This window comes from Xanthobacter sp. DMC47 (genome assembly GCF_056313845.1).
Window position 1 is genome coordinate 389417 of the sequence record NZ_JBQUZM010000005.1, and the last position, 41511, is coordinate 430927.

The window sequence follows — 41511 nt, forward strand, 5'->3', positions numbered from 1 at the left end:
CAACCGGCAGGGCGAACTGGTCGCCCGGCTGCGCGAGAGCCTCGACCTCTCGCTGGTCTGACGGTTCATCGCGCAGGGTTGATCGCGCATCGGTTCATCGCGCATTCATGGCGCGTGACCATCATACGGCCGCGCCCGAGATGGCGCGGCCGCTCATGCGTGAGGGGTTGCAACGGGCGTTCGCCGGCAAGGGCCGGCGGCGCGGCAGGATCGAGCATATTTCCGGGGGGAAGAATGGTGGGGCGCAAGGGTCTGGTCGTCGGGGCGGGGGTCATCGTGTTCCTGGGGCTCGCCGCCCTCACCGACGCCATCATGTCGCGCAACGAGGCGCCGGCCGAGCCGGGCAAGGCACAGGCCCTCGACCAGGGCTGGTCGCCCGAGCTGCGCGAGAAATTCTATTTCACCTCCCAGGGCTCCCAGCTGATGCCCTACGCCATGCTGCGGGCGCTGGAGCAGCCGCTGTCCGACAAGCTGTTCCTCGATCCCGCCCATGTGGCGGAGATGGGCTTCCTGCCCGCGGACGGACCTTCGGCGCTCAATCCGGACGGCCTGCCCATCGGCTTCGTGAAGGACCCGCGCCCCGCGCCGGGCGCGCTCGGCCCCATGGTGGGGCTCACCTGCGCCGCCTGCCATACCGCCGACATCGAGGCGAAGAACGGCGCGCTCATCCGCATCGACGGCGGCGCCTCGCAGGGCGACTACCAGCTCCTGATGGCGCGCCTCAGCAAGGCGCTCGACATCACCCTTGCCGATCCCGCCAAGTTCCAGCGCTTCGCTGCGCGGCTCGTGGCCATGGACCCGAAGGCCGTGCGCCCGGCACTCGAAGCCCTCGCCACCGAAATCCGGCGTCTTGAGGCGGCCTCCTGGACCCCCGTGCCCTACGGCCGCGGGCGGCTCGACGCCTTCGGCCACATCCTGAACGCAGTGTCCGCCACCGCCCTCAACGAGCCCGCCAACTACCGCATCCCCGACGCGCCGGTGAGCTACCCCTTCCTGTGGACCACGCCGCAGCAGCGCTACGTGCAGTGGAACGGCGTCGCCGGAAACCCGCTCGGCCGCAACCTCGGCGAGGTGCTGGGCGTGTTCGGCCATGCGGACTTCGCCAACGGCAACCTCGCCGCCGCCAGCTCGACAGCCTTGTCCGAAAACCTGGTCGCGCTCGAAGCCTGGGTCTCGGGCCTGAAGCCGCCGCCGTGGCCGGAGAAGGCGCTGGGCAAGGTGGATGCCGCCAAGGCGAAGCGCGGCGCCGAGCTATTCAAGGCCAATTGCGCCGGCTGCCACGGCGGTCCCGATTATCGCCTCACCCCCGCCGCCGAGACCGAGGGCGGACGGCAGTGGCTGGCCGTGTCCATGGTGGACGTCGCCACCGTGAAGACCGACCCGAAGATGGCGATGAACTTCATCACCCGCTACGCCAAGCCCGGTCCCTTCACCCAATTGCCGCCGACCACGCCGCGCCTGCCGGACGGACAGGTTCTCGCCGGCTCCCTGCTGCTGGCGGCGGTGAGCACCATCACCGAGAACGATTTGCGCGCCCGCGGCATCACCGGCGATGCGCGCAAGGCCGCCTATGGCTGGCGCTTCGCCCCCGGCAGCAACACCCCGCAATCGGGCTGGCTGCTGCCGCCGAGCTACAAGGCCGGCCCGCTCGCCGGCGTGTGGGCGACGGGGCCGTTCCTGCACAACGGCTCGGTGCCCACCATCTACGACCTGCTCTCCCCCGAGGAGGAGCGGCCGGCGGTGTTCTACGTGGGCTCGAAGCGGCTCGACACCGAGAAGCTCGGTTTCGTGTCCTCATACGACTCGATCCCCGAGGCCGAGCGCGCCCGCGTGTCCCGCTTCGATACCAGCCTGCCCGGCAATTCCAACCGCGGCCACGCCTTCCCCGCCAGCGCGACGCTTTCGCCCGAGGATCGCTACGCCATCATCGAATATCTCAAGGTCCTGGAGGGCCCCGATGTCCGTCCCTGAGGCCGCGGCGCGCGTGCGCCCCTACACGCCCTATCTCGACAAGCTCGCCGCCGTCCGCCCCGCAGAGCGCTGGCCGCTGGCGCGGGGCTGGATCGCCAGCGAGCCGCGCCCCTTCTTCGCGGAACTGCGCGCCCACGCGCCGGTCTACGAGACCAGCGAGGTGACGCTCGTCGCCAAGCGCGCGGACGTGATCGAGATCCTGTCCGTGCCGAAGGTGTTCACCGTCGATCTCTACAAGCCCAAGATGGGCGACTTCATGCTCGCCATGGACGAGACGGTGGTGAACTACCGCGACAAGTCCGTGATGCGCGCAATCCTCGCCTGGGACGATTTGCCGAAGATCCGCGCCACCGTGGCCGAGGTGGCCGACGAGGCGCTGAATGCTGCGGGCAGTGAGATCGAGGCGGTGCAGAAGCTGGCGCGGCTCGTGCCCCTGCGCATCGTGCAGCGCGTCTTCGGCATCAAGGGCCCGGACGCCGACCTGCTCGACTGGTCCTATGCCAACCAGATGGACCAGTTCAACAATTTGCCCTACGACGACCGCCCGGACGCCGACGCCATCCACCAGGCGGCGGAGGACAGCCGGGTGAAGCTGCGCGCGCTGTTCGCCGCCCTCATCCCAGCGCGCATCGCCGAGATCAAGGCCGGCACCGCGCCGGACGACAGCCTCACCCGCATCCTGAGCCTCAACCTGCCGGCGGCGGACCATTTCGGCATGGACCGGGTGGTCATCAACATCGGCGGCCTGCTCATCGGCGCCATCGAGACCACCGCGGAAGCCGCCATCAACGCTTTGGCCGAACTCTTCGCTCGGCCGGAAGTGCTCAGCGATGCGCGGGCCGCGGCCAAGGCGGGAGACGATGCGGTGTTCGACGGCTATGTGTGGGAGGCGCTGCGCTTCTCGCCCATCGTCGCCTTCATGTTCCGCGAGGCGGCGGCCACCTACACCCTCGCCAAGGGCACGGCGCGGGAGAAGGTGCTGGGCGCGGGCACGGTGGTGCTGCCGCTCAGCCTCTCCGCCATGTTCGATCCCGATTTCGTGCCGGAGCCGGACGCCTTCAGGCCGGACCGGCCCTTCCACACCTACCTGCATTTCGGCTACGGGCACCACGAATGCCTCGGCCGCTATGTGGGCGGCACCATGATCCCCGAGATCGTGAAGCGCGTGCTGCTGCGCCCCGCCGCCCGCCCGCTGGCGCCGGTGGACATGGCGGGCACGCCCTTTCCCCAGACCTATCGCATCGGGCTGACCTAAGGGCCTATAGTCGGGGGCATGGCTCCTGTCCCCGACGTCCCTCCCGCGCTCTGCCAGCCCGCGCCCGCCGCGAAGCCTGCGGCAAAGCCTGCCGCAAAGCCCTCGGGCAAGGGGGAAGAAGCGCGGCAGGCGGCGGTGGCGAAATTCGGCGAGACGCTGTTCTATCGGGCGGGCGACGACCTCTTCGCCTTCCCCGCGCGCTATGCCCTCGCGCCACCGGAGCTTGGCCTCATCGGCTGCATCATCCGCAGCCGGGAATCCGCATTCGCCTTCCCCCTCTCGGACATGGCCGCCGCCATGGCGGCCCATGCGGCAACGCCCGGCGTCGCGCCTCCCCGTGCCGAGGGACCTCCGGCCGGAGATGATCCCACGATCCGGGTTACCGCCTTCTACCTCGGCCCCCACCCCGATTTCGCCGGCATGACCAAGACCATCGCCACCGTGCGCCGGGAGGATAAGCGGCAGGGCTTCCTCAACGATCTGGAGCGGTTTCCGGCGGCGGGGGGTGATTATCTGGTGCGCATCTCGGAGGATCGCGGCGTGCTCGCCCGCCTGCCGGCGACCCCGGACGCCGCCGACGCCCGCGCGCAGCTCTGGTTCCAGACGCCCGTCTGGTCCGCCGCCGTGGAGGTGCCGGCAAGCGCCCTGCCCCGCTGGGACACCATCCACGCCGCCATCGACGCCTTCGTGGCGCAGCATCTGGTGAAGGGCTATTTCAAGCGCTAGAGCGCGATCCGAGCGGATTGAATCAATCCGCTCGGTGAATCGCCCTCTTACTCCAAGAAAGAGAACGCGTGATCCGATCTGATTGCGATGCAATCAGATCGGCGCGTGCTCTAGCGCCACCCGATACCAGCCACCAGCGCAACAAAGTTTTGATTCCCGCGCCCGTTCCCGGTAAGCCTCGCCGGCTGGAGGGCGCGCCGGAAACCTGCGATGCGGGCGGATCGGCCCGCGCTCTCCGTCCCTGAGTTGGAGGGGCGTTTCATCCGGCGGACGGACTTCATCCGCCAGGGCGTCGCGCTCCAGATGCGCGAACGCCAATGACACACAACGACGCTCCCCTCTCCGACGCTCCGATCTCCAGCGCTCCCCTGTCCCTGGCCGATCTGCGGTCCGAGATCGACCGCATCGACGCGGCCATGCACCAGTTGCTCATGGAGCGCAGCGAGATCATCGACCGCCTCGTGCAGGTGAAGCACACGCAGGGCACCGAGGGCGGCTCCGCCTTCCGCCCCGCCCGCGAGGCGGACATGATGCGCCGGCTGGTGGAGCGCCATCACGGCCTGCTGCCGCTCGACACGGTGGAGAGCATCTGGCGCGTCATCATCGCCACGTTCACGTACGTCCAGGCGCCCTATTCCGTGCATGCCGACCTGTCCGGCGGCGAGGCGCCCATGCGCGACAGCGCGCGCTTCCACTTCGGCTTCACCGTGCCCTTCCTGCCCCACATGGGCGCGCGCGGCGTGATCGATGCGGTGGCCGGCTCGCGCGGCGATCTCGGCCTGCTCGCCGCCGCCCCCTCCCCCTCGGCCGCCGATCCCTGGTGGACGGCGCTGGAGGCGGAAGGCGCGCCCAAGATCATCGCCCGCCTGCCCTTCGTGGAGCGCGACGACCATCCCGCCGGCCTGCCGGTGTTCGTGGTCTCCCACCCCATCGCCGATGCCGCCGTGCGCGAGGTCCGCGTCTATTCGCTGCGCGTAACGGGATGGAGCGCGGCCGCGGGCCGTGCCATACCCGCCTTCGCCGAGGTGGTGGTGGCGCCGGACGAAGCCCTCGATGGCGCCGCTTTGCTGGTGTCCCTGCCCCCCGGCCACACCGTGGACGAGGTGACGGGCCCCCTCACTGACGCGGGCGCGGGCATCCGCGCCGTCGCCGAGGTGGGCAGCCACGCCGCCACCCACAAGGTGGAGCGCGTCTCCGCCCGGCCGTGAAGAAAGATCGTCTGGAGTCACCTGAGATGTCCGCCGTGCTGAACAACCCCCTCCCCACCGGCCGGCCCGAGCCGAAGCCGGGCGTGCTCGCCATCGAGGCCTATGTGCCCGGCAAGAGCCACGCGCCGGGGGTGGAGAAGGTGTTCAAGCTCTCCTCCAACGAGACCCCCCTCGGCCCGAGCGAGAAGGCCCTCGCCGCCTTCGCCGAGGCCGGCCGCCGGCTGGAGGACTATCCCGACGGCTCCGCCAGCGCGCTGCGCCAGGCCATCGCCAAGGCCAACGGGCTCGACCCCGACCGCATCATCTGCGGCGCCGGCTCCGACGAGATCCTGAACCTCGTGACCCACACCTATGTGGCGGCGGGGGACGAGGTGATCTATTCGGAGCACGGCTTCCTCGTTTACAAGATCGCGACGCTAGCCGCCGGCGGTGTGCCGGTGGTGGCCAAGGAGCGCGACCTCACCGCCGACGTGGACGCGATGCTCGCGCTGGTGACGCCGAAGACGCGCCTCGTCTTCCTCGCCAACCCGAACAACCCCACCGGCACCTACCTGCCGTTCGACGAGGTGAAGCGCCTGCACGCGGGCCTGCCCTCCAACGTGCTCCTCGTGCTGGACGCGGCCTATGCCGAATATGTCCGCCGCAACGATTACGAGACGGGGCTGGAGCTGGCGCTCTCGACCGAGAACGTGCTCATGACCCGCACCTTCTCCAAGATCCACGGCCTCGCCGCGCTGCGCATCGGCTGGGCGGTGGGTCCGGCCCATGTCATCGACGCCATGAACCGTATCCGCGGGCCGTTCAACATGAACACCCCGGCGCTCTTGGCCGGCGCGGCGGCCATCGCCGATGCGGCACACGTGGAAAAGGCCGTGGCGCACAATGCGCAGTGGCTGCCCTGGCTCACCGGCAAGATCGAGGCGCTGGGGCTTCAGGTGACGCCGTCCGTCGCCAACTTCCTGCTCATCCACTTCCCGGAAGAGCCCGGCCGCACGGCGAAGGAGGCGGACGCCTTCCTCACGCGCCGGGGCCTCGTTCTGCGGCAGGTGGCGAGCTACGGCCTGCCCAACGCCTTGCGCATGACGGTGGGCACCGAGGAGGCCAACGAGCTGGTGGTCGCCGCGCTCGCGGAGTTCATGGCCGGCGGAGCGGCGGGGACCACCAAGGGGCCCGCCAAGTGATCCAGCCCCTCGTGCCGCGCCTCGCCATCATCGGCGCGGGTCTCATCGGCTCGTCCCTCGCCCGCGCCGCGCGGGAGAAGCACCTCGCCGGCACCCTCGTGGTCGCCGACGCCGATCCCGCCGTGTGCGACCGCGTGCGGCAGCTCGGCTTCGCCGACGTGGTGACGCAGGATGCGGGCGAAGCCGCCGAAGGCGCCGACATCGTGGTCGTCGCGGTGCCGGTCGGCGCTTCGGGGAAGGTCGCCGAGGTGGTGGGGGCGCGCCTCAAGGCCGGCGCCATCCTTTCGGACGTGGGATCGGTGAAGGGCTTCGTGGTGGAGGCCATGGCCCCCCATGTGCCGGCGCACGCCCATCTCATCCCCGCCCATCCGGTGGCTGGTACCGAATTTTCCGGCCCCGACGCGGGTTTCGCCACGCTGTTCGAGAACCGCTGGTGCATCGTCACGCCGCCCGAGGGCGCGGACCCGGCGGCGGTGGAGCGCATCGTCACCCTGTGGCGGGCGGCGGGGGCGAATGTGGAGACCATGAGCGCCCAGCACCATGATCTGGTGCTCGCCATCACCAGCCACGTGCCGCACCTCATCGCCTACAACATCGTGGGCACGGCGGCGCATCTGGAGGAGACGCTGACCTCCGAGGTCATCAAGTTCTCGGCCGGCGGCTTCCGCGACTTCACCCGCATCGCGTCGTCCGACCCCACCATGTGGCGCGACGTGTTCCTGACCAACCGGGAAGCGGTGCTGGAGATGCTCGGCCGCTTCACCGAGGATCTCACCGCCCTCCAGCGGGCCATCCGCTATGGCGACGGGGACGCGCTGTTCGAGCACTTCGCCCGCACCCGCGCCATCCGCCGCTCCATCATCGAGCAGGGCCAGGAGACCGCCGCCCCCGACTTCGGCCGCCGCGCGGCGGAAAAGCCGAAGCACGAGGACAGCTGACCCTCGGTTTAGGGGCCGGGAAAAGATGACGCACGGAATATGACGCCGGGGATATGACGCACAGTCAGCTTCCGTCACACCCGCGTGTCATCTTCGCGTGTCATGGGCGCTGTAGCAGCGGCGTCACCATTCCGCCGAAGTCTCGCGCGACCTGAGAAGGGTTCGCCCCGACACAAGGAAGTAGATTCGGATGCTGGCGCGCCTGCTGCCCGTCGTCATGCTGCTCGCCGCGGCGCTCCTGCCGGGGGCGGCTGAGGCGCATCCCCACGTCTGGGTGACCATGAAGACCGAGGTGGTCTACGGCGCCGACGGCAAGCTCACCGCGCTCAAGCAGGCCTGGACCTTCGATGACGCCTTCACCGCCTTCGCCTTGCAGGGGCTGGAAAAGCAGAAGGACGGCACCTATGGCGACGACGTGCTGAAGCCGCTCGCCGAGGTGAATGTGACGTCCCTGAAGGAATATGACTATTTCGTCCGGGGAAAGACCGCCACCGGCAAGCTCGCCTTCAAGGACCCGGTGGATTATTACCTCACCTACGAGAACGAGCTGCTGACCCTGCACTTCACCCTGCCGCTGGCGAAGCCCATCGCGGTGAAGGGGGCGGCCACCATCGAGATCTACGACCCCACCGTGTTCGTCTCCTTCTCCTTCGCCGACAAGGACCCCGTGACCATGGTCGCGGCGCCGGCCGGCTGCACGCAAGAAGTCACCTCGCCGGAGCCGCCGCCCAGCGCGACCCTCAACGAAGCCTTCTTCGCCGGCCTCACCTCGGGCAGCACCTACGGCGCCCAGTTCGCGGACAAGATCACGGTGAAGTGCCCGTGAGCGCATCCACCGCGGCGGTCCCCGGGCGGATGCGCCGGGCGGGTCTGATCGCCCTCGGCCTTGGCGCGGCGCTGCTGTTCGCGCTGCTTGTCGCGCTGGTGCTCTATCCCGATCTCGCCTTCGCGCAGGGGTTCGGCCCACCCGGTGGCGGCGGACCGAAGGCGACGCCCTTCGGCCTCGGCGGCGGCGGCGCGCCGCCCTCCGGGATCACCGGCTTCATCCTCGCCAAGCAGTCGGAATTCTACCGCGCGCTGGTGGGGGCGGTGCGCGCCGCCAAAAAGGATGGCAATGCCACCTTCCTCCTCGCCGGCCTGTCCTTCGCCTACGGCGTCTTCCATGCCGCCGGTCCCGGACACGGCAAGGCGGTGATCTCCTCCTATCTCCTCGCCGATGGCGGCACGCTGCGCCGGGGCGCCGTGCTGTCGCTGGCCGCCGGCATGGTGCAGGCGGTGGCGGCCATCCTCTTCGTCGGCATCCTCGCTTTGCTGCTGGGCGCGACCGCCGTTTCCATGGCGCAGGCCATGACGGTGGTGGAGGTCGCGGCCTATGGCGGTATCGGCCTGTTCGGGCTCTATCTCGCGATCGTGAAGGGCCGCGCCCTCGTTGCTGCGGCGCGGGGCGACGTGGGCCACATCCACGCTGCCGATTGCGATTGCGGCGACAGCCACGCGCCCGATCCTGCCCTTCTGGCGGGGCAAGGCGGATGGAAGCGCGCCGCCGTCGCGGTGGTGTCGGCCGGGGCGCGGCCGTGCTCGGGCGCCATACTGGTGCTGACCTTCGCCTTGTCGCAGGGCGTGTTCCTGAGCGGCGTCGCCGCCGCCTTCGCCATGGGCCTCGGCACCGCCGCCACCGTGACGGCCATTGCCGCCATCGCCGTCTACGGCAAACGGCTCGCCGTGCGCATCGCCGGGCGGGACACCAAGTGGTCCACCATGGCCCGGCTGGGGGTGGAACTGGGGGCGGCTCTGCTGGTGATGCTGTTCGGTTTCGGCCTGCTCACCGGATATCTCGAAAGCGAGCGCCTGCTGCCGGGCTGAATGCCGCAACGCAGCCAATTTCAGGTGCGATGCACCAAAATGCGTCACGCCCAGCTTTTCGGCAATTTCGTTTCGCTTTGAATTGAAACAACGAAATTGCCGGGTGCGACACTCCGTGCCAGCCTGAAGGTCGAACGGGGCACGTGATTTCCGCGTGACTCCCTGCCCTGGCCGGCCCCGCTGGAGGCGTCGCGATGGCTCTGAAGCCTGTTTCGCTCGACGACAAATATGACCTGTCCCAGGAGCGCGTGTTCGTATCGGGCACGCAGGCTCTGGTCCGCCTCGCCTTGATGCAGAAGGAGCGCGACCGGCGCGCCGGCCTCAACACGGCCGGCTATGTCACCGGCTATCGCGGCTCCCCCCTCGGCGGGCTCGACCAGCAGTTCCTGCGCGCCGAGAAGGTGCTGAAGGCCAACGACATCAAGTTCATGTCCGGCCTCAACGAGGATCTCGCCGCCACCGCTCTGTGGGGCTCCCAGCAGGCGGAGCTGCGGGGCGAAGGCAAGTTCGATGGCGTGTTCGGCCTCTGGTACGGCAAGGGTCCGGGCGTCGACCGCTCCGGCGACGTGTTCCGCCACGCCAACAATGCCGGCACCTCCCGCCACGGCGGCGTGCTCGCCCTCATGGGCGATGACCACACCTGCGAAAGCTCCACCACCGCCCACCAGAGCGAGTTCCATTTCGTCGATGTGATGATCCCGGTGCTGAACCCCGCCGGCGTGCAGGAGATCATCGATTACGGCCTCTATGGCTGGGCGCTGTCGCGCTTTTCCGGCACCTGGGTCGGCCTCAAGGCGGTGAAGGACACTATCGAGTCAACCGGCATCGTGGACGGGCGGCTGGACCGCGTGCGCATCGAGCCGGCGCTCGGCTTCGCCATGCCGCCCGGCGGCCTCAACATCCGCCTCGGCGACACGCCGATCGCGCAGGAGGAGCGGCTTCAGGAATTCAAGCGGGACGCCGTGCTGCACTTCCTGCGGGCCAACCGCCTCAACCGCTTCATCACCTCCGGCGGCGCCCGCCCCCGCATCGGCATCGCCACCGTGGGCAAGTCGTATCTCGACGTGCGCCTCGCGCTGGATGAGCTCGGCATCGACGAGGTGCGCGCCAACGATCTCGGCCTGCGCATCTGGAAGGTGGCCTGCCCCTGGCCGCTGGAGACGCAGGGCCTCTACGAGTTCGCCAAGGGCCTCGACCTCATCATGGTGGTGGAGGAGAAGCGCTCCCTCATCGAGGTGCAGGTCCGCGAGGAACTGTACGGCACCGCCAACCAGCCCGTCTGCATCGGCAAGAAGGACGAGCAGGGCCGCTGGATGTTCCCGGTGAAGGGCGCACTGGACCCCAACGACATCGCCATCCAGCTCGGCCGCCGGCTCCTCGCCTATGGCGACATCCCCGACATCGCCGCCCGCGTGGCGGAGCTGGAGGAGGCGCAGCGGGTGCTCGCCGCCACCTCGGACGTGGCGACGCGCATCCCCTATTTCTGCTCCGGCTGCCCGCACAATTCATCCACCAAGGTGCCCGAGGGCATGCGCGCCTATGCCGGCATCGGCTGCCACTACATGGTGCAGTGGATGGACCGGGAGACCACCGGCTTCACCCAGATGGGCGGCGAGGGCGCCAACTGGATCGGCGAAGCCTCCTTCTCCAAGCGCAACCATGTGTTCCAGAACCTCGGCGACGGCACCTACAACCATTCGGGCTATCTCGCCCTGCGCGCCGCCTGCGCCGCCAAGGTCAACGTCACCTACAAGATCCTCTTCAACGATGCGGTCGCCATGACCGGCGGGCAGAAGCACGACGGCGACCTCACCGTGCCGGTCATCGCCCGGCAGGTGGCGGCGGAAGGGGTGGAGCGGGTCGTCGTCGTCACCGACGAGCCGGGCAAGTATCCCGCGGGCACCCTCTGGCCGGCCGGCCTCACCATCCACCACCGCGACGAGCTGGATGCCGTGCAGCGCGAGCTGGCGGCGGTGCCGGGCGTCACGGTGATGATCTACGACCAGACCTGCGCCTCGGAGAAGCGCCGGCGCAGGAAGCGCGGCCAGTTCCCCGACCCGGACAAGCGCGTGCTTATCAATGAGCGCGTCTGTGAGGGCTGCGGCGATTGCGGGGTGAAATCCAACTGCGTCTCCGTGCAACCGCTGGAGACCGAGTGGGGCCGCAAGCGCGAGATCGACCAGTCGTCCTGCAACAAGGACTTCTCCTGCGTGAAAGGCTTCTGTCCCTCCTTCGTCACGGTCCACGGGGCGAAGCCGAAGAAGAGTGCCGGCGCGGCCGGCGGGGCTGACGCTTGGCCCGAATTGCCGGAGCCGGCGCATCCCGAGATCCACGGCACCTATGGCGTCATCGCCACCGGGGTGGGCGGCACCGGCGTCGTCACCATCGGCGCCATCCTCGGCATGGCGGCGCATCTGGAAGGCAAGGCCTGCGGCATGATCGACATGGCCGGCCTCGCCCAGAAGGGTGGCGCCGTCTACAGCCACATCCGCCTCGCCAGCGATCCCGCCGACATCACCGCCATCCGCGTGCCGGCGCGCGGCGCGGACGTGGTGCTGGGCGGCGACCTCGTGGTGGCCGGCACCAAGAAGGTGCTGGCGGCGGTGAAGCCGGGCAAGACCATCGTCGTCGTCAACACCCACGAGGTGCTGCCCGGCGACTTCACCCGCAACGCCGACTATTCGCTGCCCACCGAGCGCATCAAGCGCACCATCCGGGAGGCGGCGGGCGAACCGCAGACCCACTTCATCGAGGCGAGCCGCCTCGCCCAGGCCCTGTTCGGCAACGCCCTGGCGCAGAACATCTTCATGGTCGGCTATGCCTACCAGTTTGGCGCCTTGCCCCTCTCGGCCGCCGCCATCGAGCGGGCCATCGAGCTGAACGGGGAAGCGGTGGCCATGAACAAGGCCGCCTTCCTCTGGGGCCGCCGCGCCGCCCATGATCCGGCCGCCGTGGAGGCCATCGCCACGCCGAAGGGCACCGTCTCCAGCGATGCGCGCCGGCTGTCCCAGAGCCTCGACGAGGTGATCGCCCGGCGCGTCGCCGACCTCACCCTCTATCAGAACGCCGCCTACGCGGCCCGCTACACCGCTCTGGTGGACAAGGTGCGCGCCGCCGAGCAGTCGAAAGCGCCCGGACGTGGAGGGCTCGCCGAGGCGGTGGCGAAGAATCTCTACAAGCTCATGGCCTACAAGGACGAATACGAGGTCGCCCGGCTCTATGCCGACGGCGCCTTCCGTGCCCAGGCGGACGCGGCCTTCGACGGCGATCTGCGTTTCGAGTTCCACCTCGCCCCACCGCTCCTCGCCCGCCCCAATCCGACGACGGGGGAGCCGCGCAAGATCACCCTCGGGCCGTGGATGATGAAGGGCTTCTCTTTGCTGGCGAAGATTAAGGGCCTGCGCGGCACCGCGCTGGACGTGTTCGGCTACACGGAAGAACGCCGCACCGAGCGGGCGCTGATCGCGGACTATGAGCGCACGGTGGGCGAGCTGATCGCGAAGCTCGATCCCGCCAACCACGCGCTCGCGGTGGCCATCGCCTCCGTCCCGGAGAAGATCCGCGGCTTCGGTCCTGTGAAGGTGCGGCACCTGGAAGCCGCAAAGGCCGAGGAGAAGGACCTCCTCGCCCGCTTCCGCAACCCGCCGGCGCCGACGGCGGTGGCGGCGGAGTAGGAGGTCTCCGGCGCCATAGAGGGCACTCGTCCCGTCGTCCTCCGGCTTGACCGGAGGACCCATGGCACCGCGTGTGCCGGCGACTGATGCCTGCTCCGGCAGAAAGATGGGCCCTCCGGTCAAGCCGGAGGGCGACGGCGGCGAGGGAAAGCCCCTCAGTTCCCGCCGAGGATCGCCTTCAGCTCGGCGCGGAACTCGCCCTCGATGTCGGGGCGCGACAGCGCATAGGCGACGTTGGCCATGAGGAAGCCGATCTTCGAGCCGCAGTCATAGACCGAGCCGTCGAACCGCACCGCGTAGAACGGCTCGGTTTCCTTGAGCTTCAGCATGGAATCCGTGAGCTGGATCTCGTTGCCGGCGCCCCGCTCCTGCTTGGCCAGCAGGTCGAAGATGCCGGGCTGGAGGATGTAGCGGCCGGAGATGGCGAGGTTGCTCGGCGCGGTGCCGGCCTTGGGCTTCTCGACCATCTGGGTGATGGCCTTTGCGCCCTTGCCCGCATCGGCGCCGGTGCCGACGATGCCGTACTGGTGGGTCTGGTCGTCCGGCACCTCGTACACCGCCACCACGTTGCCGCCGGTCTCGTTGTAGGCGTCGACCATGGAGGTGAGGCAGCCGTGGCCGTTGCCATTGCCAACCTTGGGCATGTGCAGCATGTCCGGCAGCAGCAGCGCGAACGGCTCGTCGCCGATGATGTCGCGCGCGCACCACACCGCATGGCCGAGGCCCAGGGGCAGCTGCTGGCGGGTGAAGGAGGTGGTGCCCGCCTTGGGCGTGTCGCGGTCGAGCTGTTCCAGCTCCTTGACCTTGCCGCGCTCCTGGAGGGTGCGCTCCAGCTCGAACTGGCGGTCGAAATGGTCCTCGATCACCGCCTTGTTGCGGCCGGTGACAAAAACGATGTGCTCGATGCCGGCGGCGCGGGCTTCATCCACCACGTGCTGCACGACGGGCCGGTCCACCACCGTCAACATCTCCTTCGGCACCGCCTTGGTCGCCGGAAGGAAGCGCGTGCCGAGGCCCGCGACGGGTAGGATCGCCTTGCGAATGGGTCTACGCATGTTGAGTTTCGCCCCTCCTGATCGCCACGGGCACGTGGTCTAGCACAGCTCTAGCGCGGACGGACCTAGCGCACCGCACATAAGTTTGCGTTGCACAATCATCCGCACAGCCATGGCAGCCGAGTGGCAACGGCCGAGATCGGCGCCCTGTTCCCCGACTTAGGTTAACCGGGTCGCAGCGAGATACCACCCCGCAAAACTTGCCATCCATTAACCGCGACGCAACCATATTGCCGCCCAGTAGGAGCCTCAGACGATCATCCCGGCCCCTTGCGGCAGGCCGGAAAGGGAAGGCTTTCAAGATGGCATCGACGACGCGCGAAAGGACCACCTTCGGAAGCGGCGTGGCCGTGACGCTCGCGCTCATCGCCGGCCTCGTCACCCCTGCCGCCGGCCAGGCCCAGACGACCGGCTCCATCTTCGGCTTCCCGCCCCCGGCCCCGCAGGCGCCCCAGGCGGGTGCAGGCCATCCGCTGATGACGCCGCAGGCCCTCGCCCAGGCCGAGGCGAACTTCCCCCAGTGCATCGCCAATCTGTGGCCGCTGGCCCAGTCCAAGGGCGTCTCCCGGCGCACGTTCGACAAGTACACGGCTTCGCTGCAGCCGCAGATGAAGATCATGGACTTCATGGACAGCCAGCCGGAATTCTCCAAGCCCATCGGCGCCTATGTGAACATGCTCGTCACCGAGACGCGCGTGCGCAAGGGCCGCGAGGTGCTGGAGCGCTACAAGCCCATCTTCGACCGGGCGGAAAAGGCCTATGGCGTCGACCGCTACGCGGTGACGGCGATCTGGGGCATCGAATCCACCTATGGCGACCCGGACGGCATCGGCCGGCGCAACGTGCTGGAATCCACCGCCACGCTCGCCTGCATCGGCCGGCGGCAGGACTATTTCCGCGACGAGTTCATCGCTACCCTGCAGATCCTCGAAAAGGGCGACGTGCCGTACGACCACCTGAAGGGGTCGTGGGCGGGCGCCTTCGGCCCCACCCAGTTCATGCCCACCTCGTTCCAGCGCTTCGCCGTGGACTTCGACGGCGACGGCAAGCGCAACGTGGTGGATTCCATCCCCGACATCATCGCCTCCACCGCCAACAACCTGAAGCTGGACGGCTGGGAGTTCGGCAAGGCGTGGGGCTATGAAGTGGCGCTGCCGCAGGGCTTCGACTACCGCCTCGCCAATCGCAGCAACAAGAAGACGCTTTCGGAGTGGAACGCGCTCGGCGTGCGCCGGGCCAACGGCGTCGCCTTCCCGCGCCCCACGGAGACGGCCTACCTGCTGCTGCCGGGCGGCGCCAACGGTCCCGCCTTCCTGATGATGCGGAACTTCGACGCCATCCTGAAGTACAACCCGGCCGACGCCTACGCCCTCGCCATCGGCCACCTCGCCGACCGGCTGCGCGGCGGCGGCGCCTTCGTCCAGTCTTGGCCGAAGGAGGAGCGCGGCCTCTCCAAGGCCGAGCGGCAGGAAATCCAGGGGCGCCTCGCCCAGATGGGCTACGACATCGGCAACGTGGACGGCATCCTCGGCCAGAAGAGCCGCGTCGCCATCCAGGACTACCAGTCCCGCGCCGGCCTGCTGCCGGACGGCTACCCCGACCTCGTGCTGCTCCAGCAGATGCGCCGGTGAGGCGGGGCGCCAGCGACACCGCAGGCGCTCCCCCCAACCGCGCCCTCGTCCTCCGGCTCGACCGGAGGACCCATGGCGCCGCTTGTCCCTGCGTCTGACCGCCCGCGCGGGCGGAGGGATGGGCCCTCCGATCAAGTCGGAGGGCGACGGATGAGAACTGAAGGCAGCGGATGCGGATTGAGCGCGGGCTTTTTCGCGACCCCCGCCCTCCCCAACCTCCGTCGTCCTCCGGCTCGACCGGAGGACCCATGGCGCCGCTTGTCCCTGCGTCTGACCGCCCGCGCGGGCGGAGGGATGGGCCCTCCGATCAAGTCGGAGGGCGACGGTTGTGAATGCCGTTCGGCGCTCCAGCTGCGACGTCGCTTGTCCGGAGAGGAGACCTACACCAGCCCTTCCACCGCCTCCGTCAGCCGCTCCAGATCCTCCGGGCGTGACAGGCGGTGGTCGCCGTCCTTGATGAGGGAGAACACCACGTCGTCCTCGGCGAGGCAGCTCACGAGGCGCATGGCGTGTTCCCACGGCACGTCCTCATCGCGCGCGCCCTGCAGGATGCGCACCGGGCAGCCCACCGCGAACGGCGCGCCGAGCAGCAGGTGGCGGCGCCCGTCCTCGATCAGGTCGCGGGTGATGACATAGGGGTCCTCGCCATAGAGTGTCGGCTTGAGGAAGCGGCCGGAGGCCTCGATCAGCTCGCGCACCGGGGGCGGGAACTTGTCCCACATGAGGGCCTCGGTGAAGTCCGGCGCGGGCGCCACCAGCACCAGCCCCTTCAACCGCTTCTCGCCGCGCGCCGCGAGGGCGCGGGCGAGCAGCAGCGCGATCCAGCCGCCCATGGACGAGCCGATCACCACCTGCTCGCCAGAGGTCGCACGGTCGAACACCGCCAGCGCCTCGCCGAGCCAGCGGGAAATGGTGCTCTCCTCGAACGCGCCGCCGGAGGCACCGTGGCCGGAATAGTCGAACCGCACATTCGCCAGTCCCTGCGCCTGCGCCCAGCGGGCGAGGTGCTCGGCCTTGGTGCCGGTCATGTCCGACTTGAAGCCGCCGAGCCAGAACAGGCCGGGCGCCGCGCCGGGGATAGAGCGGATGGCGATGGCGCGGCCATCCACGTCGAGGGTGGAGGCGGTTTCGCCGGGGATGGTCTCGGTCATGGTGTCAGCTCAGGCGAAGGTGGCGAAATAGCGCGCGATGATGCGGGCATAGATGCGGGTCAGCACCTCGAGGTCGGCGACGGGCGTCGCCTCGTCCACCTTGTGCATGGTCTGGCCCACGAGGCCGAACTCCACCACCGGGCAGAGGTCCTTGATGAAGCGCGCGTCCGAGGTGCCGCCCGAGGTGGAGGCCTCCGGCCGCCGCCCGGTCTCGGCCTCCACCGCGTCCGCCACCAGCTCCACGAAGGGGCCGGGCGCGGTGAGGAAGCTCTGGCTGGCCCCGGGCTGGAATTCGAGATCATAGGTGAGGCCGGCGCCATCGATCCGGCGGATGATCTCGGACTTCAGCGTCTCCAGCGAATAGAGGTCGTTGAAGCGCACGTTGAAGCGCGCGGTGGCCTCGGCCGGGATCAAATTGAACACCGGATTGCCCACGTCGATCGAGACCACCTCCAGATTGGAGGGCGGGAAGAAGTCCGAGCCATGGTCGAGGGGGGCGGCGATAAGCTCGCCCACCAGCTTCAGGAGGCGGGGAATGGGATTGTCGGCGAGGTGCGGATAGGCCACGTGCCCCTGCACGCCCTTCACCGTGAGGATGCCCGAGAGGCTGCCGCGCCGGCCAACCTTGAAGGCGTCGCCCATGGCGTTGGGATTGGTGGGCTCGCCAAGGACGCAGTGGTCGATGACCTCGCCCTTCTCCTTCAGCCACTCCACCACCTTCACCGTGCCGTCCAGCGCCGGGCCTTCCTCGTCGCCGGTGATGAGGAAGGAGAGCGAGCCCTTCTCCGGCCGCCCGAAGCTAAGCGCCGCGGCGAGGAAGGCGGCGACCGCCCCCTTCATGTCCACCGCGCCGCGGCCGAACAGCTTGCCGTCCTCCACCGTGCCGGCGAACGGGCCGTGCAGCCAGTGGGCGGGATCGCCCTCGGGCACCACGTCCACGTGGCCGGCGAAGCACAGATTGGGGGCACCGGTGCCGATGCGGGCGTAGATGTTGGGAATGGGAACGCCGCCGCTGTCGAAGGTCAGGCGCTCCACATGGTATCCAAACGCCTCCAGCCGGCGGGCGACCAGCTCCAGCGCACCGCCCGAATCGGGGGTGACGGACGGCGCCCGAATGAGTTCGGCCGCCAGCGTCAGCGCATCGGGGACGTTTGCCCGAAGCGCGGGCTTGACGGAAGCATCGGCGGTCATCAGGAAAGCCTCATCGCTACCGGGGGATGTCGAGATAGCGGCAAAGGCGCCGGTCTTTCCAGCGGTTTTGTCGCGGTTTGGGGCGACTTGGCCGCCTTTATCCCCCATCCGCCACGAGGCTGCCGCCTTCGGGCGACAGGAACGCCGCCGCGGAGGTTCAATATGAAGGTGAAGACGTCCGCGGCCTTTCTGGTCGCGCTCGCCCTGTCGGTTTTCCCCCTGGCTCAGGCCGGCGCCCAACAGGCGGCCAGCCCGCCGGCGCAGGGACAGCAGCAGGGACAGGGCCAGAGCGCGCCGGCGGCCACGCCCAATGCGGCCGCTTCGCCTCCTGCCGCACCTGCCGCTGCACCGGCGGGCACCGCGCCCCATGCCGGCGAGGCCGCGCCCGCCCCGGCGCCGAAGCCTGCGCCGGTGCCGCCCGATCCGACCATCGTCGCCGCCCGCGAGAAGATGGAGGCGGCCCGCTCCGCCCTCGATTCCATTGATGCCGCCCTTGCGGTGGAGGGCCTGCGCCCCGGCGATCTCGACGAGCTGCGCCAGCGCCTCGACCCCGCCCGCAAGGACCTTGCCGCCGTCTCCGATCAGATCGCCCCCCGCGTCGCCGATGCGGAGAGCCGGCTGAGCGGCCTCGGCCCCAAGCCCGCCGACGGCGCCACGGAGGAGCCCACGGTCGCCGCCGACCGCGAACGCCTCACCAAGGTTTCCGCCGAGCTGGGCGGCGTGCTGAAGCAGAACCGCGCGCTGGTGCTGCGCGGCGAGCAGATCTCCGACCGCATCAGCGCCCGCCGCCGCGCCCTGTTCACCGGCCAGCTGTTCGAGCGGGTGGATTCCGTCATCGACCCCGACCTGTGGACCAGCGCCTTCAACGCGCTGTCCGGCGAATTCCGCGCCCTGAGCTACTTCGGCAACGACTGGCGGGCCTATTCGGTGCGGCGCCTGTCGCCGCTGGCAGTCATCGGCATCGTCCTCGGCGGCCTCGCCATCATGGGCGCCGTGGTGGCGGGCGGACGCCTGCTGCGCAAGCGCCTGCGCACCCCCGCACCGGCCGAGGGCGAAAGCTTCACCCGCCTGCGCTCCGCGCGTGAGGCGATGAAGGTGCTGTTCCTCAACGCCACCGTGGCGCCCGCCGCGGCCATGGCGGCCATCGCCTTCGTCGGCGCCTTCGAGATCATTCCGCCCCGCGCCGAGGAACTGGTGCAGGGCATCGTCATCGCCATCTTCATCAAGGCCATCGGCAATGCCGTGGGCCGCGCCTTCCTGGCGCCGAACGAGCCGTGGCGCCGCCTGCCGCCGCTCTCCGACGGGGCGGCCGTCCTCGCCTTCCGCTATTACTCCTTCACCGTCTGGACGCTGGCCATCGCCGCCGCGCTCAATGCCCTGCACCGGGTGCTGTTCGCGCCGGTGGGGCTGACGGTGGTGACGAGCGCGATCATGTCGCTGCTCATCGCCGGCTTCATCTCCCGCTTCCTCGTCGGCGCCGCCCGCGCGGAGGCCAATGTGGAGGCGGCGAAAGACACCACTACTACCGATGCCGCGGCCATCGCCGCCACCGGCCCGGCGCCCGCGCCGCCGCGCTACATCCGCCTGTTCGTGTGGGTGGCGGTGTTCTCGCTCATCGGTGCGCTGGTGGCCGGCTACATCAGCTTCGCCGCCTTCGTCGCCGCGCGCATGGTCATCGCGGCCGCCGTGCTCGGCGTGCTCTATCTGCTCTATGCCCTCATCGACGCCTTCTTCGGCGAGGGGCTTTCGGCCGAGACCCACCGCGCGCGGATGATCTCCAGCATGCTGGGGCTGAAACCGGAGCGGGTGGAGCTGATCGGCGTCCTCGCCTCCGGCCTGCTCAAGCTTCAGCTCTTCATCATCGCGGCCTTCCTCATCGTCGGCAGCTGGGGCACCTCGACCGCCGACATGATGGAGACGGTGGAGCGCGTCTCCTTCGGCGTGCGCATCGGCAACGCCACAATCACGCTGTGGAGCGTGGTCTATGCCGTGCTGCTGCTGCTCGTCAGCCTCGCCGCGGCGCGCGGCCTGCAGAAATGGGTGTCGAGCGCGCTCCTGCCGCGCACCGGACTCGAGCCCTCGCTGCAATCCTCCATCTCCACCATCGTCGGCTATGTGGGCACCATCATCGCCGTCATGGTGGCCATGGGGCAGCTGGGGCTGAACCTCGAGAACATCGCGCTTGTCGCCGGTGCTCTCTCGGTCGGTATCGGTTTCGGCCTGCAATCGGTGGTGTCGAACTTCGTCTCCGGCCTCATCCTGCTCGCCGAGCGGCCGATCCGGGTGGGCGACACCATCAACGTGAAGGGCGAGGAAGGCTATGTGCGGCGCATCTCCGTGCGCTCCACGGAGATCGAGACCTTCGAGCGCGCCACGGTGATCGTCCCCAATGCCGACCTCATCACCGGCATGGTGAAGAACTGGACGCACTCCAACACCACCGGCCGCATCATCGTCGCCGTCACCGTCTCCTATGACAGTGACCCGGAGGAGGTGCGCGACATCCTCGTCGCCTGCGCCTGCGACCATCCGCAGGTGCTCCAGACGCCGCCGCCGCGCGTGTTCCTGATGAAGTTCGCCGACGCGGGCATCGTCTTCGAGCTGCGCTGCGTGGTGGCCAACGTGGACTATGCGCTGACCGTGAAGAGCGACTTGCACTTCCAGGTGCTCTCGCGCTTCCGCAAGGCGAAGGTGGGCATGGTGGCGCAGCCCTGGGCCGCGCTCGCCCGCGCCCCGCGCGACATGGTGCCCCCGCCGCCCGCGCCGCCCGACCCGCTGCAATGAGCCGGGGCCGGCCGGGCGCGGCGCGCTAACGCTTCCTCAACCCTCCCGGCGCACAAGACGGGGGGACCGCCGGGGATCGCCCCCGAAGCCCGCCCGAACAAGGCCAGCCGGAAGCCGAGACATGCGCGACCAGATCCTCCGCCGCTCCCTCCTCGCCGGTGCCGGCCTTGCGCTTCTCGCCGCCATCGCCGGCTGCGCCACCACCGAGCAGATCGACAGCCAGCCGGCCTTCTACATCAACCTCGCCAAGACCGGTAAGCCGGTGGACGCCGCCGCCGCGGCCTCGCTCCTCTCCGACTACCGCACCGCGCGCGGCCTGCCGGCGGTGACCATCGACGACACGCTGTCCCGCCTCGCCCAGGACCAGGCCAACGCCATGGCCAAGGCCGACAACCTCTCCCACGAGGTGGGCGGGCGCAATTTCATCAGCCGCATCAAGGCCTCCGGCTACGACGCGAAGCGCGCGGTGGAGAATGTGGGCGCGGGCTACCACACCTTGGCCGAGGCGTTCTCCGGCTGGCGGGATTCGCCCTCGCACAACAAGAACATGCTGGAGCCGGGCGTGACCCGCATGGGCATCGCCACGGCCAATGCGCCCAATTCCAAATACAAGGTCTATTGGGCGCTCATCCTCGCCCAGCCGGATACCCCGCCCGCGCGATGACAAGCCCGCGCGGCGCTTGAGCGGAAAGAACCTCCGCGCGGCGCCTGAGCGGCGAAACCCCGCGCGGCATCCCCTTCACGGCACCGCTGCGCGCGTTCGTGATCGCGCGGTACGGGCGGAGGGCTTTTCGATTGCCGGCTTCTCTGGCCTAATCAGCTCGTCTAGACACGACAGGCAGGAGAGGAAGATGAAGCGGATCGCTTTCGTCGCGTGCGCCCTGAGCATCCTCGCCGGCCCGGCGCTCGCATGCCCGGGCATGACCAACGCCTCCATCGGCGACACCACCACCACCGCCAGCAATCCCGTGACCCAGAAGGGCGGCTGAGCCGCCTCACGGCCGGCTTCGCTTTCCCTCCCGACGGAACCTCCGTTCCCCGGCCCTCGGGCCGGGGCTTTTTTTAACTGAGTCATTCTGGGTTGATCGCCAGGATCACCCCCAAACACTGGACTGGCAGAATTTCTCCGAGAGCCGTTGACATTTCATGCCAATTTTATGAGCTACGAGATCCCAAAAATACAGGCCGAGCAGTCGCTCATCTCTTGCGTCAAGTTGCGCCTCTTTTCCGTGGTGGAAGAGCGCATGGCGCCTATCTGAGTATATTTTAAATCTTAAATATTCGTCCACATGCTTTATACTAATGCCATACGCCTTCGAAATAGAATCTCGCGCTGACTGTGACTTTCCAGCCATAACTTCAATCGAAGTCCAATAATTGACAAATTTTACAACAGGATCTGACTCACTTAGTGCTCTCGACATAAATTTTGACGCAGTTAATACCTTCTCTTTAATATTGCGTTCTTGACGAGATATTGCTTCCATCACACTTAGGGTTAGATGCTCGTCGTCATTGATGTAAAATCCAGGAATTAACGGCAGAGCGATAACGTCTGATGGAAAGCTAAATCTTCCATCCCCATGTAAATCAAATTCTCCAACTTTTCGGAATATGGGGTTTGGTCCCAGAGAGAGCGAAATCACAGATTTTACATAATTAATTGACTGGAAAGCTCGCTCGTAAGAGATGCCTCCAGCCGCCTCGTCACACGGGGACATTATACAAAACATATCGACATCTGGACATTTTACATTAAAAATATCGGAGTAAAAAACCACACTCCTCTCCGCAATTGCAAGATTTATAGCCATTCTGCTACTCAAGAATTCGGAAAAATTGCCCAGAAAAATCATGGCGCAGTGGCCATTCGGCATGACATCCGCCGAAAACCGGACCCCAGCTAAAGCTGTGGTCAAAATTTGGCCGTTCGGTACAAGGAAATCGAATACTTGCGCATGTAGACGCTGAGCGACACAGCCTCGCTCGGCAAATTGCCGAGCGAGGTCTGAAAAGTCGGAGGTCCGGCGTTCACCTTTCGCCATGGTCACCTCATATCTGCCGCGCCCTCACATATGGATGGCGCGCTTCTCCACGGCCATGGCCGCCTCCTTCACCGCTTCCGAGCGGGTGGGGTGGGCGTGGCAGGTGCGGGCGAGGTCTTCCGACGAGCCGCCGAACTCCATCAGCACCGCGCATTCGTGGATCATCTCGCCGGCCTCGGGGCCGATGATGTGGGCGCCGAGCACCTTGTCGGTGGCGGCGTCGGCGATGATCTTCACGAAGCCGTCCGTGGTGTTGTTCACCTTGGTGCGGCCGTTGGCGGTGAAGGGGAACTTGCCGACCTTGTAGGCGACGCCCGCGGCCTTCAGCTCGTCCTCGGTCTTGCCCACCGAGGCGACCTCCGGGAAGGTGTAGACCACGCCGGGGATCACGTCATAGTTCACGTGGCCCGCCTTGCCGGCCAGTTGCTCCGCCAGCGCCACGCCCTCGTCCTCGGCCTTGTGGGCGAGCATGGGGCCGACGATCACGTCGCCGATGGCATAGATGCCGGGCACGTTGGTGGCGAAGTGGTGGTCGGTGACCACGCGGCCGCGCGCATCCTTGGCGACGCCCGCCTCCTCCAGCCCGAGGCCGGCGGTGTAGGGAATGCGGCCGATGGCGACCAGCACCACGTCCGCCTCCAGCACCTCGGCCGCGCCGCCCGCGGCGGGCTCCACCGAGACCTTCAGGGTCTTGCCCTTGGTGTCCACGCCGGTGACCTTGGTGCCGAGCTTGAAGGCGAAGCCCTGCTTGTCGAGGATGCGCTGGAACGACTTGGCCACGTCCGAATCCATGCCGGGCAGGATGCGGTCGAGGAATTCCACCACCGTCACCTGCGCGCCGAGGCGCCGCCACACCGAGCCGAGCTCGAGGCCTATGACGCCCGCGCCCACCACGACGAGCTTGCCGGGAACCTTGGGCAGCTTCAGCGCGCCGGTGGAGGAGACGATGCGCTCCTCGTCGATGGTCACGCCCGGCAGCGGGGCGACGTCCGAGCCGGTGGCGATGACGATGTTCTTCGTCTCCAGCACCTCGACCTTGCCGTCGGCATTGAGGGTGACCTCAACCTTGCCGGTGCCGAGGATCTTGCCGGCGCCCATGTAGACGTCGACCTTGTTCTTCTTCAGCAGGAACTCGACGCCCTTCACGTTGCCGTCCACGCCGCGGTCCTTGAAGGCCAGCATGGCGGGCAGGTCGAGCTTGGGCGCCGGGACACCGATGCCCATGTCGGCGAACTTGTGGCCCGCCTCCTCGAACAGCTCGGAGGCATAGAGCAACGCCTTGGAGGGGATGCAGCCCACGTTCAGGCAGGTGCCGCCATGGGTGCCGCGCTTCTCCACCACCGCGACCTTGAGGCCGAGCTGGGCCGCGCGGATGGCGCACACATAGCCGCCGGGGCCGGTGCCGATGACGATGAGATCGTAGGACATGCGGAGTTCCTTCAAGGTAAGGGGCCACAGCGCGTCACGGCGCGGCAACGGCCCTTTGCAAGGCGAGGCGGATACCGAGGCAGATCAGGAGTGCGCCGGTGACGCGATTGAACCAGCGGCCGAAGCGGACGAGCCCGTCGCGCACCGCCCGGCCGGTGAAAAAGAGGGTGACGAGAGCGAACCAGCACACCAGCAGCACGCCCATGGACAGCCCATAGAAGCCCTGCACCGCCAGCGGGGTCTCGGGGCTCACCAGCGTCGAGAACAGGGACAGGAAGAACAGCATCGCCTTGGGGTTCAGCGCATTGGTGAGGAACCCCAGGGCGAAGGCGCGCCGGTCGGAGATGACACCGGCGGGCGCGGCTGCCGCCTCGCCGTCCATGGCGGGTGCAGGCGCAGCCCAGGTCTTCACGCCCACATAGACCAGATAGGCGCAGCCCGCCCACTTCAGCACCGAGAAGGCAACCAGGGAGTGGGCGACGAGGAAGCCGAGGCCGGCCAGCGTGTAGCTGGCATGGAGAAGGATCGCGGAGCCGATGCCGAGGCTGGTGAAAAGGCCGGCGCGCCGGCCGAACACCACGCTCTGGCGCACCACCATGGCGAAGTCCGGCCCCGGCGCGACCGCCGCGACGGCGAACACCGCCATGAGGGTGAGATATTCGGCCAGATGGCTCACGATCCCAAGTCTCACCACGAGGCAAGGAGAAGGATGGCCGGACGTGTCCGGCCATCCCCTCACATCATCACAGATCCAGCACGAGGCGCGCGGGATCCTCCAGGGTCTCCTTCACGCGCACCAGGAAGGTCACGGCCTCGCGGCCGTCGACGATGCGGTGGTCGTAGGAGAGGGCGAGGTACATCATCGGGCGGATCACGATCTGCCCCTTGACCACCACCGGACGCTCCTCGATGCGGTGCATGCCGAGGATGCCCGACTGCGGCGCGTTGAGGATGGGGGTGGACATCAGCGAGCCGTAGATGCCGCCGTTGGTGATGGTGAAGGTGCCGCCCTGCATCTCCTCGATGCCGAGCTTGCCGTCACGCGCCTTGCGGCCGTAGCCGGCGATGGCCTTCTCGATCTCGGCGACGGAGAGCAGATCCGCGTCGCGCACCACCGGAACCACGAGGCCCTTCTCGGTGCCCACCGCGATACCGATGTTGTAGTAGTTCTTGTAGACGAGATCCTGGCCGTCGATCTCGGCATTCACCGCCGGGATGTCCTTCAGGGCCGCGATCACCGCCTTGGTGAAGAAGCCCATGAAGCCGAGCTTGGTGCCGTGCTTCTTCTCGAAGGCATCCTTGAACTGGCTCCGCAGGCTCATGACGGCGGTCATGTCCACGTCGTTGAACGTGGTGAGCATGGCGGCGGTGTTCTGGGCATCCTTCAGGCGGCGCGCGATGGTCTGGCGCAGCTTGGTCATCTTCACCCGCTCCTCGCGGGCGGCATCGGTCGGCGCGGAAGGCGCGCGCACCGCCACGGGGGCCGGCGCGGCGGCGGCCGAGGCGCCGGCGGCGATGGCGGCCAGCATGTCACCCTTGGTGACGCGGCCGTCCTTGCCGGAGCCGGACACGTCCGCCGGGTTCACGCCGCTCTCGGCGGCGATGCGGCCCACGGCCGGGCCGTTGCTGCCGGCCGCGACCGCGGCGGCGGGAGCTGCGGCAGGAGCAGGCGCGGGCGCAGCAGCGGGAGCCGGCGCGGCGGCGGGGGCAGCGGCAGGCGCGGCCTCGGCGCCCGAGCCGGCGCCGATGTTGCCGAGCAGCGCGCCGACGCCGACGGTCTCGCCGTCCTTGGCGACGATCTCGGAGAGGACGCCCGAGGCCGGGGCCGGCACCTCGACCGTCACCTTGTCGGTCTCAAGCTCCACCAGCGGCTCATCGGCCTTGACGGCCTCGCCGGGCTTCTTGAACCACTTGCCGATGGTCGCCTCGGTAACGGACTCGCCCAGGGTGGGCACGCGGATCTCGGTCATTGTGTTCGCCCCTTGAGGGGGCCTCCCTCAGACTTCGGCTTGGGCCGGGCGTGGCGCCCGGCGCTCGATGAGCGACAGAATGGGCATCACCGCATAGGTGAAGCCCAGGTCCGCCTTGATGACGGGATCCCGACGCGAGAGGCCGGTCGCGGCGGCCTCGTCGGGGACTTCGATGACGGCCATCCCCCAGATGCCCGCCGGGTCCGCCACGGGACCGACGGCGAGGGCCGTGCCGGCCTCCGCCTCGGCCTGCCAGAACGCGAAGTGCGCGCCCATGGCATCCATCTCGGCCGCGCTCGCGTCCGAGGGAAAGCTCGGGCGCGGCGGGGAGAGGCGGAGCAGGAAGTGCGGCACGGCGCGTCCTCTTTCGGGGCGGTTCTGTTTGGGACCGTTACTGGGGTCGGATCAGCCCAGGGCTTCTTCGAGGAAGGCCTTGAGCTGTGCCATGTGCTTGGACATCAGGCCGGTGGCGGTGGCGGCGGAGGCCGGACGGCCCGCATAGCGCGGACGCCGCGCCGTGCCGCCGATCTGCTCCAGCACCCACTCCAGATAGGGCTGCACGAAGGCCCAGGACCCCTGGTTCTTCGGCTCCTCCTGGCACCACACCACCTCGGCATTCTTGAAGCGGCCGAGTTCCTGCACCAGCGTCTTGAGCGGGAACGGATAGAGCTGCTCCACGCGCAGCAGGTAGACGTCGTCCACGCCGCGCTTCTCGCGCTCCTCCAGCAGGTCGTAATAGACCTTGCCCGAGGAGAGCACGACACGGCGGATCTTGTCGTCCGGCTTCAGCTTGATGGCGTTCTCGTCCGGGTGCGACTGGGCGTCGTCCCACAGCACGCGGTGGAAGGTGGTGCCGGTCACCATCTCCGAGAGACTGGACACCGCCCGCTTGTGGCGCAGCAGCGACTTGGGCGTCATCAGGATGAGCGGCTTGCGGAACTCCCGCTTCATCTGCCGGCGCAGGATGTGGAAGTAGTTGGCCGGGGTGGTGACGTTGGCCACCTGCATGTTGTCCTCGGCGCACAGCTGCAGATAGCGCTCGAGGCGGGCGGAGGAGTGCTCCGGACCCTGACCCTCATAGCCATGCGGCAGCAGGCAGACGAGGCCGGACATGCGCAGCCACTTGCGCTCGCCCGAGGAGATGAACTGGTCGAACACCACCTGGGCACCGTTGGCGAAGTCGCCGAACTGCGCCTCCCAGAGCACCAAGGTATTGGGCTCGGACAGGGTGTAGCCATATTCGAAGCCGAGCACCGCCTCCTCCGAGAGCATCGAATTGATGACCTCGTACTTGGCCTGGGTCTCGGAGAGGTGGTTGAAGGGCTTGTAGCGGGCCTCGGTCTCCTGGTCGAGCAGCACCGAGTGGCGCTGGGAGAAGGTGCCGCGCTCCACATCCTGGCCCGACAGGCGGACCGGGTGGCCTTCCAGCAGCAGCGAGGAGAAGGCGAGCGCCTCGCCGGTGGCCCAGTCGATGCCCTTGCCCTCCTCGATCGCCTTCTTGCGGTTGTCGAGGAAGCGCTGGATGGTGCGGTGGACCTGGAAGCCCTCCGGCACGGTGGTGATCTTCCGGCCGATGGCCTTCAGTTCTTCTTCCGGCAGGCCGGTATTGCCGCGGCGCGGATCATCGTCCTCGTGGGTGGGCTTGAAGCCCGCCCAGCGGCCGTCGAGCCAGTCGGCCTTGTTGGGCTTGTAGGCCTGGCCGGCCTCGTGCTCGGCCTCGAGGCGGTCGCGCCACGCGTTGCGCATGGTCTCGAGTTCGCCGGCGGTGACGACGCCTTCGGCTTCCAGCTTCTTGCCGTAGAGCTCCAGCACGCTCGCGTGCTGGCGGATCACCTTGTACATCTTCGGCTGGGTGAACGCGGGCTCGTCGCCCTCGTTATGGCCGAAGCGGCGGTAGCAGAACATGTCCACCACCACCGGCTTGTGGAAGCGCTGGCGGAACTCGGTGGCCACCTTGGCGCAGAACACCACGGATTCCGGGTCGTCGCCGTTGCAGTGGAAGATCGGCGCCTCGATCATCTTCGCCACATCCGACGGATAGGGCGAGGAGCGCGAGTAACGCGGATTGGTGGTGAAGCCGATCTGGTTGTTGATGATGAAGTGAATCGAGCCGCCGGTGCGGTGGCCCTTCAGGCCGGAGAGGCCGAGGCACTCGGCCACCACGCCCTGGCCGGCGAAGGCGGCATCGCCGTGCAGCAGCAGCGGCAGCACCTTGGTGCGCTCGGTGTCGCCGAGCTGGTCCTGCTTGGCGCGCGCCTTGCCCAGCACCACCGGATCGACGATCTCGAGGTGGGACGGGTTGGCGGTCAGCGACAGGTGGACCTTGTTGTTGTCGAACTCGCGGTCGGACGAGGCACCGAGGTGGTACTTCACGTCGCCCGAGCCTTCCACGTCGTCGGGGGCCCAGGAGCCGCCCTTGAACTCGTGGAACAGCGCGCGATGCGGCTTGCCCATCACCTGGGTGAGCACGTTCAGGCGGCCGCGGTGGGCCATGCCGAACACGATCTCCTTGAGGCCGAGATTGCCGCCGCGCTTGATGATCTGCTCCAGCGCCGGGATCAGGCTTTCGCCGCCGTCGAGGCCGAAGCGCTTGGTGCCGGTGTACTTCACGTCGAGGAACTTCTCGAAGCCCTCGGCCTCAACCAGCTTGTTGAGGATGGCGCGCTTGCCCTCGCGGGTGAAGGTGACTTCCTTGTCGACGCCCTCGATGCGCTCCTGGATCCAGGCCTTCTCCTCGGGGGAGGAGATGTGCATGAACTCGACGCCGATGGACGAGCAATAGGTGCGGCGCAGGATGGCGACCATCTGGCGGACGGTCGCGAATTCGAGGCCGAGCACGTGGTCGATGAAGATCTTGCGGTCGAGGTCGGCCTCGTAGAAGCCGTAGGAGGCGGGGTCGAGCTCGGGCGCCTCGCGCGGCGGGGTCAGGCCCAGCGGGTCGAGATTGGCGTGCAGATGGCCGCGCATGCGGTAGGCGCGGATCATCATCAGCGCCTTGACGGAATCGCGGGTGGCCTGCTGCACCTCGGTGGCGGAGAACTCGACGCCGGACTTCTGCGCCTTGGCCTTCACCTTCTCGGAGATGGCCTTCTCCACCTCGATCCACTGGCCGTCCATGGCCGAGACCAGCTCGCCATTGGCGTGCACCGGCCAGTTGGGCTTCTTCCAGGAGGCGCCACGGGCGTTCTCGATCACCTGGTTGGGATCGTCCTTCAGCGCCGCGAAGAAGGCCTGCCATTCAGCGCTGACCGAATTGGGATCGGTCTCATAGCGGGCGTAGAGATCCTCGATCCAGGCGGCATTGGCGCCATAGAGGAAGGAGGTGTTCAGGAAAACGTCGTTCTGTTCCGCGCGCGACATGGGCTTGTTCCCGGAAGACCGTGGCGCCTCACTCTCCTTGAGCGCATTTCGCGCGGAAAATGAAGCCCCAAGGCCGCTCGTCTGCCACAAATCCGGCGCCCGGCCCTTGCCGGACGCCCCGTCACCCCTGCGAGGCTCGTGGCGGCCTTCGACAGCGGTGCTCGACAACCTTTATATGGGCAGGGCCGCCACCGACCGGAAGGCCGGCTCCGCACCCCTGCCCGAACCGCGCTCGCCAGTCGCCGAACTTCATGGCGATTGCGCGGCGGATGCCCCAGAAGGCGATCCCCCGGCTAGGCCGGGGGACCCACCTCAGCCCTTCAGCACCTCGACGAGGGTCTTGCCGAGGCGCGCGGGGGACGGAGACACGCGGATGCCCGCCGCCTCCATGGCCGCGATCTTGTCCTCGGCGCCGCCCTTGCCGCCGGAGATGATGGCACCGGCATGGCCCATGCGACGGCCGGGAGGGGCCGTGCGGCCGGCGATGAAGCCGACCATCGGCTTCTTGCGGCCCTTCTTCGCCTCGTCGGCGAGGAACTGCGCCGCATCCTCCTCGGCCGAGCCGCCGATCTCGCCGATCATCACGATCGACTCGGTCTTGGGGTCGGCGAGGAACATCTCCAGCACGTCGATGAACTCGGTCCCCTTCACCGGGTCGCCGCCGATGCCCACCGCCGAGGTCTGGCCGAGGCCTTCCTGGGAGGTCTGGAACACCGCCTCATAGGTCAGCGTGCCGGAGCGCGAGACGATGCCCACCGAGCCGGTCTTGAAGATGTTGGCCGGCATGATGCCGATCTTCGACTGGCCGGCGGTGACGATGCCGGGGCAGTTGGGGCCGATGAGGCGGCTCTTGGAGCCCGAGAGCGCGCGCTTCACCTTCACCATGTCGAGCACCGGAATGCCCTCGGTGATGCAGACGATGAGCGGGATCTCCGCGTCGATCGCCTCGAGGATGGCATCGGCGGCGCCCGGAGGCGGCACGTAGATCACCGAGGCATCGGCGCCGGTGGCTTCCTTGGCTTCCAGCACGGTGTCGAACACCGGCAGGTTGAGGTGGGTGGTGCCACCCTTGCCCGGCGAGGTACCGCCGACCATCTTCGTCCCGTAGGCGATGGCCTGCTGGGCATGGAAGGTGCCGTTCTTGCCGGTGAAGCCCTGGGTGATGACCTTGGTGTTGGCGTCGATCAGCACGGACATCACGCAGCATCCTTCTTCACGGCAGCGACGATCTTCTGCGCCGCGTCATCGAGATCATCGGCAGGGATCACGTTGAGCCCGCTCTCACGGATGATCTGCTTGCCTTCTTCCACATTGGTGCCTTCGAGGCGCACCACGAGGGGAACCTGGAGGCCCACCGCCTTCACCGCCGCGATCACGCCGTTGGCGATCACGTCGCACTTCATGATGCCGCCGAAGATGTTGACGAGGATGCCCTTCACGTTCGGGTCGGCAGTGATGATCTTGAACGCCGCCGTCACCTTCTCCTCGTTGGCGCCACCGCCCACGTCGAGGAAGTTCGCCGGGCTCTCGCCGTAGAGCTGGATGATGTCGAGGGTCGCCATGGCAAGGCCGGCGCCGTTGACCATGCAGCCGATGGTGCCGTCGAGGGCGATGTAGGCGAGGTCGTACTTGGACGCCTCGATCTCCTTCTCGTCCTCTTCCGTCAGGTCGCGCAGCTCGACGAGCTTGGGGTGGCGGAACAGGGAGTTGGAGTCGAAGGACACCTTGGCGTCGAGCACGCGCAGGTTGCCGTCCTTGGTGACGATGAGCGGGTTGATCTCCAGCATCGCCATGTCGGTCTCGACGAAGGCGGTGTAGAGCACTTCGGCGAGCTTGCCGGCCTGCTTGGCGAGTTCGCCCGAAAGGCCGAGGGCCTTGGCGATCTTGCGGCCGTGGAAGCCCTGCACGCCGGTCACCGGGTCCACCGAGAAGGTGACGATCTTCTCAGGGGTGGAGTGGGCGACTTCCTCGATGTCCATGCCGCCTTCGGTGGAGACCACGAAGGCCACGCGCGAGGTGACGCGGTCCACGAGCAGGGAGATGTAGAACTCCTTCTCGATGTCCGAGCCTTCCTCGATGTAGAGGCGGTTCACCTGCTTGCCGGCCGGGCCGGTCTGGATGGTGACGAGGGTGCGGCCGAGCATCTGGCCGACGAACTCCTTCACCTCGTCCACGGACTTGGCGAGGCGCACGCCGCCCTTCTCGCCGGCCTCGGGCTCCTTGAACTTGCCCTTGCCGCGGCCGCCGGCGTGGATCTGCGACTTCACCACCCAGAGCGGGCCACCCAGCTCCTTGGCGGCGGCTTCCGCCTCCTCGACCTTCAGCACGGGAATGCCGCGCGAGACCGGGGCGCCGAAGCTCTTCAGCAGCGCCTTGGCCTGATACTCGTGAATATTCATCTTCCGTGTCCCTCAGGGTTGCGATGTGTCCCATCCCCCGCCCCGGTCCGTCCCGGGTCCCGCGCAAATGCGGGATCGCCATGTCCGGACCGCCTCCACCGCAGAAGGGGGACCCGCGCCACCACCCCCGTCCGAAGGACAGAGGCGAGGATGCGGTCTCCCCCGAGGAGGGGAACACTCGTCTCCTTCACCACGCCGGTTGTACCCCGGCACGAAAACGGCGCGCCTTCCGGCACGCCGTCACAAGCGAGATCACTTCCCGAGGCCGGGTGCGATCTTCAGGCAGGCCTCCACCAGTCCTTCGACTGCTGCGACCGATCTTTCGAACATGGCGCGCTCGGCACGGTCGAGATCGACCTCCACGATACGCTCCACCCCCCGCGCGCCGATGACAGCCGGCACGCCGAGATAGATGTCCCTCAGCCCGTATTCCCCATCGAGCCTTGCGGCGACGGGGAGCACGCGCTTCTTGTCCTTCAGGTAGCTCTCCGCCATGGCGATGGCGGCGGCGGCCGGCGCATAGAAGGCCGAGCCCGTCTTGAGCAGGTTGACGATCTCCGCCCCGCCGTCGCGCACGCGCTGCACGATGGCGGCGACGCGCTCCTCGCTGGTCCAGCCCATGCGGATGAGGTCCGGCACCGGGATGCCGCCCACGGCGGAATAGCGCACCAGCGGCACCATGGTATCCCCGTGCCCGCCCATGACGAAGGCGGTCACATCCTCCACCGAGACGCCGAACTCCTCGGCGAGGAAGAAGCGGAAGCGGGCGGAATCCAGCACGCCCGCCATGCCCACCACCTTCTCCGCCGGCAGGCCGCTGGTGCGCTGGAGCGCCCAGACCATGGCATCGAGCGGATTGGTGATGCAGATGACGAAAGCGTCAGGCGCATATTTGCGCAGGCCCGCGCCCACCTGCTCCATCACCTTGAGATTGATGGCGAGGAGGTCGTCCCGGCTCATGCCCGGCTTGCGCGGGACGCCGGCGGTGACGATCACCACGTCGGCGCCGGCGATGGCGTCATAGCTGGAGGCGCCCCAGATGCCCGCGTCAAACCCCTCCACGGGGGCGAGCTGGGCGAGGTCCAGGGCCTTGCCGTCGGGAACGCCGTCGGCGACGTCGAACAGCACGATGTCGCCCAACTCCTTCAGACCCGCGAGAAGGGCGAGCGTGCCGCCGATCTGGCCGGCCCCGATGAGGGCGATCTTGTTGCGGGCCATCCCAAGTCCCCGGAAACCGCTGCGTGGCCGGCACATGAGACGAGCCGCCGCAGGAACGCGGCGCCTGACTACTCCCATCCGTCCGGGGGTTCAAGCCGGCCGCACTGCACAAATAGTGGCATGGAGCGGGATTTTGCCGCAAAAACGGGTCGTTTCACCGCGATTTTCCGCTCTTTTGCACCATGCGGAAAACCATCCCGCAGAGCGGTGCAGCGGCCTACCGCCGGAGGCCCCCCGGAACGGTCACTCTTGCCGCTGCCGGGCAGGGCCTGGCGGGGGCACGCCGGACCGGTGCGGCACCGTGCGAATTTGAAAAGGGGCGCGCAAGTCCGCCCGTTTGCAGGCGGGACTGCACGATAGCTGCCAGGGAATGTGGAATTTGGGCGCCAGTGGCGCAAAGGGCGGGTCCTGTCCGCATGCCGCGCGGAAAGCCGGCTAAAAAGCCGGGATAAGTCCGGCGGTCAACGGTGCCGGGGCACGCCCAGCGCGGTCATCGCCGCGCTTTCATCGGCGCGATCTGGCGCCGGAAACGAGAAATCTGCCCTCTCCCCGCACACGGCCGAGCGACCAGCCGGATGAAAAAAATAAAACAACGTCAATATCAACGAACAAAAGGCAGGGAGAGGGCAGCCGGCCGGAGCGCTTCGGGGCGTTCCGGCGGAAGGTTGGCCCCACCGCCGGGCGCGAACGCCGACGAGCGGGACGAAAGCGGCCGTCTCAGCTTCCGGTCTTGAGCGAGCCGAGCTGGACGAAAGCGGGCTTGGCCGCGGGGGCCGCCGGGCGGTTCGGATCGTGCTCCTTCAGCACCTTGAACACCCGCTCCGCCATGGGGTTAGACTTGATGAAGTCCTCATAGGCCTGCCCGAGCATGGTCTGGGCGGCGGAATAGATCTCCTCCTCGCTCATGCCGTCGAACTCGGCGGAGACGAGGTACTGGCCCATGCGCCGCAGGATGTGGAGGCGCAGCACCTGCAGCACTTCCGGCTGGTATTCCACCTGCAGCACCTCGAAGAACTCCTCGGCGCTTCCGAGGGACTTCAGCTTGTCGATGATGGACATGTCGCTCTTTCTCCTGTCGATCAGCCCAAGTCTGGTCAGCGCAAGTCTGGTCAACGCAAGTCCACGATGTCAGGCCGCCTCGTCGGCGCTCGCCGCCCGGCCGCGCTGACGCTCGCTCTGCAGGTGGGCGAGGCGTGCCTCGAGGAACTCGATCCGGTCCAGCAGCGAGACGATGGCCTCGCCCACCGGGTCCGGCATGAGGTGGTGCTCGAGGTCGATGCGGCCATCGCCGAGCTTGCGGCGGTCGGACGTGGGCTTCACCACCCGGCCGGGAATGCCCACCACCGTCATGGCCGGCGGCACGTCCTCGATCACCACGGAATTGGCGCCGATCCGGCAGCCGGCGCCGACCGTGATCGGCCCGAGGATCTTTGCCCCCGCCCCCACCAGCACACCGTTGCGCAACGTGGGATGGCGCTTGCCCGCCGTCCAGGACGTGCCGCCGAGGGTCACGCCATGGTACAGGGTTACATCATCCCCAATCTCGGCGGTCTCGCCGATCACCACGCAGGCGCCGTGATCGATGAAGAAGCGCCGGCCGATGGTGGCTCCGGGGTGGATGTCCACATTGGTCAGGAAGCGTCCCAGCCAGGAGAGGAAGCGGGCCGGGAACTTCACCCCCCGCCGCCAGAGCCGGCTGGCGAGCCGATGCCAGATGATGGCGTGGACGCCGGGATAGGTGAGGACGATCTCGAAGGTGTGCCGGGCCGCCGGGTCGCGCGCCTTCACGCAGTTCACATCCTCGCGGATGAGCTGCCACACCGTGAAGGATGCCGCCGGGGCGTCCGCCGCAGCGGCCGCGGAGAGGGGCACCTCGGTCCCATGCCACTTCGGGCTTCCCATGATCATGGGTCAGGCTCCCATCACGGCTGCGTGGCGGCGCTTCAGCGCCTCTTCGGTGAAGCTGTCCTCGTAGAAGCGGCGGAGCACCTGGGGCGTCACTGTCTCCTTGGTGCGCACCGAGAAGTCGCGCACCCGCGCGAGGATGGCGCGACCGCGCGCCTCGTCCACCGTCAGCCCCTCGTCGGCGAGGGCCTTGGACACGGCGGCAAGGCCCGAATGCTTGCCCAGCACCACGCGATGGGAGCGGCCCAGAAGCTCCGGATTCAATGCCTCGTAGGTGCCACGATCCTTCAGCAGGCCGGCGACATGGATGCCGCTTTCGTGGGTGAACACGTCCTCGCCCACGATGGCCTTGGTCCGCGGCATGGGGCGACCGGCGGCGGCCATCACCTTTTCGGCCAGCGGGCGCAGGGCGCGGGGATCGATGCCGCTTTCAGCGCGGGCGGTCTGGCGCAGCGCGATGGCCACCTCCTCCAGCGCCGCATTGCCGGCGCGCTCGCCGAGCCCGACCACGGTCACGCTGGCATGGCGGGCGCCGCCGGTGACGGCCGCGAGGGTGTTGGCGGTGGCAAGGCCGAGGTCGTCATGGGCGTGGAACTCGATCTCGAGGTCCGTCGCATTGGCCACCCGGCGCACCAGTGCATAGGTGGAGAAGGGGTCGAGCACGCCCAGCGTGTCGGCGAGACGCAGGCGGAACGCCCCCGCCTCCCGCGCCGCCTCGGCCACCCGGCACAGGAAGTCCGGATCGGCGCGGGACGCATCCTCGCAGCCGATGGCGACAGTGAAGCCCAGCTTGGTGGCGAGCGTCGCCACATGCTTGAGCGCCGCCAGCGCCCACTCGCGATCGCGGTTCAGCTTGCCCTGAAGCTGGCGGTCGGAGGTGGGGATGGAGAGATTGACGTAGCTCACCCCGGCCGAGACGGCCGCGAACAGGTCCTCCTCGCTCATGCGGCACCAGGCGGCGACGCGGAGCGGCAGCTTGAGGGAGACGATGGAGCGCAGCGTCTCGATCTCTTCGTCGCCCATGGCGGGGGTGCCGGCCTCGATCTCGGGCACGCCGGCGGCGGCCAGCGCCTCGGCGATCTCGATCTTCTCCTTGCGGGTGAAGGCGACGCCGGGCGCCTGCTCACCGTCTCGGAGCGTGGTGTCGTTGAGGAAGACCGTGCGGGTGGCCGCAGCCCCCTTCGCCGAACCGCCAGCCTCCGCCGAGGCCCGGCCGGAGCGCCCAGATGTCACCGATGGAGACTTCGCGAGCATGGTGTCTTCCTCAAGTCCCGTGGCCCCAAGGCCCTGGTGCTGAACTGCGCCTCGGGTGAGCCGGATCGTCGATCCCGACCACCTCGCGCCAGCAGCGCCCGGCAGAGGTCACGCAAAGCCCATGCCACCCCCGCAAGTCATTCTGGAATCGATGAAAACCGGGCATCGCGAATCTGTCGCAAAGCCGACAGCCGGCCAGCGTGTCCGAGGTTCGACAGGATCGCGACAGACGAGACCCGTGCGACACACCGTCTTGTCGGAATCGCACATACGTATAACTACGTAGCAGCCTGTCTGCGTGCGGGCATTTCTTGGCCGACGTCGCCGAAATCACGCCGGAGGGCAGAAGAGCCACAGTCTGTGGCCGTGAAAGACAGGTCTCCTGCGAGCCGCCCGCTCAGGCCGGGCCGATCACCACCTTCACGTCGGCAGGCTTCGCCCAATAGGGCGCAGACGTCACCAGCACATGGGCGCCGGCCGCGGCATAGGCGGCGGCATTGGAGAGGTTGACCCCGCCGGCCGCCGCCACTTTGGTGGTCGGCGAGCGCTCAAGAGTGACGGCGACCACCCGGCGGATGTCGTCCGGCGTCATCTTCTCGCACTGGAGCACGTCCGGCCGGGCGGGAAGAAGGGCCTCCGCCTCCTCCGGCGTCTTCACCTCCACCACCACCTTCTTCTCTGGCGCCTGCCGTCGCAAAAGCGCGATGCCCTCGGCGGGATCGGCGAGGAAGGCGGCATGTTCGGGGAAGAGCAGCAGTGTCTCCGACAAGCCGAGCCGGTGCGGGAAGGCGCCGCCGGCACGGATGGCGGCGATCATCTGCGCCTTGGCCCCGGGCAGGGTCTTTCGCGTCGTCACCACCGCCACCTCGGGCGAAACCGCGCGTGCGGCGGCCACGATGTCGGCGGTGAGGGTGGCGATGCCGGAGAGGTATTCCACCAGCGTCTGAGCGACCTTCCACGCGCGGAAGATGGGCCCGGCCGGGCCCTCGGCGAGGAGGAAGGTGTCGCCTTTCGGCACCCGCGCCCCGCTCGCCGCCAGCAGGTCGGCCCTGGCGCCGGCAGTGAGAAACAGTTCGCGCGCAAGCTCCACGCCACAGAGCGTGGTGTCGCCGCGCACCGCCATGGAGAGGCGCGCGTCGCGCCCGGCGAGGCCGAGGCTTTCGGTCGTCAGGTCGCCATAGGGCGCGTCTTCGGCGAGGAGCGCATCGACCGTGGCCTGCGTCCACCAGCGGTAGGTCATGCGCATCATCCTCGCTCAGTCCCGATACAGCAGGAGGCTTAGCGCTGGTGGACGCCCCGGTCCACGGGACAAAGCGTGACGCGACAATTAAGCGTCAGGCTGGGGCCGCTGCCTTGGCCCCTTTGGTCGCCTGCCGCAGAAGCGTGAGGCACTCGATGGTGGAGGCGAGATCGAGCGCCGAAAAGCCATCCAGCGTCTCGGGCCGCGGATCGGCGCCGCGCGCGAGCAGCCTCTCCACCACACCGGCCTTGCCGGCGGAGGCGGCATACATCAGCGCCGTGGCGCCATTGTCGTTGGCGCTGTCGAGCGCAATGCCCGCATCCACCAGCGCGTCGATGATGTCGAAATGGTCGCCCACGCAGGCGATCCACAGCGCCGTGTTGCCATCCGCATTGCGGATGTCGAGAGCGGCGCCGGCCGCGATGAGGGCCGCGACGGTTTCGCCGAGCCCTTCGGCGCAGGCCTTCATCAGCGGCGTCATGCCGTTCTCGGCGGTGGCGTTCAGCCCATCCGGCGGAAAGCCGCGGCTGGCGATCCAGGCGGAGAGCGCAGGGTCCAGCGCGGCGCCGGGCTTTTGCGCCTGCGCGTGGTTGAACCAGACCTCATAGCCTCCGTCCACGCTCGTCACGTCGGAGAAGCCGAAATCCGACAAGGCCTGCGCATATTCCTGGCTGGCATTGCCGTGATAGCAATAGATGATCACCGGCTGCGTCTTCGGCGTGGTGCCGATGATGTCGCCAAGATTGCCGAACGCCATGTTCCGCGCGCCCTCCACGTGGCCGGCGGCGAAGGAATTGGCGTCGCGCACATCGAGCAGCAGGGCCTTGCCCGTGCCGACGATGGCGACCGCCTCCGCGACGCCGATGCGGCGGAAGGGCGTGCGCTGTCTCATGATGGTCTCTCCCAATCCGACGCCGATCCCGCTCAGGCGCCCCGGCCGGGATAGGCCGGCTCCGTGGTGATGCGGTCGTCGACGGCGGCGCGCCCGACGGTGAAGTGGTAGATGGACTGGAAGGCGGCGCCTTCGAGTCCCAGCAGCTGGTGCAAATCGTCGTCGAAGAAGCAGCCGATGCCGGTGCCGCGGAAGCCCGCCGCTTCCGCTTCCAGATAGAGCGACTGGCCGATCATGCCCGCCTCCCAATGGAGCTGGCGGTAGCGCCACGCCTCCGCCGTCACCAGCGGCTCGAACTCCGCCAGCATGGCGAGGGCGAAGGAACTGTCGCTGGCGATGGCCTGATGGCAGCTCACGGTGCGGGCGATGCCGCGGCAGTCGGTTTCCACTAGACGGTAGAGCGGCAAGTGGGGCGGCAAGCCCTCCGGCTTTTCCCAGGTGAAATCGGAGCGCAGCGCGGTCTTGAGATCCGCGATCACGCCGTCCCGTCGCGGCAAGGCGTAAAGGCCGGGCGCGAGCCCCTCCACCCGATGCACGAACAGCAGCGGATGGACCCGCGCCTCGAAGTCCCACCCATCGAACGGCGCTGACGCGCGCGGCAGCAGCGCGTCGATGAGGCCGAGGAACACCTCGCGGGGCATCGTACTGCCCTTGGCCGTGAAGCGCTGCGCGCTGCGCCGCCCGAGGATGACAGAGGCCGCCCGCGCGTCGCTTGCGACATGGCGCGCCGGGAGGACCGGAGCCGGTTCAGGGGCCTCGGCTGCGGCGCGTTCACGATGGGTCGCAAGGCTCACCTGATCGATCACCGGCCAGCGATAGAGCGGATGCCGGTCGAGCACATTGGCCTTCCCCATCCAGCGCCCGCCGAACGGGGCCGGCGGAAGGACGGGCAGATCACCGCCGGCCGGAGCCAGCGCGATCAGCATGTCGGGATCCTCACGCTCCGCCCCGGCGAAATCCGCCACCCGGTCGAGGCCGATGCGGCGGGCAATGTCGGCGCTTGTCGCAGTCTCGACGAGACGCACCGTCCAGCCGAGGCAGGCGGCGGCATAGCGCACGGCGGCCAGGGCGTGGCCGAGGTCGAGCTGGCAATAGCGGAACGCCCGCTCGCCATATTTCCACGCCTCGCGCCAATGGATGGAGGACAGCGCGAGAAACAGCGACGGCGCCCCGCCATCCGACCCGAACCGGTTCTCCATGGCGAAGCCGGATGCACTCGCCACCGCCACCACGTCCGGCCCGGGCGGCGCGAAGCGCTGCTCCAGTACATGGTCACGGCTGACATAATGATGGACGCCATCCGCGAGGCCCGCGATGCGCCCGGCGATCACATAGGCTTCGGTGGGGTGCAGATTGCCGCTGGAGGGATTGCAGCGCAGCGCCCAGCGGTCGGGGCCGAGCTGCTTCCAGGCGGCAAGGCCGAAGGAGAGTTCGAGCAGCAGGGCGACGCCGGCAAGGTCCAGCGGCGCGGGTGCGACGCCGCCCGAGACCATCTGTGCAAAGGAGACGTCAAGACCTTCTGCCGCCAGCGGCAAGGGGGTGCGCGGTGCGCCCTCATACTCGCGGAACGGATTGGGCTGCATGTCCCAATCCAGCGTCTCGGGGCCGGCGGCGTAGCCTTTCAGGCCGTGCTTGGTGCGGGCGTGATAGGCCAGCGCCGCCTCGAAGGGACGCGCGGGGGGCAGCAGCGCGTTCATGGTCAGGATGCCTTCCGTTCACCGGGGTCGGGACAGGGATGGGCCTCGCCGGGATGGGAGCAGCCTTCCAGGGGCCGCGCCCCCGGCGCGACGGGTCCCAGCAGCGAGGTGACAGGCTCGCGGTCGAAGCCGGCGCAGCGCACGCCCTCCACCTCCACCAGGGGCCGGCGAATGAGCAGCGGCTCCGCCAGCATCAGCGCGATGGCCGCCTCGGCTTCCACCGTCTCGGGCTTCACCTCGCCCGACTTCACCTTCGGCGCCGCCGGATTGAACCAGGTGGCGACCGGCGTCGCGCCGAAAAAGGCCTTCAGGCGCTCGGCCGTCCACGGCTCGGTCAGGAGGCTGCGGACGTCCAGCGTATGGCCGGCATTGGCGAGGGCGAGCTTCTGCCGGGCGTTGGTGCCGCAGCCCGGCTTCTCCCAGAAGGTGACATGGGCCACGGGCGGCTACTTCAGCACGGAAAGCTGCACGAGCTGCGCGCCGCCGTCACGGCCGAGCACCGTATCCACCTTCTTGCGCACGCTCTCCAGCGTCAGCGGCTTCACCACCGCGCCATGGGCGCCGGCCTTGAGCCCGCTCACCGCCACCGCCTCTTCCGACTTGTCGGTGACGATGAGGATGCGCACGCCGGGAAACTTCGTCTTCATCTCGCCGATCAGCGCATCGCCCCGCGCCTTCAGCAGGCCGACGCCGAGGAGGATCACATGCGGCATCAGCCAGCCCTGACCCTTCTCATAGGCCTCCTCAGGGGTGGCGAGTTCGTGGGTCTCGATCTCGTCGTGCAGCATGAACTGGAGCGCCGCGCGGGTGATCTCGTCCTCGTCCACCACGAAGACACGCCGCTGGTCCACCGCCTTGGACGTCTCAACGCCGATCTGCATCTGTCGCCTCGCTCATAGCTTGCGTTTATCGCGCGCCGATCCCCGTCGTCGGCGCGGCCCGCCTGCTGCAGCGAACCGGGTTTCGCAAACGGTGTTCGCAAACTCGGCCGTCCGCGCGCGAGCGGGCTGTTTGACCGTCAAGCAAGTTCCGTTCCTCGCCGGCAACGACAGTATTCGGCGGGGTTGCTCCGGCGCCGGCGTGTGGAGCGGACAGGGAGTGTTCCAATCCCGACACACGACCCGCACCTGTCAGGTTCGACACACCATCCGAAAGGCCAAGAGAGGCCCCCGAAAACCCCCGGAATTTGATTGAGATCAAAGACCTGCGGGGCCTCGGGCCGACTGGCACGCTGGTTGCTGGTGTCATGGCGCAACAGCGAGTGAGGGCTGAGTGCACGCCTAGGCCGGCTGCCAGCGGTGCGCTCCTTCCCGTAACCCGCGGGGCGTTTCCGATCGATATTGCTGACGAGAGAAACGGCCTCGCGCCAGTTCGCGCGGTGGTCTTCCAAAGTAGGTACGAAGGAGAGCAAGATGGCTTCGCTGCGACAGATCGCGTTTTACGGCAAGGGTGGCATCGGCAAGTCCACCACGTCC

34 protein-coding genes and 1 pseudogene (1 of these 35 running past the window's edge) are annotated in these 41511 nt (G+C 68.1%); 15 read left to right on the forward strand and 20 right to left on the reverse strand.

Features of this window, described 5'->3' with window-relative positions:
- The 10 genes from ACT54R_RS21925 to ACT54R_RS21970 form a co-directional block, all read left to right on the forward strand.
- A protein-coding gene (locus tag ACT54R_RS21925; RefSeq protein ID WP_476330020.1) for a helix-turn-helix transcriptional regulator crosses the window boundary here: on the forward strand, positions 1 to 61 show its 3' end. The gene continues 1076 nt to the left of window position 1, outside the view; the window shows 61 of its 1137 coding nt (coding positions 1077-1137); its start codon lies beyond the left edge, outside the window; the stop codon is at positions 59 to 61.
- A gap of 173 nt (positions 62 to 234) precedes the next feature.
- Complete coding sequence (locus ACT54R_RS21930; protein ID WP_476330023.1) at positions 235 to 1971, forward strand: di-heme-cytochrome C peroxidase; 1737 nt, start codon at positions 235 to 237, stop codon at positions 1969 to 1971.
- Positions 1958 to 3226, forward strand: a complete 1269-nt coding sequence (locus ACT54R_RS21935; RefSeq protein ID WP_476330026.1) for a cytochrome P450 — start codon at positions 1958 to 1960, stop codon at positions 3224 to 3226. Before ACT54R_RS21930 ends, ACT54R_RS21935 begins: the two co-directional genes overlap by 14 nt.
- An 18-nt stretch (positions 3227 to 3244) precedes the next feature.
- Entirely contained in the window at positions 3245 to 3952 is a 708-nt protein-coding gene (locus tag ACT54R_RS21940) for a hypothetical protein (RefSeq protein WP_476330029.1), read from the forward strand.
- A gap of 317 nt (positions 3953 to 4269) precedes the next feature.
- A complete protein-coding gene (locus ACT54R_RS21945) occupies positions 4270 to 5160 on the forward strand; it encodes a chorismate mutase (RefSeq protein WP_476330032.1) in 891 nt (296 codons plus the stop codon).
- 26 nt (positions 5161 to 5186) lie between these two features.
- Entirely contained in the window at positions 5187 to 6341 is a 1155-nt protein-coding gene (gene hisC / locus ACT54R_RS21950) for a histidinol-phosphate transaminase (RefSeq protein WP_476330035.1), read from the forward strand.
- Positions 6338 to 7279, forward strand: coding sequence for a prephenate/arogenate dehydrogenase family protein (locus ACT54R_RS21955; protein WP_476330038.1), 942 nt, complete (start codon positions 6338 to 6340; stop codon positions 7277 to 7279). The genes hisC and ACT54R_RS21955 overlap by 4 nt, the downstream gene beginning before the upstream one ends.
- 190 nt (positions 7280 to 7469) lie before the next feature.
- The gene (locus ACT54R_RS21960; protein WP_476330041.1) at positions 7470 to 8105 is read left to right on the forward strand and encodes a DUF1007 family protein; all 636 of its coding nucleotides are present in this window, start codon (positions 7470 to 7472) and stop codon (positions 8103 to 8105) included.
- On the forward strand, positions 8102 to 9142 hold the full coding sequence (locus ACT54R_RS21965) for a nickel/cobalt transporter (RefSeq protein ID WP_476330044.1): 1041 nt from the start codon (positions 8102 to 8104) through the stop codon (positions 9140 to 9142). The genes ACT54R_RS21960 and ACT54R_RS21965 overlap by 4 nt, the downstream gene beginning before the upstream one ends.
- Positions 9143 to 9336: 194 nt before the next feature.
- The gene (locus ACT54R_RS21970; RefSeq protein ID WP_476330047.1) at positions 9337 to 12816 is read left to right on the forward strand and encodes an indolepyruvate ferredoxin oxidoreductase family protein; all 3480 of its coding nucleotides are present in this window, start codon (positions 9337 to 9339) and stop codon (positions 12814 to 12816) included.
- 155 nt (positions 12817 to 12971) lie between these two features.
- On the opposite strand, the gene galU is transcribed toward ACT54R_RS21970, so the two are convergent.
- Positions 12972 to 13871, reverse strand: a complete 900-nt coding sequence (gene galU, locus ACT54R_RS21975) for a UTP--glucose-1-phosphate uridylyltransferase GalU (protein WP_476330050.1) — start codon at positions 13869 to 13871, stop codon at positions 12972 to 12974.
- Positions 13872 to 14173: 302 nt separating this feature from the next.
- On the opposite strand from galU, the gene ACT54R_RS21980 reads away from it, so the two are divergent.
- Complete coding sequence (locus tag ACT54R_RS21980) at positions 14174 to 15502, forward strand: lytic murein transglycosylase (RefSeq protein ID WP_476330053.1); 1329 nt, start codon at positions 14174 to 14176, stop codon at positions 15500 to 15502.
- Positions 15503 to 15882: 380 nt separating this feature from the next.
- Here ACT54R_RS21980 and ACT54R_RS21985 read toward each other — a convergent pair whose 3' ends face one another.
- On the reverse strand, positions 15883 to 16653 hold the full coding sequence (locus ACT54R_RS21985) for an alpha/beta hydrolase (RefSeq protein WP_476330056.1): 771 nt from the start codon (positions 16651 to 16653) through the stop codon (positions 15883 to 15885).
- 9 nt (positions 16654 to 16662) lie between these two features.
- On the reverse strand, positions 16663 to 17844 hold the full coding sequence (gene dapE, locus ACT54R_RS21990) for a succinyl-diaminopimelate desuccinylase (RefSeq protein ID WP_476330059.1): 1182 nt from the start codon (positions 17842 to 17844) through the stop codon (positions 16663 to 16665).
- A 162-nt stretch (positions 17845 to 18006) separates the two neighbouring features.
- Between dapE and ACT54R_RS21995 the strand changes: the two genes are divergently transcribed.
- From ACT54R_RS21995 to ACT54R_RS22005, 3 genes are all read left to right on the forward strand, one after another.
- Entirely contained in the window at positions 18007 to 20628 is a 2622-nt protein-coding gene (locus ACT54R_RS21995; RefSeq protein WP_476330062.1) for a DUF3772 domain-containing protein, read from the forward strand.
- Between the two features lie 121 nt (positions 20629 to 20749).
- Complete coding sequence (locus ACT54R_RS22000; protein WP_476330065.1) at positions 20750 to 21292, forward strand: CAP domain-containing protein; 543 nt, start codon at positions 20750 to 20752, stop codon at positions 21290 to 21292.
- A gap of 187 nt (positions 21293 to 21479) precedes the next feature.
- Positions 21480 to 21617 carry a hypothetical protein gene (locus ACT54R_RS22005; RefSeq protein WP_168457309.1) on the forward strand — a complete coding sequence of 46 codons (138 nt, stop codon included), beginning with the start codon at positions 21480 to 21482 and terminating at the stop codon, positions 21615 to 21617.
- Between the two features lie 105 nt (positions 21618 to 21722).
- Here ACT54R_RS22005 and ACT54R_RS22010 read toward each other — a convergent pair whose 3' ends face one another.
- From ACT54R_RS22010 to ACT54R_RS22090, 17 genes are all read right to left on the reverse strand, one after another.
- Complete coding sequence (locus tag ACT54R_RS22010) at positions 21723 to 22673, reverse strand: hypothetical protein (RefSeq protein WP_476330068.1); 951 nt, start codon at positions 22671 to 22673, stop codon at positions 21723 to 21725.
- 24 nt (positions 22674 to 22697) lie between these two features.
- Positions 22698 to 24101 (reverse strand): dihydrolipoyl dehydrogenase, encoded by a 1404-nt coding sequence (gene lpdA, locus ACT54R_RS22015; protein WP_476330070.1) that lies wholly within the window; start codon positions 24099 to 24101, stop codon positions 22698 to 22700.
- Between the two features lie 34 nt (positions 24102 to 24135).
- The gene (locus ACT54R_RS22020) at positions 24136 to 24777 is read right to left on the reverse strand and encodes a LysE family transporter (protein ID WP_476330073.1); all 642 of its coding nucleotides are present in this window, start codon (positions 24775 to 24777) and stop codon (positions 24136 to 24138) included.
- Positions 24778 to 24844: 67 nt separating this feature from the next.
- Positions 24845 to 26071: a 2-oxoglutarate dehydrogenase complex dihydrolipoyllysine-residue succinyltransferase gene (gene odhB / locus ACT54R_RS22025; protein ID WP_476330076.1), complete on the reverse strand. Its 1227-nt coding sequence runs from the start codon at positions 26069 to 26071 to the stop codon at positions 24845 to 24847.
- A gap of 27 nt (positions 26072 to 26098) precedes the next feature.
- Complete coding sequence (locus ACT54R_RS22030; RefSeq protein ID WP_168457305.1) at positions 26099 to 26425, reverse strand: YciI family protein; 327 nt, start codon at positions 26423 to 26425, stop codon at positions 26099 to 26101.
- A 51-nt stretch (positions 26426 to 26476) separates the two neighbouring features.
- Positions 26477 to 29431 (reverse strand): 2-oxoglutarate dehydrogenase E1 component, encoded by a 2955-nt coding sequence (locus ACT54R_RS22035; RefSeq protein ID WP_476330079.1) that lies wholly within the window; start codon positions 29429 to 29431, stop codon positions 26477 to 26479.
- Positions 29432 to 29743: 312 nt separating this feature from the next.
- Positions 29744 to 30628: a succinate--CoA ligase subunit alpha gene (gene sucD, locus ACT54R_RS22040; RefSeq protein ID WP_168457303.1), complete on the reverse strand. Its 885-nt coding sequence runs from the start codon at positions 30626 to 30628 to the stop codon at positions 29744 to 29746.
- Positions 30628 to 31830, reverse strand: coding sequence for an ADP-forming succinate--CoA ligase subunit beta (gene sucC / locus ACT54R_RS22045; RefSeq protein ID WP_168457302.1), 1203 nt, complete (start codon positions 31828 to 31830; stop codon positions 30628 to 30630). Before sucC ends, sucD begins: the two co-directional genes overlap by 1 nt.
- A gap of 252 nt (positions 31831 to 32082) precedes the next feature.
- Positions 32083 to 33048 (reverse strand): malate dehydrogenase, encoded by a 966-nt coding sequence (gene mdh / locus ACT54R_RS22050; protein ID WP_168457301.1) that lies wholly within the window; start codon positions 33046 to 33048, stop codon positions 32083 to 32085.
- A 717-nt stretch (positions 33049 to 33765) separates the two neighbouring features.
- Entirely contained in the window at positions 33766 to 34107 is a 342-nt protein-coding gene (nifW, locus tag ACT54R_RS22055) for a nitrogenase stabilizing/protective protein NifW (RefSeq protein WP_476330084.1), read from the reverse strand.
- Positions 34108 to 34176: 69 nt separating this feature from the next.
- A complete protein-coding gene (cysE, locus tag ACT54R_RS22060; protein WP_476330087.1) occupies positions 34177 to 34956 on the reverse strand; it encodes a serine O-acetyltransferase in 780 nt (259 codons plus the stop codon).
- Between the two features lie 3 nt (positions 34957 to 34959).
- Complete coding sequence (nifV, locus tag ACT54R_RS22065) at positions 34960 to 36207, reverse strand: homocitrate synthase (protein WP_168457298.1); 1248 nt, start codon at positions 36205 to 36207, stop codon at positions 34960 to 34962.
- 397 nt (positions 36208 to 36604) lie between these two features.
- On the reverse strand, positions 36605 to 37447 hold the full coding sequence (gene modD / locus ACT54R_RS22070) for a ModD protein (protein ID WP_476330090.1): 843 nt from the start codon (positions 37445 to 37447) through the stop codon (positions 36605 to 36607).
- Positions 37448 to 37541: 94 nt separating this feature from the next.
- Positions 37542 to 38339, reverse strand: coding sequence for an ankyrin repeat domain-containing protein (locus tag ACT54R_RS22075; RefSeq protein WP_476330093.1), 798 nt, complete (start codon positions 38337 to 38339; stop codon positions 37542 to 37544).
- A gap of 32 nt (positions 38340 to 38371) precedes the next feature.
- A complete protein-coding gene (locus tag ACT54R_RS22080) occupies positions 38372 to 40036 on the reverse strand; it encodes a SagB/ThcOx family dehydrogenase (RefSeq protein WP_476330096.1) in 1665 nt (554 codons plus the stop codon).
- Positions 40037 to 40038: 2 nt separating this feature from the next.
- Positions 40039 to 40476: an ArsC/Spx/MgsR family protein gene (locus ACT54R_RS22085; protein ID WP_476330099.1), complete on the reverse strand. Its 438-nt coding sequence runs from the start codon at positions 40474 to 40476 to the stop codon at positions 40039 to 40041.
- A gap of 6 nt (positions 40477 to 40482) precedes the next feature.
- Positions 40483 to 40917, reverse strand: a complete 435-nt coding sequence (locus tag ACT54R_RS22090; protein WP_168457293.1) for a response regulator — start codon at positions 40915 to 40917, stop codon at positions 40483 to 40485.
- Positions 40918 to 41448: 531 nt separating this feature from the next.
- Between ACT54R_RS22090 and ACT54R_RS22095 the strand changes: the two are divergent.
- A pseudogene (locus tag ACT54R_RS22095) lies at positions 41449 to 41511 on the forward strand (AAA family ATPase); the annotation flags it as partial.

Bases quoted from the DNA above. Each gene is read 5' to 3' on its own strand.
- ACT54R_RS21930 (WP_476330023.1), top strand. From the start codon at position 235: ATGGTGGGGCGCAAGGGTCTGGTCGTCGGGGCGGGGGTCATCGTGTTC.
- ACT54R_RS21935 (WP_476330026.1), top strand. From the start codon at position 1,958: ATGTCCGTCCCTGAGGCCGCGGCGCGCGTGCGCCCCTACACGCCCTAT.
- ACT54R_RS21940 (WP_476330029.1), top strand. From the start codon at position 3,245: ATGGCTCCTGTCCCCGACGTCCCTCCCGCGCTCTGCCAGCCCGCGCCC.
- ACT54R_RS21945 (WP_476330032.1), top strand. From the start codon at position 4,270: ATGACACACAACGACGCTCCCCTCTCCGACGCTCCGATCTCCAGCGCT.
- hisC (WP_476330035.1), top strand. From the start codon at position 5,187: ATGTCCGCCGTGCTGAACAACCCCCTCCCCACCGGCCGGCCCGAGCCG.
- ACT54R_RS21960 (WP_476330041.1), top strand. From the start codon at position 7,470: ATGCTGGCGCGCCTGCTGCCCGTCGTCATGCTGCTCGCCGCGGCGCTC.
- ACT54R_RS21970 (WP_476330047.1), top strand. From the start codon at position 9,337: ATGGCTCTGAAGCCTGTTTCGCTCGACGACAAATATGACCTGTCCCAG.
- galU (WP_476330050.1), bottom strand. From the start codon at position 13,871: ATGCGTAGACCCATTCGCAAGGCGATCCTACCCGTCGCGGGCCTCGGC.
- ACT54R_RS21980 (WP_476330053.1), top strand. From the start codon at position 14,174: ATGGCATCGACGACGCGCGAAAGGACCACCTTCGGAAGCGGCGTGGCC.
- ACT54R_RS21985 (WP_476330056.1), bottom strand. From the start codon at position 16,653: ATGACCGAGACCATCCCCGGCGAAACCGCCTCCACCCTCGACGTGGAT.
- dapE (WP_476330059.1), bottom strand. From the start codon at position 17,844: ATGACCGCCGATGCTTCCGTCAAGCCCGCGCTTCGGGCAAACGTCCCC.
- ACT54R_RS21995 (WP_476330062.1), top strand. From the start codon at position 18,007: ATGAAGGTGAAGACGTCCGCGGCCTTTCTGGTCGCGCTCGCCCTGTCG.
- ACT54R_RS22000 (WP_476330065.1), top strand. From the start codon at position 20,750: ATGCGCGACCAGATCCTCCGCCGCTCCCTCCTCGCCGGTGCCGGCCTT.
- ACT54R_RS22005 (WP_168457309.1), top strand. From the start codon at position 21,480: ATGAAGCGGATCGCTTTCGTCGCGTGCGCCCTGAGCATCCTCGCCGGC.
- ACT54R_RS22010 (WP_476330068.1), bottom strand. From the start codon at position 22,673: ATGGCGAAAGGTGAACGCCGGACCTCCGACTTTTCAGACCTCGCTCGG.
- lpdA (WP_476330070.1), bottom strand. From the start codon at position 24,101: ATGTCCTACGATCTCATCGTCATCGGCACCGGCCCCGGCGGCTATGTG.
- odhB (WP_476330076.1), bottom strand. From the start codon at position 26,071: ATGACCGAGATCCGCGTGCCCACCCTGGGCGAGTCCGTTACCGAGGCG.
- ACT54R_RS22035 (WP_476330079.1), bottom strand. From the start codon at position 29,431: ATGTCGCGCGCGGAACAGAACGACGTTTTCCTGAACACCTCCTTCCTC.
- sucD (WP_168457303.1), bottom strand. From the start codon at position 30,628: ATGTCCGTGCTGATCGACGCCAACACCAAGGTCATCACCCAGGGCTTC.
- sucC (WP_168457302.1), bottom strand. From the start codon at position 31,830: ATGAATATTCACGAGTATCAGGCCAAGGCGCTGCTGAAGAGCTTCGGC.
- mdh (WP_168457301.1), bottom strand. From the start codon at position 33,048: ATGGCCCGCAACAAGATCGCCCTCATCGGGGCCGGCCAGATCGGCGGC.
- nifW (WP_476330084.1), bottom strand. From the start codon at position 34,107: ATGTCCATCATCGACAAGCTGAAGTCCCTCGGAAGCGCCGAGGAGTTC.
- cysE (WP_476330087.1), bottom strand. From the start codon at position 34,956: ATGATCATGGGAAGCCCGAAGTGGCATGGGACCGAGGTGCCCCTCTCC.
- nifV (WP_168457298.1), bottom strand. From the start codon at position 36,207: ATGCTCGCGAAGTCTCCATCGGTGACATCTGGGCGCTCCGGCCGGGCC.
- modD (WP_476330090.1), bottom strand. From the start codon at position 37,447: ATGACCTACCGCTGGTGGACGCAGGCCACGGTCGATGCGCTCCTCGCC.
- ACT54R_RS22075 (WP_476330093.1), bottom strand. From the start codon at position 38,339: ATGAGACAGCGCACGCCCTTCCGCCGCATCGGCGTCGCGGAGGCGGTC.
- ACT54R_RS22080 (WP_476330096.1), bottom strand. From the start codon at position 40,036: ATGAACGCGCTGCTGCCCCCCGCGCGTCCCTTCGAGGCGGCGCTGGCC.
- ACT54R_RS22090 (WP_168457293.1), bottom strand. From the start codon at position 40,917: ATGCAGATCGGCGTTGAGACGTCCAAGGCGGTGGACCAGCGGCGTGTC.